Here is a 57,671-nt window from a genome sequence, read left to right as displayed (position 1 = left end):
GATCGGCCAGCACCAGGTTTTCGGCAATGCTGCGCTGGGTGACGAGACCTTCGCCGCGCCGGTCCTCGGGCACATAGGCGCCACCCCTGGCGATGCGCTGGCGGATGGCCGATGGCCGCATGGCTTCGCCATCGAGAAGGATGCGCCCACCCTCATGGCGGCGCGCGCCCCAGATCTGCTTGATCAGCGAGGAGCGCCCTGCCCCCACCAGGCCATAAAGCCCCAGGATTTCGCCCTCACGCACCTCGAGCGAGATCGCATTGCCGTCGGGGCCAAAGGGCAGGTCTTCGACGGTGAGCACCGGCTTGCCATGGATACCGGCCGGCTGGCGGGTCGACAATTTCGTGTCATTGCCGGTCATCAGCCGGACCAACTGTTCGCGGGACGTGTCGGAAATGGCACCGCTGCCGGTGGTCTTGCCGTTGCGCAGCACCGTGAAGCGGTCACAGATATCGAGCACCTCGTCGAGCCGGTGCGAAATGAAGATGATGGCGACGCCCTGCCCCGACAGCACGCGCACCGCATTGTGGAGGCGCGCCGCTTCGCCATCGGACAGCGAGGCGGTCGGCTCGTCCATGACGATCAACCGGCTGCCATCTGTCATCAGCGCCCGAATGATTTCGACCAATTGCTTCTGCCCGGTGGTCAACCGGCTGGCCGGCACGTCGAGCGGCAGGTCGGGCGCGATGAGCTTGGCTGCCTCTTCCACCTGGCGCCGCATGGCGGCGCGGTCGATGAAGGGGCCCTTGCGCGGATAGGGCCGGCCGACAAAGCAGTTTTCGATGGCGGTGAAATGGGGAACCAGGCTCAGTTCCTGGTGGATGAACCGGAACCCCAGCGCCTCGGCGTCGCGCACCGAGGTGATCGGTCTGATGTCGCCATCGACCGCAATAGTGCCGCTGTCAGGGGTAACGAGCCCCGACAGCGACTTGATCAGCGTCGATTTGCCCGCGCCGTTTTCGCCCAACAGGCCATGCACCGAGCCGGCGTCGACACTGAGGTCGACGCCGTCCAGCGCCCGAGCGCCGGCGAACCATTTCTTGAGATCGCGGACTTCGAGCAGCATGGGCTTATTCGCAGGTGACGCCGAGCGATTCCGCATTGATCGGAATGGCGGGCACATACATCTCGCTGGCATCGGCGGTGCTGCCGGCCAGCACGCGGTCCAACTGCTCGGCACCGATAGCGGCCATGCCGGGGAAGTCCTGGCGCAGCGTCTGCTTGAAGTGGGTGCAATTCTTGATCATGTCGACGGCCTGCGCATTGCCGTCGATGCCCATGATGATGAATTTGGCATCGGGACGCTCGGATTCGGCAGCCAGTTCCGCACCGATGCCGGGATCGTCGAAAGCGGCCCAGACGCCATCGATATCGTCGCCGAACTGACGCAGGAAATTCTCCATGGCCACGCGGCTGTCATCCACCGGACCGGGCACCTTCACATAGTGCTCGGCGACCACCTTGATGTCGGGATACTCGGTGAGGACCTGATCGAGGCCCTGTTCACGCAGATGCACGCCCGGATGGGCCGAGTGGAAGAATTTGACGATATTGCCCTTGCCGCCCATGGCGTCGAAGAGATTGCGCGAAAGCGCCACGCCCATGTCGAAATTGTTCGAGGTCACGTTGACGGTGATGTTGGGGCCCGGCGTGCCGTCGAGCGAGATCACCGGAATGCCGGCTTCGGCGGCCAGGGCCACCTGATCGCCGACCTGGTTGTGATCGACCGAGATCAGGACGATGGCGTCGGGCTTGGCATTGACCGTGTCCTCGATGCGCGAGGCCAGCTGGCCGAAATCATTACGCGTATCGATGATGGTGGTGTTCCAGCCGCGCTTGTCGCCCTCGGCCTTGAAGGCCTGCGCCATCTCATTGGTCGGGATGGAGCTGATATAGGGGGTGAGGATGGTGACGTCGGTGGCAAAGGCCGTCGTCGTCATCAGGCCGGCAAAGGCCAGGGTCAGGGTCGAGAGTTTCATTGTAGTCCTCCTTGCAGAAAAACGGCGCGCCTCAAGGCGTTCCCGAGACTTGGGGCTGGCCGGATAGGGTGATGGGTTTGAGCGCCGCGATGGCGGCCTTGTAGGCGTCGAACAGGCCGTCATAGCGGGCGCGCATGGCCGGATCGGGCTCGAAGACGCGTTCGACCACGGTCATGGACGAGACGGCATCGACCATGCGGGTGAAGCGGCCGACGCCCACCGCCGCCATAATGGCGGCGCCGAGACAGCCGATGCCGGCATAGGCCATGCGGTGCATGGGCACGCCCAGGCAATCGGCGCGGATCTGGCTCCAGAGATCGGAGCGCGAGCCGCCGCCGCCATGCAGCAGGTGCTGGGGCTTTTCGCCGGCGGCACTGGACAGGGCCTCGAACAGGAGGCGGCCGGAAAGGGCGACGCCCTCCATGACCGCCAGCGCAAAATCGGGCGCACCGGCGCGACTGTCGATGCCGATGAAGGCGCCGCGGATTTCGCTGTCCCAGAGCGGGGCACGCTCGCCTTCGAGATGCGGCAGGAACAGCATGGGCCGGCCATGCCGATCGGCCTGCGCAGCAAGCACTGGCACGTCGAGCGGCTCGACATTGGCCACTGCGCCCCACCAGCGCAGGCTGTCGCCGCCGCTCTGGGTGGGACCGGCATGGACCACGAGGCCCTCGACCGTGGGGAAGGTGACGACCCCGGGGGCGCTGGTGCGGCGATCGCCGGCCACCGCCAGGATTTCGCTGGTGCCGCTCATATACATGCCCTGGCCGGGCTTGCAGACGCCGCAGCCGAAGAGATTGCCGAAGGCATCCATGGTGCCGGCGACAACCGGCACCTTGCGGCCGCCGATGACGGTTTCGCCGATCACCTCGGTCAACTCGAACAGCGGCGGCAGCTTGCTGGCGGCGCCAATGACGCGGTCGAGGAGGCCCGCGACATAGCGATGATCGGCCCCGACCTGGCCCCAGGCCGCGAGCGGATCGGCCACAGCCTTGCCGGTGAGGTGAAAGAGGCAAAAATCCTTGGGTGCCAGCACATGCACGGTGCGGGCCCAGAGATCGGGATGATGGCGCTCGAACCAGGCCATCTTGGCCACCACATGGCTGGCGCCGATGGGGATATCGACGCCCGGGCCCCACCATTGGGCTTTTTCGGCGGCGGATATCGAGGCATTGATGGCGGCGGCCTCGGCCTGGGCGCGCACATCCTGCCAGACGATGGCGGGGGCGAGCGGGACGCCATCGGCATCGACGAAGACGTCGGTATTGACCTGGCTGCAGAGGCCGAGCCCGGCAATGCGCGAGACATCGATATCGGCAATCAGTGTCGCAAGGCCGTCGCGGACGCCATTCAGCCAGTCATAGGGGTTCTGCTCGACCACGCCGAAGCCGGGACGGTTGGTGGGATAGGCGCGGCTCCAGCTGGCGACCACCGCGCCCTCGGCGGTGAAGATGCCGCCCTTGACCTGGGTCGAGCCGATGTCGAAGCCGATATAGAGATCACCCTCAGCCATCGAGGCCTCCCCGCAAATCCCTGAACAGGCGCCGCAATGCATCCGGGCCGGCAAGGGCGGCGCGCAGGGTTTCGGACCCGACGATGACCCCGTCGCCGCCGAGGCTGCGGACCGTGCGCGCATGCTCGCCGCGCGAAATGCCGAAGCCGGGAAGGATCGGTGCGGTGACGCCAGCCTGGCGCAGGGTGGCGATGTGATCGGCGTTGGCCGGATCGACCACGTCGCGCGGGCCGGTGACGCCGGCAGCGGCCTGCAGCATGACGTAAAAGCTGGCCTTCTGCGCCGCGGCGATGGCCGCCTCTGTCATTGGCAGGGCGACGAAACTAGAGGGCTTGAGCCCGGCAGCGATGGCATTGGCCTCGAGTCGCTGGCGCAGCGGATCAGCTTCCGGCGCGACGACGAGGAGACTGTCGAGCCCCGACCAAAATTGCGGACCGGCAAGACCGGGATGCTCGCCATCGGCATAGGTCATCAGCAAAGTGGCGGGCGCCTGCGGCAGGCGGGCCAGGCGGTCGAGCAGAGCGTCGAGATCGGCCCGGGCATGGTCGCGATTGGCGCGGGCCATGGATTGGCGGACATCAGAGCCATCGAGATAGGGATTGGGTGAGGCCATGCCGATCTCGAGCACGTCGACGCCTTCGCCGGCATAGATATCGACCATATCCAGCGGCACGGCCGGATCGCCGAGCGGGAAATAGCACGAGAGCAGCGCCGGATTCTGGGCGCTCAGGGCTTTGATCTTGGCGGAATGAAGAGGCAAGGCAGCGATCCGATTGGGAGATATCGGACCATGTCTAGCCATGGCGTTGATGGCTTGTCAGGAGGGGCAAGACCCCGCCCGCAGCAAATCTGCAGGATGTGGATAGTCAGGCGCGCTCGGCCGAGGGCGCCAGGCCGAAAAGGCGCTTGTAACTGGCCGCGAAGCGCCCGGCATGCGGCATGCCCACCCGCCGCGCCGCCTCGGCGACCGGCATGCCGTCGCGAATGAGGCGCCGCGCCTCCTGCATGCGGATATCGGTCAGGACCACCAGCGGCGAGCGCTGGTAATAGCGCTGGAAGCCATCGAACAGCGAACGCTCGGAGACCCCCACCTCGCGCGCCACATCGGACATGTTGAGCTTGTCGCTGAAGCGGTCGCGGAACAGGTCCATGGCCACCTTGACCTGGCGCGGTGTGGCCTGCAGCCGCTCGAACACCACGGACTCGCCCTGCCGAAAGGCGAGATTGCGCAGCATGCCATCGACCAGCAGCGGCACCAGCCGCGACAGCTGCTCGGGATCGGGCGCCTCCTCACGCACCGCGAAATTGGCCAGTTCGCTCAGCACCTGCTGCACCTGCTGCCCGCTTTCGCTGCGCAACTGGATCACCGGATTGAACACCGGCAGCGCCAAGGGCCGTCGGCGGGCCAGCTCGGTCATGCGGTCCCGCACCAGGTCGCGGTGGATCTGCAGCATCAATTGCCGTGTACCGGCGCGCCAATGCGAAACGAAGCGCGGCCCGGGCGACAGCAGCAGTGCCAGCCCTGCCTCGGTGTGAAAGGTATCGCTGCCGAACTCGATATCCACGCCGCCATCGAGCGGCATTTCGAGCATGTAGAAGGCGTCGAATTCCGAAGCGATGGAGACCGGGCTGCCATATTGCAGCATGTTGAAGGTCGATGGACCGATTTCGACGGCGCTGTGGCGGAAATCAAGGTCGCTGTGATCGCGGTCGGTATCGAGCCGATGGCCGCAATAGCGCTGGTTGAGATAGTCGGTCGCATCCCCCAGATGCGTGGTCTGCATCCGATGGACCCACCCGCCAGATCGGCCGGATTGCACCGCTTCTGCCAACACCGAAGGCCCGCCTCCTACGCGCGCTTGTTGCGGGACAAGCCGGGTCCCACAGCGCGGCGAGTGTGCCCCGCTGTCACACAATCGTCAATTCCGCTGACGGTGCGACCAATGGGCTAGAGCGTTCGTCGCTCCCTCCCCCTGAGGCAGGGCTATCGCATAGGGGTTTGAGCGTGCTGCACACCCCCACCCAACCTCCCCCTGAAGGAGGGGGAGGAGCCGCATCGCGTGCCAGGTGAGATATTGCCAAACACGCAGCCGGAGCTCTCTCCCCTGGCGGGGAGGGAGGCGAAAGCGCCCAGAGTCCACCTCAAGTTGAAATGATCTGGCCACGAAGCGTTCGCCCCGCACGATGTCATCCCGGCGCAGGCCGGGATCCATCTCGAGATCTCAGAATGGGCCCCGGCCTGCGCCGGTGTGGCAATCGCGTTTGTGGCACCCAGGGGCTATTCACACCCCGTTGGGGATCGCGGCCTGGTCGGCGAAGACGATGACGTTGGGGTGGGCCTGGAGGGCCGAGGCGGGGCAATCGGGGCTGGGGGCCTGGCGGAAGGCGGCGTCGAGCGCTTCGACCTTGGAGGCGCCGATGGCTACAAGGACGATCTGGCGGGCTTCGAGAATGGTACCGATACCCATGGTCACGGCCGAGGGCGGCACGCTTTCGCCGGGCGGGAAATCGCGCTGATTGGCCTCGCGGGTCGAGGGGGTGAGCGCCACTTCGCGGGTGCGGCTGTCGAAGGCTGAGCCGGGTTCGTTAAAGCCAATATGGCCGTTGCGACCGATGCCGAGCAATTGCAGATCGATGCCGCCGCCTGCCGTGATGGCCACCTCGTAATCGGTGCAGGCCGCCGCGACATCGCCCAACACGCCCGGCAGATGTCCCCTGCCCTCGGGCAGGTCGACCTGGCTGAACAGATGTTGCTGCATATAGGCGGCAAAGGACGCCGGATGGCCGGGCGGCAGGCCGATATATTCGTCCAGGTTGAAGCTCTCCGTCCGGGCAAAGGAGAAGCCGCCCGCCTTATGGAGCTCGACCAGCGCCGCATAGATCGGCACGAAGGTATTGCCAGTGGCCAGGCCCAGCCGCATGGCGGGCGTGGATGCCAGCTGTTCGGCGAGATAGGCGGCAACGGCTTCTGCGGTGGCTTCAGCGGTGGGGAAGACGCGAAATTCTGGACTGCTCATCATTCTGCTTCTGTTGCGGGATCGAGTGCCCCGCTTTTTAGGTCAAGTTCAGGCGGTGGCCGCAAGGCTGCCGGTGCCACCCGAGGCCTGTACCGAACGCGAACCAGCCCCGATTGCCGCTGCAAGGCAGGCTTCGGGTTCGGCACCATCGAGCCAGGCATCGAGGAAGCCGGCATTGAAGGCATCGCCGGCACCGGTCGTGTCGATAACCCGAACCTTGGGACTGGGCAATGCGAACACGGTGCCGTCCACCGCCAGCATGGCCCCGTCGCCGCCGCATTTGAGCGTCACGACCGGGAAATGCCGGGCAAGGATGGCCAACGCCTCGCGCGGGTCCTTGGCCCCGGTCAAGGCATGAGCCTCTTCCTCATTGGGCATGAACACGTCGATCCCTGCCGTGCGCTCGAAGAACAGGGGATCGCGGATCAGCTCGTCGTCCCAGCTGGGGTCGAGCGAGACCGTCAGGCCCTTGGCCTTGGCTGCGCTGATGGCGTCGCGCATTTCGTGCAGCGTCGCATATTCGGCAATGTGCAGATGCCCCGCCTCGGGCCAAGCCAGGGCCTGCTCGAAACTGGCCGGCCGGGCCTGGCCGGCGCGACGCGACAGAAAGGCGCGGTCATTTTCATTGACCATGACCACAGTCAGTTGCGGCCCGGCACTGTCATTGCGATCGAGAAACTGCAGGTCGAGCCCCAATTGCTCGATCTGCGGCGACAAGGCGGTAGACAGCGCATCGGTGCCGAAGCGCGCCAAAAGCGCCGAGGATCGCCCATTGGCGGAGAGATGGGCCGCGGTGATCAGCGCCCCGCCGCCTGGCGTCATGGTGAAGTCGCGCGCGAACATCTCGCGACCCAGTTGCGGCATGCCATCGAGACCGCGAAACACCATGTCGCAATAGATGCGGCCAAGGCTCAACACCGCCCTGGATTTGGATGGTGTTGACCTCATGCCCGACCCAGAGCCTTCTCGCTGGCAGCGTCGAACAGATAGAGGGCGCCAACACCGGCATGAACCGACACGGTGCTGCCGATAACCGGCACCACGCGGCCCGGTGCCGTGGCGGTGACCAGGGTCTTGCCGATGAGCACATGAACCAGGGTTTCGGCGCCGAGCGGCTCCACCGCTTCGACGACGCCCGAGCCGCTGACCCCGGCACCGCTGGCGTCGCCGACGACGAAATCGTGCGGACGAACGCCCACCAGCACCTTGCCGTCATGAACCGGCAGGCTCAGGCCGGAAGCAGTCAGGCCGTGGATCGAGAGCGCGCCATTGGCAAGATTGCCCTCCATCATGTTCATAGACGGGCTGCCGATGAAGCGGGCGGTGAAGACATCGACGGGGTTCTCGTAGAGATCGGTGGGGGTGCCGACCTGCAGGATATTGCCATCGCGCATGACCACAATCTTGTCGGCCATGGTCATGGCCTCGACCTGGTCATGGGTCACATAGACGATGGTGGTGCCGAGCCGGCGATGCAGGCTCTTGATCTCCATGCGCATCTGGCTGCGCAATTGTGCATCGAGATTGGACAGCGGTTCGTCGAACAGGAAGGCGACGGGGTCGCGCACCATGGCGCGGCCTATGGCGACGCGCTGGCGCTGACCACCGGAAAGGGCCGCAGGGCGACGGTCAAGCAGCTTTTCGAGGCCCAGAATCTTGCCGGTTTCCTCGATCCGCTTCTGCTTTTCTTCCTTGGAGAGCTTAGAGGTATAGAGGCCGAAGCCGATATTCTGGCCCACGGTCATATGCGGATAGATGGCGTAGTTCTGGAACACCATGGCGATATTGCGCTGCTTGGGCTCGCGCTGGTTCACCACCTCGTCGCCAATCAGCAGCTTGCCGCCGGAAATGTCCTCGAGGCCCGCAATCATGCGCAGGGTGGTGGACTTTCCGCAGCCCGAGGGGCCGACAAAGACGACGAATTCGCCGTCCTCGATGGTGAGGTCGATGCCGTGCACGGCGCGGGTATTGCCATAGGCCTTGACCAGGCCCTGAAGTTCAATCTTGGCCATCAGGCGTGTCCCTTCAATGCGTCGAAGCGGGTTTTGAGCAGGCGCGCGGCATCAGCCTGGCGGCGCAGCAGGTTGTCATGAGTTTCGGCGAGACGGGTGGCGTCCTGCCGGTAGCCGGCAATGGCGGCGTTGAGCGGTTCGGGCGCCGGACCGCCGAAGCGGGTGCGCACCGAAACGAAATATTCGGGCGACACCAGTTCGGCGAAGGTGGCTTCGTCCAGCGTGGACACCCGGCCGGTCGCCTGTTCGAAGGCGGCGCGGAACGGGGCATAGCCATCGCTCACGAGGTCACCGCCCATGGCCACGACGGCCTTGGCGACGGCGGCAGCGATCTCGTGGCCTTCGCGGAAGGACAGGCCCTCGCGGCGGACGAGACTATCGGCCAGTTCGGTGATGGTGATGCAAGAGCGGCGGATGTTCTGCGCCACCCGCGCCGGATCGATGCCGATCTGGGCGACCAAGGCCGCCAACAGGTCGAGCACGCGGTAGGCGCTGGCAAAGGCGCCATAGCCCATGGACTGGGTTTCGCCCTCGCTGTCATTCATGTCGGTGAAGGGCGTATTGTGCATCACCGTGAGCATGGCGTGGGCGCGGCCCACGGTCTGGCTCGACAGGTGACGCAGATGTTCGATCGGCACCGGATTGCGCTTCTGCGGCATGATCGAGGAAATCTGCACCAGGGAATTGGGCACATAGATCTGCCCAACCTCAAAGCTGGTCCAGACTTGGAAGTCCTGGATCGGGCGACCGAGATGGAGGAACATCAGCCCGATGGCCGAGTAGGTCGAGGTGATGTAGTCGACCCCGGCAATGCAGGAATAGGAATTCTGCAAGGGCGCGGCAAAACCCAGCAGTTCGGCCACCAGCGCGCGGTCGGTGGGGAAGCCGGTCGTGGTGATCGCCGCAGCGCCCATGGGCGAGAGATCGACGATTTTATACGCCTCGAACAGGCGCTCGATATCGCGGCCCACGAATTCGATCACGGCCGAGAGGTAATGCCCGAACGTCGTCGGCTGCGCCGGCTGGCCATGGGTATAGGCCACGATCAGCGTATGCTTTTCCCGCTCGGCGGCCTCGATCAATGCGCTGTGCAGATTGAGGGCCTTGCCGATCAGCACATTGAGCCGCTCGCGCAGGCCGAGCTTGAACAGCGTGTGGTCGATATCATTGCGCGAGCGCGCCGTATGCAGGCGACCGCCGAGATCGGGGCCGACGCGCTTTTTGAGCTCTTTCTCGATGAGGAAGAAGAAGTCTTCGACCTCTCCGGTATAGACCAGCTCGGACGGGACGATTTCGGCATCGATGCTGTCCAGCGCCTTGGCGATCTCGCCGGCCTGTTCGGCATCGAGAATGCCGGTTTCGGCCAGCATCACCAGATGCGCGCGGTCGATGGCGCGGAAGCCCTCGACATGGTGGTCCTTGGCGCCATCGAACAGTGGCGCCAGGACGGTTTGTTTATAGACGGGATCGGGGAAGACCGAAGTATCGGAAAGGCGGGGATCGGTCATCGCATCAACCCTTGAGGCCGGCCAGCATGACGCCGCGAACGATGAAGCGCTGCAGAGCCAGGAAAACGATGAGGGTCGGGATGGTGCCGATGGCGGCGCCGGTCATGATCAGCTCCCACTGGATCGAGGACTCAGCCGAGAAGCTCGAGATGCCAACGGGCAGCGTATAGAGCTCCTTGGAGGTGGTGACGATCAGCGGCCAGAAGAAGGCGGTCCAATTGCCGAGGAAGGTGAAGATGGCCAAGGCCGAGATGGCCGGCACGACCATGGGCATGGCGATCTTCCACCAGATTGTGAATTCGTTGAGCCCGTCGACGCGTGCGGCTTCGAGGAAGTCATTGGGCACGCCTTCGAAGAACTGCTTCATCAGGAAGGTGCCGAAGGCCGTCATCATGCCGGGGAACATGATGCCCCAGTAGCTGTCGATCCAGCCGAGCTGGCTAGACATCAGATACCATGGGATCACCAGCATTTCGGTGGGGATCATCAGGGTCGAGAGAATGGCGAGGAAGATGAAATAGCGGCCGCGGAACTCGAACTTGGCCAGCGTGTAGCCGACGAGGCTGTCGAAGAAGACGTTGGACAGCGTCACCGTCAGCGCGATGAAGGTCGAGTTGAGGAACCAGCGCATGAAGCGCCCGTCGCCCAGGACCTTGATGTAATTGTCAAAGGTCGGCGCAGCCGGGATGAGGCGCAGGTCATAGACCTGGCCCGAGGTTTTGAGCGAGGTCGAGAACATGAAGAGCAGCGGCGTGATCATGATCAGCCCGCCGATCAGCAGCAGGGTCCAGATGATGATGCGGCCCGGCCGGATATCGCGGCGATTAGCCGCCAACTCGGTGGATGAGGTGGACATGGCGGTCATTTCTTTTCCCTCAGCACATAGAGCTGGAGCAGCGAGACAATGAGCAGGATGGTGAACAGCACCACGGTCTGCGCAGCGGCATAACCCATCTGGTAGGAGGAGAAGGCGGTCTGATAGATCATCAGCACCAGCGGCTTGGTGGAATTGAGCGGCCCGCCCGGATCGTTCGTGGTCATGTTGTAGACCTGGTCGAAGATGCGCAGGAAGCCGATGGACGAGAAGACGACCAGGAACACCGTGGTGGGCTTCAGGAGCGGAATGGTGATCTTGCGCAGGATCGCCCACTCACCCAGGCCGTCGATCTTGGCGGCTTCGTAGAAGGTGTTGGGAATGGCGCGCAGGCCCGCCATGAAGATGATGATCTGAAAGCCCAGCCCCGCCCAGATCGCCGGGATCAGGATGGAGATCAAAGCCTGGTCGACCGAGCGCAGGAACGGCTGCTGGGCAATGCCGATCGAGCTCAGGAAACCATTGATCACCCCGATCGGAACCGGCTGGTAGAACCAGCGCCACACCCAGCCCATGGCCGCAGCCGTGGTCAGGAAGGGCAGGAAATAAAGGGCACGGATGAAGCCGTGCAGCACGCGGACGCGATCGAGGTAATAGGCGATCACGAAGGAGATCAAAAGGCTGATCGGCGTGCCGATGATGAGATAGAGGAAGGTGTTCTGGAACACTTTCCAGAAGATCGGATCGGCGAACATCTTCTGATAGTTCGCAAAGCCGATGAACTGCGCCGGGCGCAGCAAATCCCAATTGGTCAGGGACAGCCAGAAGGCCTGGAAAGTGGGATAAAAGCGGATGCCCGCGTAAAAGATGATGGGCAGAGCCAGGAAGGTCCAGGCCCAGATGACGCGCTTGGTACTGATGTTCAGCCGATCCCAGAAGCGAGACGGGCCTGCGGGGGAAGATGCGTTTGCCGACGCCATGGTCGCTCCTCGGGAAGCATGCGACCGGTGGCGGAACGATACCGCCACCGATCTGGAGTTTTGAGGCTAGGCTTACTGACGGCCGGCGTCGATGATCGCCTGCTCGGCGGCAGCGGCCTGAGCAATCGAGTCTTCGATCGACTGGCCTTCCAGGAGCACGCGGTTGACCATGTCGATCGCGGTCTGGCGCTGGGCAGCTTCGTCGTAGAAGCGGGTGGTCTGGGCGTATTCGAGACCCTTGAGGAACGGCCCACGGATCGGGTCGTTGAGGTTCTTCTCGGTCAGGGCGACATCGCGGCGAGCCGGCAGTTCACCCACGATGTCGAGCCAGATTTCCATGGCTTCGGCCGAAGAGATATAGGCCAGGAACTTCTGGGCCGCTTCCAGCTCTTCGCCTTCCGAGGTCGCGCCGATGGCATTGGCGAAATAGCTCGAATAGTTCGACTTGACGCCGTCGGCATTGGCCGGCAGCTCGACAACACCCCATTCGAACGGGTTATTGGCGAAGGCGCCGAGACGGAAGGTGCCGTCGATGGTCATGGCAGCAAGACCAGCGCGGAAAGCGGCCTGACCTTCATCCATGAAGCCGACGAGACCAACATTATGCTCGGTCTGCAGGTCGGTGTAGAACTTGAGGGCGGCAGCGCCGGCTTCGTCGTTATAGGCGACATTGCCTTCGGCATCGTAGGGCACGCCACCGAACTGACGGATCAGGTCTTCACGCCACCAGTGGTGGTCCTGGCCGGCCATGTCCATGGTGATGCCAGCAGAGGTGATATTGCCCGAACCATCGCGCTTGGTGGTGGCTTCGGCAGCGGCAACCAGCTCGTCGAGCGTGGTCGGCGGCTCGATGCCGGCTTCGGCGAAGATCGCCTTGTTGTAGAACAGGGCGAGCGAACGCACGGCGGTCGGCAGGCCGTAATAATCGTCGCCGCGCTTCATGGCCGAAACGATCGGGAAGAAGTCGGCTTCGATTTCCGCATGCGGGAACACGGCCGGATCGAGCGGCTTGATCAGCCCGCCATTCACGAACTGGTCGGTCCAGCCATAGAACAGCTGCACCACGTCCGGACCCTGGCCGGCAACCTTGGCGGCGACGACGCGGGTCTGGTAGTCGGCATAGGGGAAGGTGGTGTGCTTGACGGTGATGTCGGGATTGGCCGCCTCGAAATTCTCGATCAGCTTGTCCATGGCCTGGACGCGGCTGTCGAACACATACTGCCAATACTCGATTTCCACGGCCTGGGCAGAACCCAGCGCCAGAAAGCTGATGCCGGCCGCGAGTCCGGCCATCTTTGCCTTGGTGAACATTTTATCCCTCCGTTGAACCGCCGATCCTGTGGCGGCCATATCTGGTGCGAGACAGGCGCACGACCGCCAATCCACCTTTAGCGTGAGATATGCGACGCTCCCTTGTCAATAAAATAATCTACTTGAGTTATTATGTTCACCGACTAGTCTGGTTTCAGTTTCATGTGCTAGCTGTACCGCGCCGGGAGGAAAGCCGATCTTGAACAGCCGCAGCAAACGCAATTTGCGTCAGCGCGTTGCCATTGGCTCTAACCCGGAGCGCAATCGCGCTCACAATCGCCGGGTCGTGCTCGAAGTCATCCGCATGCACGAACATCTGGGCCGCACCGAAATTGCGCGCCGGGCCCAGCTCACCCCCCAGGCGGTGGCAAATATCGTCGAAGAACTGCTCGAAGAGGGCCTTCTGATCGAGCTGGGGCGCCTGCGCTCCGGCCGTGGCCAGCCGCCGATCCAGTTCGCGGTCAATCCCAATGGGCCGCTGACCGCCGGCATCGAAGTGGCGGCCGACCATATGGTCACCGTGCTGCTCGACCTTTCCGGCGGCGTGCGCGGGCAGTCTATCATCGCCCTGGCGCCCGATGGCCAGGGGCCGGATGTCGTTCCGGGCCTTGCCGCCACCGAAGTGCGCAAACTACAGGCGACGCTGGGTGCCGACAGCAATTCCCTGCTCGGCGTCGGCGTGGTGATGCCTGGCCCGTTCGAAATCGAAGGCATGAGCTCGGTGGGCCCCGCCACCCTGCCCGGCTGGACCGGCGTCGATCCGGCGCCGCTTTTCGCCAAGGCGACGGACCAGCATGTGGTGGTCGAAAACGACGCCACCGCCGCCGTTGTCGGCGAACGCCTCTATGGCGCGGGGCGGCAATTGAGCAATTTCTGCTATCTCTATTTCGGCGTGGGCCTGGGGCTTGGCGTCATCCAGGACGGCCGCCCGGTGCGCGGCGCCTTCGGCAATGCCGGTGAAATCGGACATGTCGGCCTGACCCCGCGCCGTGGCAAGGGCGTCTATGGCCCGGCCGGCGCGCTCGAGCGCTTCGTTTCGGTCTTCGCCCTGCGCGAGCGCCTCGCCATGGCAGGCATCTATACGGCCACGGTCGAGGATTTTCAGAAGCTGCATGACGCCAACAACCAGACGCTGCTGGACTGGATCGCCATGGCTGCCGACCATCTGGCGCCCACCGTCGCCATGCTGGAAAATATCTACGATCCGGAAACGGTGATCTTCGGCGGCGGCCTGCCCGATTCGGTGCTCGATGCCGTCATCGCCGCACTTGATCCGCTGCCGGTTTCGGTAGCGACGCGCCTGCAACGCTCCCTGCCCCGCGTATCGCGCGGCCAGACCGGCCAGTTGACCGCCGCCCTCGGGGCCGCCGCGCTGCCGCTGCTCGACACCGTCTCGCCCCATCTCAGTGTTGCCGATCCGGCAAACTGACACTTTCTGAATTCGGAATTCGCCATGCTGACCGATCGCCAAAGGCTTCGCCACGAAGCCGCCAAACCCTATCTCGTCACCCTGCGCCACGCGCTTGGACGCCTGGGGTCGCCCCTAACCGTCATGAATACCGGCGCTCACCCGGATGACGAGCAGAACGAGATGCTCGCGACGCTGCGGCATCAATATGGCATGCGCATCGTCATCGCCTGTTCGACGCGCGGCGAAGGCGGGCAGAATACGCTGGGGCCGGAGCGCGGCGGCGCGCTGGGCGTGATGCGCAGCCGGGAAATGGAAGAGGCGGCGCGCGCCATCGACGCCGATATCGCCTGGCTCGGCCATGGCCCCGACGATCCCGTGCATGATTTCGGCTTTTCCAAATCCGGCCCGGACACGCTGGCCCGCTGGGGCCGTGACCGCACGATCGAGCGACTTGTTCGGGCCTATCGGCAATTCCGCCCCGATATCGTCATCCCCACCTTTCTCGATGTGCCGGGCCAGCATGGCCACCATCGCGCCATGACCCAGGCCGCCGAAATCGCGCTGGCGCTGGCCGCCGATGCCACCGCCTATCCCGAACATGCCGCCGAGGGGCTGAAACCCTGGAGCGTCGCAAAATATTACCTGCCGGCCTGGACCGGGGGCGAGAACGGCTACTACGACGATGAAGTGCCGCCACCGCCGGCCACATCGAACGTGCGCGCCCTGGGCAGCGATGCAGCGACCGGACTCGCCTATGCCCGCATGGGCGAGATTTCCCGCGCCTATCACGCCAGCCAGAATATGGGGCACTGGATCCACCCGCCGGTGACCAGCTGGGACCTGCATCTGGTGGGCGGCAGCAGCGAAGCCGAGGTGACCGCCGGCCTGCCGACAAAACTCGCCGATCTTGGGGATCACCCGGCGCTGGCCGAGGCCGACGTCGCCTTTGCCGAGGCTTTGGCCGCGTTTCCGAACGCAGCAGCGGTCATCGAAACGCTGCTGTCAGCACGCGCCGCTATTGCCCGCGCGCAAGCCGCCTTGAGCGATGACATATTGAACCTGCATGGCCATCGGCTCGCCCGCAAGCAGAGCGAAATCGACGCCGCCATCGCGGCGGCCGCCAATATCCGCGTCATGGCCAGCCTGTCCTCGGCCAATGTCGTGCCCGGCGGCAGTTTTGACCTGATAGTGGAGGTCGAGCCCGGCCTGGCTGATTCGATCAGCGTAACGCCGATCACCGGCGAGGCGCTGCATTCGGCTGCAAGCGTGACGGTCGAAACCGGCGCGAGGATTGCCCTTTCGGTCCGTTCCGACGCCAAGGTTACCAATGCCTTTGCGCCCGACTGGCTGAGTCTCGGCGGCAATGGCGCGATTTCCCTCGCGGTCACGGCCCATGTGGCCGGGGCACCGGTGACATTCCGCGTCGATACCGAGGAGCCAATCCAGGTGGCGCCGCCCCATCCGCTGCGCCTCTCGCCCGAGACACTGATTCTCCCCCTACCCGCGACAGGCGCGCATCGCATTGCCACCAAGCCACATATCGCCGCCGACCGGCTGGGCCTCGATATGCCGGCCGGTCTTGCCGTGGAGCGGCAGGGCGATGATCTGGCGCTGGTGGTGAGTGCCGGTCTGGCACAGGGGCGCTATGCTATGCCGGTAACAGTCGATGGTGCGCCCGCTCATGTGGTGGCGCCGATCGACTATCCCCATATCGGCGGTACCCGCTTCGTGCGGCCCCTGACACTCGACGTGCTGGCACTCGACCTGGTCGTGCCCAAGACGCGTATCGGCTATATCGGCGGCGGCAGTGACCGCGTCGGGCATTGGCTGGAGCGCATGGGCGCCGATGTCACAATGCTCGATACCGAGGCTTTGGCGGGGCCGCTGGACGGGTTCGACACCATCGTCATCGGCACCTTTGCCTTTGGCAGCCGGCCCGATCTCGCTGCCGCCACCGCGAGCCTGCATGACTGGGTGAAACAGGGCGGGCATCTGGTCACGCTCTATCATCGCCCCAGCGATGGCTGGTCGCCGGATACAACGCCGCCGCGCCGCCTGGTCATTGGTTCGCCCTCGCTGCGCTGGCGCGTCACCAATCCCGCTGCCGAAGTGACGCTGCTGGCGCCCGCGCACAGCCTCTTTGCCGGGCCCAATCGCATCACGGCGGAGGATTTCGCCGGCTGGGACAAGGAGCGCGGGCTCTATTTCGCCTCGGACTGGGATGGCGCCTATGTGCCGCTGCTGGCCATGAGCGATGAAGGTGAGGCGCCGCTCACCGGCTCGCTGCTCTCGGCCGAGATCGGCAAGGGGCGGCATACCCATACCAGCCTCGTGCTGCACCATCAGCTCGACAAGCTGGTGCCGGGCGCCTTCCGCATCATGGCCAATCTCCTGCAGAAGGCCTGACATGCCCAAACCCGCCGGGCCCGAATTCGGCATGGTCTGGCTGCTCTGCGACATGGTGCTGGTGACCATCATGACCGTTCTGGTCAAGCTCGGCGGGGCCGATTATCCCGCCGTGCAGATGGTGTTCATCCGCTCGCTGGTGGGCCTCGTGAGCGTCTTGCCGCTGGCCTGGCGGCATCGGCAGGCGCTGCGGCAGACACGGGCTTGGGGCCGCCACGCCTTCCGCGTCTTCTGCAATACGGCTGCGCTCAATGCCAATTTCGCCGCGCTCACCGCCCTGCCTTTGGCGCTGGCCAATGCCATCGGCTTCATGCGGCCGCTGGTGGTGCTGGCGCTGGCGACGCTCATGCTGGGCGAACGCTCCGGCCCCTGGCGCTGGATCGGCGCCGGCATTGGTTTCCTCGGCGTCATCATCATGGTGGCGCCGGGCGAAGTCGCATGGAACGCGGGCATCCTCGCGGCTTTGGCGGCCGTGGTCTTCGGCTCGCTGGCCACGGTGCAGACGCGGGCGCTCAAGGGCGAGAATACCACCGTGATGATGGTCTTCTACACGGTCGGCCTCACAGTCTTTTCCGCTGTTCCCGCCGGCTTTGCCTGGCAGCCGGTCGCGATTGGCGACTGGCCCCTGCTGCTGGGCATCGGCGTCATCGCCCAGATCGCGCAATATTGCTATTTGCGCGCCTATCAATCCACCCCGGCCAATGTGCTGGCGCCGCTGGGCTATCTCTCCATCGTGCTGGCCAGCCTGGCCGGTTTCCTTGCCTTTGGGGAAGTGCCCGCCTGGACCACCCTTGCCGGCATCGCGGTCATTCTCTTCGCCCTGGCACTGACCTCGCGCCTCGATCGCCGCCATCCAGCCACCAACGACCCGCAGGCCTAATGAAAAAGCCCTCCGATCCGGGGCAGGATCGGAGGGCTTTTATTGCCGCTGATGCGGCGGGGGCGGCTCGCGGCAGGGAGGTCCCCGCGAGCCGGATGCTTGATCAGCGCTTGGCGGGCTGGATCAGGTTGGCCATGATGCGGAAGGCACCCGGCGTCAGCTTGTCGAGCTGGTGATGCAGCACGAGGCTGGTATGGGTGTGGCGGCCTTCGCCGATCTCGGCGGAGAGCAGCGAACCGGTCAGCGGCTCTTCGCCGGCATCGTTCATCGCCAGAAGCGGCTTGTAGACCTCGTCCCATTCCGACGCGAAATAGAGACCGCGTTCCTTGTCCCAACCGGCCCAGTCTTCTTCCCCAATGACGTTGGGGTAGTTGAGCAGCGGATGATCGGGCTCGAGCACGGTCACCGGCGCCTTGGCATCGGTCACGCGATAGCGGATCGAAGGTGTGCCGATCTTGAGGAAGGCCAGCGGCACGGTGTCGTTGTTCCAGCCATCCGAGGGACGGTGGTAGAGCGTCACCAGGTGACCGCCATTCTTGACCCATTCGTGAATGCCCGGCAGAGCGGCCACGAGATCCTTGCGGCGACCGAAGGAGAAGATACCCACGACCAGGGTATCGAGGTCGCGATAGGCACCCGCTTCCATATCGGCCGGGGTCAGCTCCTTGAGGCTGACGCCGAGTCGCTTGAGCCAGGTGGCGACATTGTCATTGCCGCCGCCGATATAGCCGATCTTGCCTTCCGGGATCAGTGCACCAACCGACTGCACCGGCACCGCGACTTCCGTCGGCACGACCGAACGGCCGATATGGGGGTAGGAGAAGACGTTGATGGCATAGGCCTGCTTTTCGAGCAGCTTGGGCGCAATGGTGATGCGCTCGGTGCCCAGCTCGGCCGGCGGGGCCAGCTCGAAGGTGCCGGCTTCCGAACCGGTTTCGCCAGTTGCCGTCATAGACCAGCCTTCGGGCAGGTTGAAGTCGAGATCGGCCGTCGTCGCACCGGAAACCACGGCGGTCATTTCGACCGGCACGATTTCCTTTTCGGTGTTGAACACCACGGCATCGGGCTTGAGCTCGAGCGAAGCCTCGGGCAGCACCCGCAGCGCATCTTCGAGGTCGATATCGAACACGGCCTTGTAGCCATCGATATCAGCGGTCAGCTGCACATAGGCATCGCCATTGCCGCCGAGCGGGTCGAACTGCTCGTTCAGCGGGTTGGTCAGCGCTGCGTCAGCCGCGATGGTGACCTTGACGCCATCTTCGCTGGTGGTGCTGGTGATGCCATCACGGGCAATGACAGCCACCGATGCAACCTTAACGGCCTCGGGCGCATCGACCACGGTCTTGACCACGATGTCCTGGCCCGGACGCAGATCGCCGCCATCGGTGAAGGCACGGATATGCATGCCGGCAGCGGTAGCGAGCGCCAGGTCGACTTCCTTGATCTTGCGATCGAGGCGATGACCGGCCTGCAGTTCCAGCTCTTCGGGCAGGTTGGCGCGGGCTTCGGTGATGGCCTTGCCGATTTCGACCAGCTTCTTGGTGACCACGACCGGATCGCCATAGTCGGAAATGGCTTCTTCGATGAGGCCATGGGCATTGCGCAGCGCGTCGGCGGCGGAAGCGGGCATGCCATCGAGCGCAGCGACGTGACCGACAGTGGCGATGAGGCCATCGCGAATGTCGTTTTCCTGTTTGCCGGCTTCGCCATTGGCGGCCCAGCTCAGGTTCAACGGCCATTCGGTCTGCGGATCGGGACGCCAGGAGCCCATGCCCTGCGTCAGATGGCAGGAGCGGGACCATTCGCCCATCTGTGGGAAGGTGGCGCCGGAAATCGGGTCGCGCTCGGGGGCACGCACCACCAGCGTCTGCGGCGGCGGCGGAGTTTCGTCGTCATAGACGCCGCCACCACCGCCCCATGCGGGCTGATAGATCTTCGGCACGCTCCAGGGTTTCAAGCCCGCAGCGATCTGGTTGGGGAATTCGTTTTCGTCGCCGGAAATCTTGGCAGTGACGAAGGTGGCGACGTTGGCGGCGCGGTGATGACCGTGCTGACCGCCCACGTCGAGGAAGCAATTCATGATTACGTCGGGGCGATAATAGCGGAACGCCCAGGTCATGCGCTCGATGACGCGGTCGCGGCCCCAGCGGTCGATGGTCTGGTTCGGGTCCTTGGAGAAGCCGAAATCGTGCACGCTGTCATGGTGGCCCTGGCCGCCAAAGGCCAGCGAGGCGTCGAGGGCGCGCGAGGCTTCGGTCATTTCACGGGTGCGCAGCACGCCGAGAACCGAACCGCGCTCCGGACCGATGGCGTTCTGGCCGCCTTCGCCACGGGTGATGCAGTAAAGCACCGGATGAATGCCATAGACATGGCGCAGAGCCGCCAGCATGCCGCTGGGCTCGTCATCGGGATGCGCGCCCGTGGTCATCAGGGTGACGGTCGATGTCAGGCGCTCCAGCTGACGATAGAGCTTGACGATGGCCGGCTCCCCCTTCTGAGCCGCGATCAGTTCCAGATTGGAGGCGGGAGCCGCCCAGGCGGGAATCTGCGTGGCCGCCAGCAAAGGCGGCACGGAGGCGATAAAGGTTCGCCGAGTCAAACGTGTCATTGGTCTTTTCCTCTCCATGACCGGGTCGCAGCCGGGCCCTCCGCGGCCCTCTGCAACGATCATGTGACCAACTATGCGGACGCTATTAACTTAACTCAAGTGTGTTAATCAGATTCTTTCCGGGTGTTTTTCATGCTGTGAGAGAAATGAAAAAGGCAATGCAGATCAAATGATTGGCCAATGCCAGGCAATAGCAAAACCGGCCGACTACGCCTAAAGGACGATGCGCGGAAACGGAAAAATTCGACAGGGATCGGAGCAAGGGTCCCTGGTCTGCGCAGTTGCGCCCAACAGTCCGGCATGGGAGCAATGCTCAATCTGACTGCGAGTTGGCGCTATTTTTTTGGCAGGCTACGTCTCAAGCACCACGCCGCCCTCGGGCTTGACCAGAGGGCCTGTCAGCGCGCCACGTGGACGAACTGGTGCAGGCGGAGATTGGCCCTTGGGTCGAGCCCGAGGGTGGAATCGGGCGTGTTGCAGCTGTCGCGCCAGAGTTCCAGCCGGACTCTCGCCCGGTCAGGACAGCGCGTCGAGCGCCTGGCGATGACGCTGCATTTCGAGAAAGATGCGATAATCCCGGTCGAACTGCGCCCGCGCCAAGGGGTTGGGTTCGCGCACCGTGCCGCCCTGGTCCATGCCCCGGCAGGCAGCATCGAGGCTGGGATAGAGCGCGGCAGCATTGGCAGCGATCATCGCCATGCCCAGCAGCGTTGCATCCGGGGTTTGCGGTTCGGCGACGCGACAGCCGGTGACATCGGGATAGAGCTCCATCAGCAGCGGATTTTTGGTGTGTCCGCCAATGATGTGCATGGTGTCGATGGCGTAGCCGCCGCGCTGCATGGATTCCAGGATATGGCGGATGCCCAGCGCAATGCCGACGCAGCTGCGCCAATACAGGCGGCAAAGACTGTCGAAATCGCTGTCCAGCGTCAGGCCCGAAATCACGCCCAGGGCGTTGGGATCGGCCAGAGGCGAGCGGTTGCCGTGGAAATCGGGCAGCACATGCAGCCGGTCGGCCAGCGCAATGCCTTCGGCTTCGCGCAATTCCATGATGCGGGCGACAATGGCCGCATGCCGCTCGGGCGTCGGCTCGCCACCGGCGCCGTGCCATTGCACGATATGGTCGAGCAGCGCCCCGGACGCCGACTGCCCGCCTTCGAGCTGCCAGAAGCCTTCGAGAATGGTGCCCAGATGCGGTCCCCATATGCCATTGATGCCGATCCTGCGGTCGGACATGGCCATGACGCAGCTAGAGGTGCCGGCGATCAAGGCGCAATGGCGATGCATCTGCGCGGCCTCTTTGGTGAGAGGCCCCAGCACCGCCAGCGCGCCGGCATAGGCATCGACGACGCCCGCCCCCACCCGGCAGCGCGATGTCAGGCCAAGGTCCGCTGCGGCCTTTTCAGTGAGCGGCCCGAGATCGGCGCCCACCGGTTTGGCCACATCAGGCAGGGCAGCGCGCTCGAACAGGTCTTCGAGGCCCACCTGCGCGAGGAAATCACGCTTCCAGGCAGTGTCCTGATGCGCCAGATAGGTCCATTTGGTGGCCAGCGTGCATTGCGAACGCGCCAGCGATCCCGTGGCCATGAAGGATAGAAAATCGGCCAGATCGAAAATCATGCCGGCGCGGGCCCAGCTCTGCGGCAGGTGCCGCTTGAGCCACATGAGCTTGGGCACTTCCATTTCGGGCGACATGACGCCGCCGATATAGTCGAGCACTTCGTGACCGGTGGCCGTACATTCTTCTGCCTCGGCCAGCGCGCGGTGGTCCATCCAGACTATGGTGTCCCAGCGATCTTCGCCGGCAGTGGTCACACTGACCGGCTGGCCAGCCGGATCGCGCACCACCAGCGAACAGGTGGCATCGAAGGCGATGCCGGCGATATCGGCGGAGGCCGCGTCCGCACGCGTCATGGCCCCGCGCACCGCTTCGCACACGGCCTGCCAGATCTGGGTACTGTCATGCTCGGCGAAATTGGCGTCTTCGCGCCGCATCACAATCGGAAAAGCGTGCCGCCCCAGCAGTTTGCCAGCGGGCGTGAAAACGCCTGCCCGGGCACTGCCCGTTCCGACATCCACTCCCACCAGGAGGTCTTGCGCCACGCCGGCCTCTCTTCTTGGTCCGGCGCGGACCATAGCGGATGACGCCGGACGGGGCTAGAGCCGGTTGGCCAGATAGGCTTCGAGCGTGGCGCGCGTGCCGTTTGTCCAGAGGAAGTCGAGGCAAGTGCCGAAGGCGGCGGCAAAGGCGGGCGCTTGGGCGAGATCGCCATAGATGTCGCTCATTTCAAGCCAGGCACGCGGATCGTCTTTTGCCCGTTTCGCCTGCGCCGTCAGCCGCTGCCAATTGGGATCATTAGGTTCGATCACCGCGCCACTCTCCGTGGTGCCATAGCAATAGCGGCACCACAGCGCCGAAACCAGCGCCAGCCCGGTCACCGAAGCGCCCGCGCGCACCCGGTCGAGCGCCGAGGGAATGATGAATTTGGGCTGGCGGTTGGAGCCATCGAGGGCGAGCCGGCGAATGGTGTCGCCGATCTTGGGATTGGAGAAGCGGCGTTCGCAGAGCGCGAAATAGGCATTGAGATCGGTATCGGGCACGGGTGGCACGATGGGGATGATCTCTTCGCTCTCGACCTTTTTGAGGAAAGCGGAGACCAGCGGATGCTCCATCGCCTCGTGGACGAAGTGTACATCCATGAGACCGGCGGGATAGGCGATGGTGGCGTGGCCACCATTGAGGATCCGGATTTTCATATGCTCATAGGGCGCGACATCATCAACGAACTGCACGCCGACTTTTTCCAGCGCCGGGCGGCCAGCGGGGAAATTGTCTTCCAGCACCCATTGCTTGAAGCTCTCGCAGAAGACGGGCCAACCATCCCCAATGCCGAACTGCTCGGCGAGGAGTTTTTTCTCGCGGTCTGAGGTGGCAGGGGTGATGCGATCGACCATGCCATTGGGGAAGGCGACGGTGGATTTGACCCATTCGGCGAGGGTGGGATCGATCAGCGCAGCGAGGCCAGCAATGGCGTTTTGGGTGACGTGGCCATTGCCGGGGATGTTGTCGCAGCTCATGACGGTGAAGGGTGCGATGCCGGCGTCGCGGCGCTTCATCAGACCGGCAAGGATCAGGCCGAAAGCGGTTTTCGGCGTATCGAAATGAGCGGCGTCCCAGGCAATGTCGGGATGGGTCGGGTCGAATTTTTGCGACGCCGGGTCGATGTAATAGCCGCCTTCGGTGATGGTCAGGGAGACGATGCGGATCGCCGGATTGGTAAGGGCGGCGATGACGGACTGGCTATCGCCGGGTTCGAGATAATCGACCATGACGCCGGTGATGTGAGCGGAGGAGCTGTCGGCTTCCTGCTCCACGACCGTGGTCAGCCAATCCTGCTGGCGCAGCGCATCGCGCATCGCCGCGTCCGAGGCGCGGGTACCGGCGCCGATAATCGCCCAGTCATGCCCTTCGCCGGCATTGAACAGGGCATCGAGATAGACGGCCTGATGGGCGCGATGGAAATTGCCGACGCCGAAATGGACGATACCGGGGGAGAGATCGGCGCGTGAATAGGAGGGCGCGGCGGCGCTGGTGATCGAGGAGAGGGTGGCGAGGGAGAGGTGGGGCATTGTGGTCCTCGATTTTGGGCTCCCTCCCCCTTGAGGGGGAGGGAGGCGATGAGCCGACTATTTGAGCGCCATTCCAGCCGCATCGAACTTGTAGATGCGGGCGGGGTCGGGGGTAAGCCAGACCTGATCACCATGGGTAAACGTCTGGTCGCCATCGGTGCGGACGGTCATCAGGCCGAAATCGGTCTGGACGTGGAGGAAGGTGTCGCTGCCGAGCTGTTCGGAGACATTGACCACGCCTTTCCATGCGCCTTCGCTGGTGGAGAGGCGGATATGTTCGGGGCGGGTGCCGATGGAATGGGCGCCGTGCTTGGCCGCTTCGGGCCCATCGACGAAATTCATCTTGGGCGAGCCGATAAAGCCTGCCACGAAGCGATTGGCCGGCTTCTTGTAGAGTTCAAGCGGCGAGCCGAATTGTTCGACATTGCCGGCGTTCAGCACGACGATGCGGTCGGCCATGGTCATGGCTTCGACCTGATCGTGGGTGACGTAGATCATCGTGGTCTTGAGCTGCTGGTGCAGTTCGGTGATTTCGAGCCGCATGTTGACGCGCAGCGCCGCGTCGAGGTTCGACAGGGGCTCGTCGAACAGGAAGGCCTTGGGTTCGCGCACGATGGCGCGGCCGATGGCGACGCGCTGGCGCTGGCCGCCGGACAAGGCGCGGGGCTTGCGATCGAGATAGGAGGCAAGGTTCAGCGTGCGGGCGGCGTATTCGACCTTGCGATCGATCTCGGCCTGCGGGGTTTTCGCCATCTTGAGCGGGAAGGCGATGTTGTCGCGCACGCTCATATGCGGATAGAGCGCGTAGGACTGGAACACCATGGCGAGGCCGCGCTTGGCCGGTGGCGCGTCGGTGACGTCCTGACCATCGAGCTTGATATGGCCTGAAGTCGTGTCTTCGAGCCCGGCGATGAGGCGCAGCAAGGTGGACTTGCCGCAGCCGGAGGGGCCGACGAAGACGACGAATTCGCCGTCGCGGATGTCGAGGGAAATGTCAGGGATGATTTCGACTTCGCCGAAGGACTTGTTGACGTGGGAAAGGGTGATGGAGCCCATGGGTTTAGTCCTTCACTAGCTGGGTGTGCGTGGCGGTCGCTGAAGACCCCCACCTAGCCTCCCCCTGACAGGGGGAGGGACAGATCGAGTTTGTTAAGATGCTGGTGAGCCACTGCTCGGCTCCTCCCCCTGCCAGGGGGAGGTTGGGTGGGGGTAAGCGCCGTATCACTTCACCGCCCCAAATGTCAGGCCGCGCACCAGTTGCTTCTGGCTGAACCAGCCGACCAGGAGGATAGGGGCGATGGCGAGGAGCGAGGCGGCGGAGAGTTTGGCGAGGAACAGGCCCTGGGGCGAGCTGAACGAGGAGATGAAGGCGGTCAGCGTGCCGGCGCGACCGGAGGTCAGCGTGATGGTCCAGAAGGCTTCGTTCCAGGCGAGGATGACGTTGAGCAGTAGCGTCGAGGCGATGCCGGGAATGGCCATCGGCACGAGAACATGGGTGATCTCGTTCCAGAGTTCGGCGCCGTCCATGCGGGCGGCCTCAAGGATGTCAACCGGGATTTCCTTGAAGTAGGTGTAGAGCATCCAGATGATGATCGGCAGGTTGATCAGGGTCATGATCAGCGTCAGGCCATGCAGGGTGTCGAGCAGGCGCAGGTCGCGGAAGATCAGATAGATCGGGATCAGCACGCCGACGGCGGGCATCATCTTGGTGGAGAGCATCCACATCAGGATATCTTTTGTCCGCTTGCTGGGGGCGAAAGCCATGGACCAGGCGGCGGGAATGGCGATCAAGAGACCGAGGAAGGTCGAGCCGAAGGACACGATGATCGAGTTCAGCGCGTGCTTGATATAGTCCGAACGGTCCTGCACCGCGCCGAAATTTTCCAGCGTGAAGGTCTCAGGCAGGAAGGTTGGCGGGGTGGCTATGGCTTCGGCCTCGGTCTTGAAGGCGGTGAGGATGGTCCACAGGATCGGCGAGAACAGGGTGAGCGCGACCAGCCAGGCGAGGAGCGTGAAGCCGATGCGGGTTTGGATGGGGACGCGGCGGGCCATTTAATAACTCCCGTTTTCGCACACACCGGTCGTCACCCTCGGGCTTGACCCGAGGGTGTTTGCGATGGCCGGAAGAGCCCTCGGGTCAAGCCCGAGGGTGACGATCTGTGGGGTGGCAGAAAGGCGGTTCATCTTACGCATCCAGGTTCTTCCCCACGGCGCGCATCAGGAAGATGGCGACCACATTGGCGATGATGACGGCGACGACGCCGCCGGCGGAGCCGGCCCCGATATCGTTGGACAAGATGCCGGTGCGGAAGACGAGGAAAGTGATGTTGGTTGAGGCATAGCCAGGGCCGCCGCCGGTAGTGACGCGGATTTCAGCGAAAATGCCGAGGAGGAAGATCGTCTGGATCAGGATGACGATGGTGATCGCCCGGGCCATATGCGGCAGTATGATATAGCGGAAACGGTTGATCGCATTGGCGCCATCCATTTCGGCGGCCTCGCGCTGTTCTTCCGAAAGTGACTGCAGGGCCGTCAGCAGGATCAGCGTCGCAAAGGGCAGCCATTGCCAGGCGACGATGACGATGACCGAAAACAGCGGATATTGGTTGAACCAGTCGACTGGTTGCAGGCCGAAGGCCTTCCAGAGATGCCCGAGCATGCCATAGCCCGGATGCATGAAGCCGTTCTTCCAGATCAGCGCCGCGACGGGCGGCATGACGAAGAAGGGCGAGATGACGAGAATGCGCAATATCCCCTGCCCCCAGAACGGCTGATCGAGCAAGAGGGCGAGGAAGGTGCCGCCGATAATGGTGATCGCCAGCACGCCGCCCACCAGCAGCAGCGTATTGACCAGCGCCTGGGTAAAGCTGGGATCGCCGATGACATAGGCATAATTCGCCCAGCCGGCGAAACCGGTCATCATCGGATTGATGAGATTGTAGTTCTGGAAACTGAACCACAGGGTCATGACCAGCGGCACAGCCATCCAGATCAGCAGCACGACGACGGCGGGCGCCATCATGGTGCGGGCAAGGATGCGGGTTTGTTTGGTGGCCATTCCAGAAATCTCCTGCGTGGAGAAAAACCCCCACCCGGCCTCCCCCTGAAGGAGGGGGAGGGGTTATCTCCACTCGTGGACGAGATGCTGCCACGGGCACAGTCTGCTCCTCCCCCTTCTCCAGGGGGAGGTCGGGTGGGGGTGGCGAACCATCCCCACTCTCATCGCGCGGAGCCCTACTTGATATATCCAGCGCGGGTCATGTCGCGGGTGGTGGCCTCCTGGGCCTGGGCCAGGGCGTCGTCGGCGCTCATCTGGCCGGCGAGAGCCGCCGAGAACAGCTGACCCACATTGGTGGCAATCCCGGCAAATTCAGGAATGGCCACGAACTGCACCCCGGTATAGGGCACCGGCTTGACCGTCGGATTGTTCGGGTCGGCCGAGTTGATCGAGGCCAGGGTCATGGCGGCGAAGGGCGCGGCGGCCTGATAATCCGGGTTTTCGTAAAGCGAGGTACGAGTGCCCGGCGGCACATTGGCCCAGCCTTCCTTTTCCGCCACCAGGGCCAGATAGTCCTTGCTGGTCGCCCAGTTGATGAACTGCTCGGCCGCCTCGGCATTCTGCGAGGAAGCCGGGATGGCCAGCGACCAGGCCCAGAGCCAGTTGCCGCGCTTGCCGAGGCCGGTATCCGGCGCCTGGGCGAAGCCGACCTTGTCGGCAACGGTGGAATCGCTGGGATTGGTGACGAAAGAGGCCGCAACCGTGGCGTCGATCCACATGCCGCACTTGCCCTGCTGGAACAGGGTCAGGTTTTCATTGAAGCCATTGGACGAAGCGCCCGAGGGGCCGGCATCGGCCATGAGCGACAGATAGGTGTCGAGGGTCGACTTCCATTCGGGCTGATCGAACTGGGGCTTCCAGTTTTCGTCGAACCAGCGGGCGCCGAAGGAATTGGACATGGCGGTCAGGAACGCCATGTTCTCGCCCCAGCCGGCCTTGCCGCGCAGGCAAATGCCGTTGATGTCATTGGCGCGGTCGGTCATGGCGCGAGCGGCTTCGCCGATAAATTCCCAGGTCGGGGCTTCGGGCATGGTGAGCCCGGCCTTTTCCATGAGGTCGGTGCGATACATGATGAAGGAGCTCTCGCCGTAGAACGGCGCAGCATAGAGCTTGCCGTCCATCGAGAGGCCGCCACGGATGGCCGGCAGCAGGTCGTCCACGTCATATTCGGCATCGGCGGAGAGCCCGTCGAGCGGCTTCAGCCAGTTCTGCTTGGCCCAGATCGGCGCCTCATAGGTGCCGATGGTCATGATGTCATACTGACCGCCATTGGTGGCGATGTCGGTGGTGACGTTCTGGCGCAGAGTGTTTTCCTCGAGCACCACCCAATTGAGCGCGATGCCGGTTTCCTCGGTGAACGCGGACGACAGACCCTGCATGCGGATCATGTCGCCATTGTTCACGGTGGCGATGGTGAGCGTCTGCGCGGAAGCGGTTCCAACCAGCGCAAGAGTCAACGCGCCCACGAAAAGGGGTGTGAGTTTCATCAATTTCCTCCCAAGAACCAAAGCGAGCATTTGCCTTGTTCATGAGCAAATGTTCAACAGAAGGGTAATTGCTGTCAAGCGGGCTTTTGCGAGGGATCGACGAAAGCCCGGCAAGTCGCCCCATTTCTCCGCCGCAAAGGCGCAGAAATGACGATGAAGAAATGTCAGAAAACGTTACGAATGCTCAGCTTTGCGCTGGGATCAGGCCAGCAGCAATTCGGCCGTGCGCTCATTGGTGATCAAGCCACTAGCCAGTCGCCGGACCAGCGAGGCACGGATGGCCGCAGCCTTGGCGTCACCCACCGCGATAGCGATGACCAGTCCTTTTTCACGACTCGGAATTGGCGCCGAGGCCACCCGGTCATTGATCAGTCCCTCGACCAGCCGCCCCTCGGCATCGAAACACCAGCCGCAGATTTCGCCCACCGCCCCGGCCTTTTGCAGTGCCTTGTGATCGACCTCGCTCATGAACCCATCCACCACCAGCGGCGCATCGGCGCCCAGATGGCCGACACCGACAAAGGTGATATTGGCCTGGGCCGCCAGCGCCAGGGTCGAGGCGATCATCGGCTGCGCATGCAGCAATTCGCGCTCGCGGGCCGTCGAGGCGATGACCGGCAGCGGCATGGGGAAGGACCGCGCCTTGACCGTGTCGGCGACGTTGAAGATCACGTTGTAGAATGCCGCCGAGCCGTCGGGCGCGATATTGCCGGTGAGTGACACCACCTTGTGGTGCGGGCACTCCATAGGCTGCAATTGCTCGACGGCGGCCTTCAGCGTCCGCCCGGTGCCGATGGCCATGACGATCGGATCGGGGGCACGCAGGCAGCGCTCAATTTCGGCAGCGGCGGCACTGGCCACGCCAACGGTGGAGGCGGTGTGTTCCGGATCGGACGGCACCACCTCGCAATGGTCGAGCCCGAAGCGGGCGCGCAGGCGCTCGGCCAGGTCGAGACAGCGCCCGATCGGGTGATCGAGCCGCACCTTGATCAGGCCCTCGCTGATCGACAGCGATACCAGCCGCTGCGCCGATTGCCGGGAAATACCCATCTTGGCGGCGATCTGGTCCTGGGTATTGCCGGCGACGTAATAGAGCCAGCCCGCGCGCGCCGCATCGTCGAGACGAGTGGCCGAATTGTCCTGTCGCGCTGCCATGATCCCCTTCCCGAACCGTGCCTGCAATTATGGCAAAGCCACCCCGCGCCGCAAGCCATGTCCGGAAGGCGCGATGCGCTATCAATATCGCATCGCGCCCCGGCCGGATGTAGCGCCGGCCCGGATGGGCAGCGAAACCAGGGCTTAGACGTGGCCCCAGATGCTCTCTGCGGTTTTCACCACCAGGTCGAGCTTGCGGCGCTGGTCGTCCATGGTCAGGTCATTGCCCTCTTCGGTGGAGGCGAAGCCGCATTGCGGGGCGATGCCGAGCTGGTCGAGATCGGCATATTTGCTCGCCGCATCGAACTTGCGCTTGAGATCGTCGAGGCTTTCCAGTTCCGGCGTCTTGGTGGTGATAAAGCCGGGCAATACGCGCTTCTTGCCCTTCGGCAAGAGCCGCAGCGGCTCGAGACCGCCGGCGCGGTCGGTATCATATTCCATGAAATAGATATCGACATCGGTCTGGTTGAAGATCGCATCCGCCGCCGGATCATAAGCGCCTTCGGCCACCCAGGTGGATTTGAAATTGCCGCGGCACATATGCATGCCGATCAGCATGTCATCGGGCCGGTCGACGATGGCGTCATGCATCATCCTGGCATAGCGGCCGATCAGCCAATCGGGGTCCTCACCCCTGGCTTTGCGCTCGGCGCGGATTTTCGGATCGCAGAGATAGGCGAAGAAGATGTCATCCATCTGCAGATAACGGCAGCCGGCATCGTAGAACGCCTTTACCGCATCCTTGTAGGTGGCGGTGATGGCTTCGAAATAGGCCTCGGCATCGTTCTTGTATTCGCCCACCGCGATGTCGGCATCGGCAATGCGGAAGTGGATGGCGCTGGGGCCGGGAATGGAAATCTTCGGCGTCACCTTGGTATTGGCGGCGACGAACTTGAAGTGCTCCAGCATCGGGTGATCGGCCGGAAAGCTCAGCTTGTCGGTGATGACAGGCACGTCCTGCTTGGTGTGCACACCATGGAACTGAATGCCGCCGCCTTCGCGCTGGATGATGTCGAGCCCGTTGAGCATGCCCATGAAATCGAAATGCCACCAGGCGCGGCGGAATTCGCCATCGGTCACCGCCTTGAGGCCGGAATCTTCCTGCATCTTGATAACATCACGGATGGCCTCGTCCTCGATGGCGGCGAGTTCAGCCTCGTCCATCCTGCCCTCGGCGCGCGCCTTGCGGGCGGCCTTGATGGAGTCGGGGCGCAGGAACGAGCCGACGACATCGGCGTGATAGGGCGGCTTGGCGACAGTCATGGAAAGCGGTCCTCCTTGGTGGTCGGCCGCAGTGATACCCAGCGCGCCAGGCTTGGCAATGACAATCTTGCAAAATGTATACAACTCGTATTCATTGCTGCCTGAGGATCTTGAGGAGGAGACGACGATGGGTGGCCCCACCTTTCCGATGAACGCCTGGTATGCGGCGGCCTATGATGTGGAAGTGAAGCGCGAACTCTTGCCGCGCACCATCTGCAACAAGCCCGTCGTGCTTTACAGAAAGCAGGACGGCTCGGCCGCTGCGCTGGCCGACGCCTGCTGGCACCGCCTTTTGCCGCTCTCCATGGGCGAGTTGCACGGCGACAATGTCATCTGCGGCTATCATGGGCTGGAATTCGACGACACCGGGCGATGTGTATACATGCCGTCGCAGGACACCATAAATCCCTCGGCCTGTGTGAAGTCCTACCCTCTGGTGGAGCGTCACCGATTCATCTGGCTGTGGATGGGCGATCCGGCTTTGGCCGATCCGGCGCTGGTGCCCGACCTGCACTGGAACCAACACCCCGACTGGGCCGCCGACGGCAAATATATCCACGCCAAATGCGATTATCGCCTCGTCGTCGACAATCTCATGGACCTGACGCACGAAACTTATGTGCATGGCTCGTCCATCGGCAACCGCGCCGTGGCCGAAGCGCCTTTCGATGCCACCCATACCGACGATACCGCCACCATTACGCGCTGGATGATCGATATCGACGCGCCGCCCTTCTGGCGCGGCCAGCTGGGCAAACCGGGCAATGTCGACCGCTGGCAGATCATCAACTTCCAGGCGCCATCGACCATCGCCATCGATGTGGGCGTTGCGCCCACCGGCACCGGCGCACCCGAGGGGGATCGGAGCCAGGGCGTCAACGGCTTCGTGCTCAACACCATGACGCCGGAAACCGATCGGACTTGCCATTATTTCTGGGCCTTCGCCCGCAATTACAAAATCGACGAACAGGCCCGCACCCACAATCTGCGCGAAGGCGTGTCCTCGATCTTCCGGGAGGACGAGCACATCCTCGAGGCCCAGCAGAAGGCCATCGACGCCAATCCCGATCACGTCATCTATAATCTCAATATCGATGCCGGCTCGATGTGGGCGCGGCACTTGATCGACCGGATGATTAGCGAAGAACACGCCATGCAGCAGGCCGCCGAATGAGCGAAAAACCCGACCGCGCCATGCAATCGCAGCGCGCCCTGATGGGCGTGCGCGACCTGGTGATCTCAGGCGAAATTCGGGGCGGCTCGCGCCTGTCGGAAGTGGCCCTGGCCGAAAAGCTGGGCATTTCGCGCACGCCGCTGCGTGCCGCCCTGGCGCGGCTGGAACAGGAGGGGCTGGTCGAAGCCATCCCCTCGGGCGGCTATGCCGTACGCAGTTTTACCCGCGAGGACGTCATCGACGCCATCGAACTGCGCGGCGTGCTTGAGGGCACAGCCTTGCGGCTGGCGGCCGAACGTGGCGTCAGTCCGGCGCGCTTGGGGGAATTACATCGCTTGCTGGTCGAACTGGACCATGCCCAGCAGGGCGAGGTCGAGGCGATGGATTTCGACCGCTATGTCGAGCTCAACGCCACCTTCCACGAAAAGCTCTGGGGGCTGGCCAGCGAAACCATCCGCCGCGAAATCGAGCGCATCACCAGCCGCCCCTTCGCTTCGCCCAGCGCCTTCCTGCACAAGCAGGCCGATGTCATGGCCTTCCGCCGCACGCTTTACGGCGCACAGGCCCAGCACAAGGCCATGGTCTCGGCCATCGAACTGCGCGAAGGCGCACGGGCGGAAGCGCTGGCCCGCGAACACGCTCGGCTGGCAAGGCAGAACCTCGAATTCGTGCTGGACGAGGATCGGAGCCTGATCCGTAGAGTCCCGGCTTTGTCGCTGGTGGTGGGATAGAGGCGCGGCGGCCAACCTGCCGCACTGGGCGCCTCTAACCCCACAACACAGATCGTCACCCTCGGGCTTGACCCGAGGGGTCTTATACGAAAGCCGGCGTCGGACTGAAACCTATCCGCTCCTGCGCCTCCCTCCCCCTTGAGGGGAGGGATTGAGGGTGGGGGTCCTTGGGTGAATCACTGAACCACCCCCCACCCCGGCCCTCCCCCTCAAAGGGGGGAGGGGGCGACAGTGCCAAACTTTTCTGGGAGGAAAACCATATGCGCAACCGTGTCGAATGGCGCGATGCCACCGTCGCCGAGGTCAGGCAGATTGCCGATGACGTTCGCTATATCGCCTTTGCAGTCGACGGCGTCGTGCCGCGCTTCGATCCGGGCTCGCACAGCAATTTCCGCGTCGAGATCAACGGCCAGCCGGCCAACCGCACCTATACGATCATTCCCGCGCCGTCGGGCCAGATCGCCGTGGCGGTCAAGCTGCACCCGCAAAGCCGGGGCGGATCGCGCTTCATGTGGGATCTGCAGCAAGGTGCGGCGGTCAGGCTCACCCTGCCGGAGAACCGCTTCGAATTGAGCTGGCGCGCGCCGCACTACCTGCTGCTGGCCGGCGGCATCGGCATCACCCCGATCTATGGCATGGCACGGGCCCTGATGGCACGCGGTGCATCGCTCCGCGTCGTCTATGCCGCCCGCTCACGGGGGCTCATGGCCTTTGCCGAAGACTTGCAGGACCTGCTCGGCGGGCAGCTGGTGCTGCGCGACAATTCGATTGGCGAGCATGTCGATCTCGCTGCCGAATTCGCCGCCCTGCCCCCGGATGCCGAATGCTATCTCTGCGGCCCCATCGGCATGCTCGAAGCCGCCAAGGCGGCCTGGGCCGCGGCGGGCCGCCCGATCAGCCGCCTGCGCTACGAGGTGTTCGGCGATTCCGGCCTCTTTGCCGAAAAGCCCTTCGTGGTCGACGTGCTCAATCGCGACATCTCGGTGCCGGTACGCTCTGACCAGACTCTGCTCGAAGCCCTGATCGGGGCCGGGGTGGAGATGATCTATGATTGCCAGCGCGGCGAATGCGGCCTCTGCGCCGTCAAGGTGCTGGAAAAGGAGGCCGAGATCGACCATCGCGATGTGTTCTTCAGCCCCGAGGAAAAGGCCGAGAACCATCGCATGTGCGCCTGCGTCTCGCGTCTCAGCGAGGGGCGCGCCGTGATCGATATCGGCTATCGCGCCTGAGGCTCTTGCGTCGATAATAGTTATGATACATAACTATATCCGTGAGGGAGGAACTCATGGATTTTTCGGCAACGCCCATCCGCCCCGTGCGGCTGGGCAATATGGCTGCGGCTGCGGAACAGCGCGCCGATGGCACCACCATCATTCGTTCGATCGAGACGCTCGGGCCCTATCCGCGTGCCATCGTCGATGCGCTCGAGAGCTGGGCGCACAAGACCCCTGGCGCGGTGCTGATCGCAGATCGCCAGGGCGACGGCTGGCGCGAATGGAGCTTTGCCGAGGTGCTCGCGGCCATCCCGCCATTGGCCCAGGCGCTGCTTGATGCCGGCCTTTCCGCCGAGCGCCCGCTGATGATCATCTCGGGCAATGAGGTCGAGCATTTCCTGCTGGGCATGGCGGCCATCTGGGTTGGCATTCCCTATGCGCCCATCTCGCCCGCCTATTCGCTCGTCTCCACCGATTACGGCAAGCTCAAGCATATTGCCGCCCTGCTCACGCCGGGCATGGTCTATGCCAGCGACGGCGCCAAATTCGCGCCGGCCATCTCAACCACTTTTGCCGCCGATATTCCGCTGATCGTTCGCACCAATCCGGTGGATGGCCGCCAGAACCACCTCTTCGCCGACCTGCTGCAAACGCCGGTGACGCCGGCCGTGGCGGCTGCCCATGACGCAATCACGCCCGATACGGTGGCAAAGGTGCTGTTCACCTCCGGCTCCACCGGCCTGCCCAAGGGCGTGATCACCACCAATCGGATGATGGCCTGCAACCAGGAAATGATCCGCACCGCGCTGGCCTTCCTCGCGGACGAGCCGCCCGTGCTGCTCGACTGGATGCCGTGGAACCATGTCGCCGGCGGCAGCCACAATACCGGCATGGCCATCTATAATGGCGGCAGCTTCTATATCGATGACGGCCAGCCCACCCCGGCCCGCATCGGCCGCACGCTGGAAAACCTCAAAACCGTCCAGCCGACCTTTTTCACCAATGTGCCCAAGGCCTATGAATTCCTCGTCGCCGCCTTCGACGAGCATCCCGAGGCGCGGCGCAACCTTTTCGCCCGGCTGAAGCTGTTGCAATATGCCGGTGCCGGCCTGTCGCAGCATGTCTTCGACGGGCTCGACAAGGCCGCGCGCGAGGAGACGGGCCAGCATGTGATGATCATCACCGGCTATGGCTCCACCGAAACCGCGCCCTTCGCCTTCACCACCACCTGGGCGGTGTCCGAGGCCGGCCATATCGGCCTGCCGGCGGCGGGAATGACCGTCAAGCTGGTGCCCAATGGCGACAAGACCGAGCTGCGGATGAAGGGGCCGAACGTCACCCCCGGCTATTGGCGCGATGCCGAAAAAACCGCAGAGGCTTTCGATGAGGAAGGCTTCTACAAGATCGGCGACGCCGTGCGCTTTGCCGATCCCGCCGACCTGTCCAAGGGCCTGGTCTTCGATGGCCGCGTCACCGAGGATTTCAAGCTCTCGACCGGCACCTGGGTCAATTTTGCCGCCGTGCGCACCTCGATCATCAGCGCCTGCGCGCCACTGATCCGCGACGTGGTGCTGACCGGGCTGGACCTCAACTCTATTGGCGCGATGATCTTCCCGGACCTGGTCGCCTGTGCGCGGCAGGCCGAGCTGCCGCCCGAGACGGATGCCGAGACCATCCTCGCCCATCCTTCCGTCCGCCAAAAATTCGAGGAGAGCCTTGTGGCGCTGGCGCAAAAATCCACCGGCAGTTCCAACCACGTCGCACGGGCACTGCTGATGGCGGAGCTGCCCGATATCGACAAGGGCGAAGTGACGGACAAGGGCTCGATCAACCAGCGCGCCGTGCGCACCCACCGGGCCCATCTGGTCGAGGCGCTTTATGCCGACACGCCCGGCGACACAATCATTCTCTGCCCCCGGAAAGGCGCCTGATCCATGAGCAAAGGCCTTCGCCTCACTTTCGATGACGCCTGGTTGCTGGGTGGCGCCCGCACGCCCTTCGTGGATTATCGCGGCGCCTTCGCCGAAATCTCGCCCATCGATCTCGGTATCAAGGCCGCCCGCGCCGCCATCGAAAAGACTGGCGTCAAAGCCGCCGATATCGGCCACACCATTGCCGGCTCCATGGCCCAGGCCTCGTTCGATGCCTATGTCACCCCGCGCCATATCGGCCTCTATGCCGGCGCGCCCATCGAGGCGCCAGCCCATCTGGTGCAGCGCATTTGCGGCACCGGGCTCGAAGTCATTGCGCAGGCGGCGGATTCGGTGTCGCTCGGACGTGTCGATCTGGCGCTGGGTGCCGGCTGTGAATCGATGAGCCGCAACCCCATCGCCGCCTATACCCATCGCAATGGCTTCACCATGGGCAAGGTGGAGTTCAAGGACTTTCTGTGGGAAGCGCTTTACGACCCGGCCGGCTGCGTCAATATGGGCGACACCGCAGAAAACCTGGCCAAGCAATACAATATTGGGCGCGAACGCGTAGACCGCTTCGCCGAGCGCAGTTTCAACCGGGCTCTTGCTGCGCGCGATGCCGGTATTCTCGCCGAAGAGATTGTCGCGGTCACAAACGAGACGTTCGAGATCGAGACGCTCGACAAGCGCGCCATCAAGCTGCCGCGCGGCGTCGAGAGCGTCGATACGGATTCACATATCCGCCCCTCGCCCTACGAAGTCCTGGCCAAGCTGCGCCCGGCCTTTGGCGGCGTGCAGACCGGCGGCAATTCCTCCGCCATTGTCGATGGTGCCGGCGCCGTGCTGGTCGCGTCCTCGGCCTATGCCAAGGCCAACGGCCATAAGCCGCTCGCCCGTATTGTCGCCAGCGCAGCCGTCGGCGTGCCACCGCAGATCATGGGTATCGGCCCCGCACCCGCCATCCGCGCCGTGCTCGAAACCGCCGGGATGACGCTCGATCAGATTGACCGCGTCGAGATCAACGAAGCCTTCGGCGCGCAGATCCTAGCCTGCGCCGATGAACTCGGGCTCGATGAGGACAAGCTCAACGTCAATGGCGGAGCGATCGCCATCGGCCATCCGCTGGGGGTCACCGGCATCCGCCTGGGCCTCACCTTGGCGCTCGAACTCAAGCGCTCGGGCACGCGCTATGGCATTGCCTCCGCCTGTATCGGCGGCGGCCAGGGCATTGCCCTGCTCATTGAAAACCCAGAGGCCGCATAATGGATGTTTCGGGCAAGACAGTTTTCGTTACCGGCGCCGCCTCCGGGCTGGGCGCCGAGACCGCGCGGGCACTTTCGGGGGCAGGTGCCCGCGCGGCGGTTTTTGATCGGGATGCGGAAAAAGGCGAGGCCGTTGCCGCAGAGCTGGGCGGGCAGTTCTTTGCCGTCGACGTCTCGAGTGCAGATAGCGCCGAGGCAGCGGTGAACGCAGCTGTCGACGCGCTGGGCCCACCCTCGGTGCTGGTCAACTGCGCCGGCATCGGCACCGCCGCCCGCATTGTCGGCCGCGAAGGCCCGATGGCGCTCGATGCCTTTTCGCGCGTCATCAACGTCAACCTCATCGGCAGCTTCAACATGATGCGGCTCTGCGCCCATGCCATGTCGCTGGCCGAACCCGATACCAATGGCCAGCGCGGCGTCATCATTTCCACCGCCTCGGTCGCCGCCTATGACGGGCAGATCGGCCAGGCGGCCTATGCCGCGTCCAAGGGCGGCATCGTGGCCTTGACCCTGCCGGCGGCGCGCGAACTGGCCCGCTTCGGCATTCGCGTCTTGACCATCGCGCCCGGCCTGTTCCTGACGCCGCTGCTCGCGGAACTGCCGCAGGAGGTGCAGGACGGACTGGCATCGGCCATTCCCAATCCGTCGCGCCTCGGCAAGCCAAGCGAGTTTGCGGCGCTGGTCAGAAGCATGGTCGAAAACGACTATCTCAATGGCGAAGTGGTGCGGCTCGACGGCGCCCTGCGCATGGCGGCGAAATAGGATTTCCCATGTTTACCCACACCACCAAGGTCGAGATCCAGTTCGGCGACTGCGACCCGGCGGGGATCGTCTACTACCCCAACTATTTCCGCTTTTTCGACAATGCCACCGCCGCCATGCTCTCGGCCGCCTTTGCCATGCACAAGCGCAACTGGCTCGACCATTACGGCATTGCCGGCATCCCCATGGTCGATACCGGCGCACGCTTCATAAAGCCGTCGAGCTTTGGCGACGTGGTCGAAATCAGTTCCGAAATCACCGAACTGGGTCGCTCCAGCTTTGGGGTGAAACACAGTGTGCTGCGCGATGGCGACCTGGCCATCGAAGCGCATGAAAAGCGCGTCTGGGTCGTGCGCGACGACAATGGCGGCATTCGCTCCGCCGCGCTGCCCGACGAGGTGCGCAAACTTCTGGGTGCCCAATGAACGCCCATGCCAAAGGACAATCCATGACTGACGCCTTGATCATCGAGCAGCGGGGGCCGATTGCCCATCTGCGTCTCAACCGCCCGGAAAAGCGCAATGCGCTCAACGATGATCTGGTCGCTGCACTCGACGCTTTCTTTTCCGCCGTGCCCGAAGGCACCCGCGCCATAGTCATCTCCGGCGAAGGCGGGCATTTCTCGTCCGGCCTCGACCTGTCCCAGCATGTCGCACGCCAGCCGCTCGAGGTGATGGCGCATTCGCGCAACTGGCACCGCGTCATGGCGCAGGTGGCCAACTCGCCCATTCCCGTCATTGCCGCCATGAGTGGTGCAGTGTTGGGCGGGGGTCTCGAATTTGGCGCGGCCTGCCATGTCCGCGTCGCCGAGGAAACCGTGCGCTTCCAGATGCCCGAGGGCCTGCGCGGCATTTTTGTCGGGGGTGGCGGCTCGGTGCGGATCACGCGGCTGATCGGGCCGGACCGGCTGACCGAAATGATGCTGACCGGTCGCACCTATTCGGGCATCGAAGGGGAGCGCCTGGGCCTGGCCCATCACCTGGTGCCCGAAGGCGGTGCACTGGAAAAAGCCTTCGAACTGGCCGAGCGCATTGCGAAGAACTCGCCAACGATCAATGGCTTCATCATCCAGGCCATCGCCCAGATCGGCTCCATGCCGCCCGAGGCCGGGCTCTATGCCGAAAGCCTGACGGCAGCACTGAGCCAGACCGGTCCGGACGCCGAAGAGGGCCTGCGCGCCTTCCTCGAAAAACGCCCGCCGGTTTTCAGATAGGCCTCAGATTATTTCAACTTAAGGTGGATTCTGGCGCTTTTGCCTCCCTCCCCCTTGAGGGGAGGGAGTGAGGGAGGGGGTCCATCAGTGGATCGCTAAATGACCCCCTCCCCGGCCCTCCCCTCAATGGGGAGGGGGCGATGAAGCCGCATCAACCAGAACGTGAAACGCTCTAGGTGAGGCGGTCGAGCAGGTCGAGCAAGGTCTTGCGGGCCTTCTCGCCGCCCAGCCGCGCCACCAGCTCCTGTTCCATATCCTCATGCACCTGCCGGGCATGGGCGAGGAAAGTTTCCCCGTCCTTTGTAAGGTGCAAGGCATTGGCGCGCTTGTCGAAATCGGACGGCACCCGCTCGACCAGCCCGCGCTGTTCCAGCCCATGCACCAGTGGCACGAAATTGGCACGCTTGATCCCCAGCACCTCGGCGATCTCGGTCTGCTTGCGCCCGGGATTGTCAGCGATCAGCACCAGCACGGTATATTCCACCGGTCGCAGGGCCAGACTTTCGAACACGGTCAGGAAGCGCTGGAACACGCTGAGCTGAGCCCGCCGCAGCCGATAGCCGACAATGCTGCTGGTGGCATCGGTGCGCAGTCCTTCGGCGCTGTCTTCGTCCGGCTCTGGTGTCGAAGGCTGTTCGCGCCGCATGGCCGCGTCACTTTCTCTATTGGCTCGCCAAATGAGCCGCTTCTACCACTGGCGGCAATTGGTTATCCAGTATAACCTTATTGCAAATGTACGCGGAAGAGGAACCGCGTCGCAAAAGTTATCGATTTGACGGGGCAGCCGCAATCAGACCCGCATTTCGCTTCAATCGATAATCTCAGGGTTATCATAAGGGCGAAATTTGTCATTTTACAAGACGAGTACGGGCAGCGTTAATTCGACACGAAGCGGGGGAGGATATCCGTGTTCAGTGACAGTTCCGTACTCGGACGGGCAACGCATGGCTTGGCCAAATGGATGGCCATCGCCGGCGGCGTCGTTCTTATGGCCATGATCGTGATCGTGGTGGTGAGCGTAATAGGCCGGGCATTTATCTGGGCCGGCCTCAAGCCCATTCTGGGCGATTATGAGTTGATCTCGGTGGGCATGGGCTTTGCGGTCTTTGCCTTCCTGCCCTGGGCGCATCTGATGCGTGGCCATGCACTGGTGTCGCTCCTGACCGACACCTTCAGCGACCGCGTCAACGCCTGGATCCTGGTGGTTACCGACTTCATGATGCTCGTGGCCTCGGCTTTCATCGCCTGGCGACTCTATTTCGGCATGATGGACAAGTTCGCCTATCGCGAGACCACCATCCTTTTGGGCCTGCCTCTGAGCTGGGCCTTCATGGCAGGCCTGGTCGGCGCCGTGGTCATGGTCCTGGTGTCCATTTTCGTCTTCGGCCGCTCGGTGCAGGACGCACTGGCCGGCAAGGCGCCGCCCAAGCATGTGGGGAGCGAGCATTGACCACCAATCTACTCCTCGGCCTTCTGGGCATTCCGGCAGTGCTGCTGCTGGTCTTTCTGCGCGTACCGATCGGCCTCGCCATGATGGCGATCGGCGTTTTCGGCACCTGGATGATCACCAAGAACTTCAATCCGGTGATGGCCCAGTTCAAGACGCTGAGCTATTCGACCTTCGCCTCCCATTCCCTGTCGGTGGTGCCGCTCTTCCTGCTCATGGGCCAGTTCGCCACGCTGAGCGGGCTGTCGACCAAGATCTTCAAGGCCGCGACGGCCTGGTTGGGTCATCGCCAGGGCGGCGTAGCCATGGCCGCCATCGGCGCCAGCGCCGGCTTCGGCTCCATCGTCGGCTCTTCCCTTGCCACCGCTGCCACCATGGGCAAAGTCGCCCTGCCCGAGCTCAAGAAATACGGCTATTCCAATGCCCTCTCCACCGGCGCCGTGGCCGCTGGCGGCACGCTGGGCATTCTCATTCCGCCCTCGGTGATCCTCGTGATCTTCGCGGTGCTGACCGAACAGAACATCGCCAAGCTGTTCATGGGCGCCTTCCTTCCCGGCATTCTGGCGGCGGTCGGCTATCTGGTCGTCATCGCCATCTATGTGCGTGTCCGCCCCGAAGCCGGCGGCCGGCTGGAGCGTGTGCCCTATATGGAACGCTTCAAGGCCCTGGCCGATATCTGGCCGGTCCTGCTGGTCTTCGTGCTTGTCATCGGCGGCATCTATACCGGCATCTTCACCCCGACCGAGGCAGCGGCCATCGGCGCGGCTGGCACTTTCGTGATCGCCCTCGCTTATCGCAGTCTCACCTGGGAAAACGTCCGCGACGCGCTGCTTTCGACCGCGGTGTCGACGGCGATGATCTTCCTCATCGTCTTCGGCGCCGCCGTGCTCAACAGCTTCCTGGCCCTGTCGCAACTGCCGCAGGTGGCGGCCGGCTGGATCGGCGAACAGGGCTACAACCCCTGGATCGTGCTGGCCATCGTGCTGGTGTTCTACCTGGTCCTGGGCTGCGTCATGGATTCGCTGTCCATGATCCTGCTGACCATTCCGATCCTTTATCCGATGATGATGGTGCTCGATTTCGGCATGACCGCCGATGAGTTCGGCATCTGGTTCGGCATTCTGGTGCTGATCGCCGTGGAGGTCGGCCTGATCACCCCGCCGGTGGGCATGAATCTCTTCATCATCAATTCCATGTCGCCCGGCACTAAGCTGTCGGAGACCTATCGCGGGGTGATGCCCTTCGTTCTCAGTGACATCATCCGGACCATAATCCTCGTAGCATTCCCATCGATCACGCTCTGTCTCGTGTGGTGGTTCTACTAGGACAATACGAGCCTGCCCGGCTTTCTGGAGGAAGCCGGGCAGGAAAACCAAAAAACCGGCCACACGGCCGGCATCTCAAGGGAGGGAAACCCAATGAAGACCAAAACTTTCGTCCTGGGCGCACTGGCCGCTCTGGCCATGGCCACCACCGCCTTCGCCCAGGAAGTCACGCTGCGCATTCATCAGATGCTGCCGGCCCAGGCCACCATTCCGGCCCAGGCGATCGAGCCCTGGGCCCAGATGGTCACCGAAGCCTCGGGCGGCCGCATCGCCTTCGAACTCTACCCGGCCATGCAGCTGGGCGGCGCTCCGGCCGATCTCTACGACCAGGCCAAGGACGGCGTGGTCGACATCGTCTGGACCATCATGGGCTATACGCCCGGTCGCTTCCCCAAGTCGGAAGTGTTCGAGCTGCCCTTCCTGATCACCAATGGCGAAAAGTCCTCGGCCGCTTTCTACAACTACGTGATGGACAACGCTGCCGACGAGTATAACGGCATCAAGGTGCTGGCCCTGCACACCCATGGCCCGGGCCTGTTCCACTCCAAGGACCCGATCACCAAGCTCGAGGACCTCGAAGGCATGAAGGTGCGCGGCGGCTCGCGCATTATCTCCAACATGCTGGCCCAGCTTGGCGCCGAGCCGGTCGGCATGCCGGTGACGCAGACCCCAGAGGCGCTGTCCAAGGGCGTGATCGACGCCACCACCGTACCGTGGGAAGTGACCCCGTCGCTGCGCATATCCGAACTGGTCAAGAACCATACCGGCTTTACCAGCGACCATGGCCTTTACAGCCAGACCTTCGGCTTCTTCATGAACCAGGACAGCTATAACAACCTGCCCGACGACCTGAAGGCCGTGATCGACGCCCATTCGGGCCTCGAAGTCTCGCGCCAGTTCGGCCGCGTCATGGACAATGGCGATGCCGGTGGCCTGGCCATTGCGGTCAAGGCGGGCAACAATATCGTCCAGCTCGACGAGACCGAAACCGCCCGCTGGATCGCTGCCGCCCAGCCGACCATCGACCAGTGGGTCGCCGACATGACCGCCGCTGGCGTTGATGGCCAGGCCCTGCTCGACGCCGCCCGCGCCGCCGTGGCGGCCGAAGGCAACTAGAGGACTTCAAACTGCGACGGACTCGGGGGCTGTCGCCTCCCTCCCCCTTGAGGGGAGGGAATGAGGGTGGGGGTCCATCGTGGGCCACTGAACCACCCCCCACCCCCGCCCTCCCCCTCAAGGGGGGAGGGAGCGATGCAGCCGCATCAACCAGAACGTGAAAAACTCTAAGCCTTACCCAAAAATCTCTCCGAAGGCCCCGCTACTCCGGTGGCGGGGCTTTTTTGCTGTTTCGGAACACCCCCACCTAACCTCCCCCTGAAACAGGGCGAGGGACCGATCGAGCGCGGCGAGCTTTCCGCGACGCACCTCTTCTCCTCGCCCTTCTGCAGTGGGAGGCCCGTTCGGGGCCTGTTAGCCCCCTATTGCGGCAACCCGGTATAGTTCTCCGCGAGACTCTGCTGGGCCGCCACCGAGCCGGTGAGATAGTCGAACTCGGCGCGCTGGATGCGGCGGCCGAAATCGCCGCTATCGGGAAAGACGTGGAGAAGACTGGTCATCCACCAGCTGAACCGCTCCGCCTTCCAGATGCGCGACAGCGCCTTGGCGGAGTAGAAATCGAGCCCGGCCGTTGATGTCTCGCCATAGAACTCGATCAGCGCATCGGCCAGCATGGCCACGTCGCTCATGGCGAGGTTGAGACCCTTGGCGCCGGTGGGCGGCACGATATGGGCGGCGTCGCCGGCCAGGAACAGCCGTCCGAAGCGCAGCGGCTCGGCGACGAAACTGCGTAAGGGCGCGATGGACTTTTCCAGCGACTCCCCGGTCTGCAGGACCTCGGCCGTGGCCGGATCGAGCCGGCGGCGCAGCTCGTCCCAGAAGCGATCGTCGCTCCAGTCCTCGACCTTTTCGCTATTGGCCACTTGCACATAATAGCGGCTGCGCGTCGGCGAGCGCTGCGAGCAGAGGGCAAAGCCGCGCTCGTGATGGGCATAGATCAGCTCATGCGCCACCGGCGGCTTGTCGACCAGAATGCCGAGCCAGCCGAAGGGATAGATGCGCTCGAAGGTCTTGATCGCATCCTGCGGTACGCTGGCGCGGCTGACGCCGTGATAGCCATCGCAGCCGGCAATATAGTCGCAGTCGACGCGGTGGCTGACCCCATCCTTGCGCCAAGTGACATAAGGCTTGCCGTCGAAATCATGCAGTTGCACATCCTCGGCCTCGTAGATGGTCTGCCCCTGCCGGGCATCCATCAGGTCGCGGGTCACCTCGGTCTGGCCATAGACGGTGACGCGGCGACCGACCAATTGCGCGAAGTCGATGCGATGGCTGTCGCCGTCAAAGCTCAGCACCGTGCCGTCATGGATCAAGCCCTCTTCGTGCAAGCGCTTGCTTACCTGTGCCCGGTCCATCAGGTCGACGGCGCCCTGCTCGAGCACACCGGCGCGGATGCGGCCCAGCACATAATCGGCGCTCTTGCGCTCGAGAATGAGATTATCGATCCCGGCCAGGTCGAGCAGACGCCCGAGCATCAGCCCGGCCGGGCCCGCTCCCACGATGACAACTTTGGTGCGCATTCAGCTCCCCCATTTCTCCCCCAGCATGCGCATCTCAGCCCAATTGGTGAATGGACAGCCACGTCAATCGCTTGCACTATCCGAACATGAAGATGATCCCCACCTATGCCCTCTATGGCGAACAGGACAGCACGCAGGACTGGCTGCACTGGGAGACCATTCCGGCGCGCAGCCGCCTGCACGGCTTTCGCATTGCCCCGCATCGGCACGAGCACCTGTTCCAGGTGCTGGCGCTGACCCAGGGCACTGCCCGCGTCACGCTGGACGGCGCCGAATTTCGCCTGACGCCGGGGGCGCTGGTGGTGGTCCCCGCCTTGGTGGTCCATGGCTACACCTTTTCCGAGGATGTCGATGGCGTGGTGCTGACGCTGTTCGAGCGCGATGTGCGGGCGCTGGATCTCGGCTTCGCGCATCCCTCAATCATTCGCTCCGGCGGCGGCGTGGTGCGCGAGGCCATGGCCCGGCTGGTCGATGAGGCCGACCATCCCGGTGAACGCCACGACCTGGCGATGCGCGCCCATCTCTCGCTGCTGCTGCTGGCGCTGCACCGGGCCCATAGCCAGGCGGTGGCCAGCGAAATCCCACCGGACCGGACGCGGCTGCATGCGGCCGCCTTTCGGCAATTGGTAGATGAGCGCTTCCGCAGCAGCCGCCGCATCACCGATTATGCCGAGACGCTGGGGGTGAGCCCCACCCATCTCAATCGCATCTGCCGGCAGGCTCTGGGCGCTTCGGCGCTGGCGATCATCGAGCGACGCATCGCGCTCGAGGCGCGGCGGCAATTGTTATTTTCGACCCTTTCCATCAAGGAAATCGGTGCCGAACTGGGTTATGATGACCCCGCCTATTTCACCCGCTTCGTCACCCGCATGCTCGGCATGTCACCGGCAAAGTTCCGCCAGCAGATGAGCCGCGCCTAGCTCAATCGCCCGCAGCCGACGCGACCGGCCCGGCGCCGCGCATATTTTCCGACACTTCGCGCACCGTCTGCATGAAGGCGGTGGTGGCAAAACCAGGCACGGTGTCGGCGCGGGTGGTAAAGCCGACCGGCCCCTGCGTCTCGCTCATGTCGACGGGCAGGAGATAGAGATAATTTTCGGCCACATCGTCGGCCACTACACCCTCGGAGATGAACCACACCGCATCGCTCTGCCTGATATAGGCCCTGCCAAAGGCGTTGGAGACCGTCTCGACCTCCTCGTGCTGGCCGCCAATGCCATAGGCAACCAGCATGCGCTGCACCAGGGGCCGGATCACCGAGCCGGGCGTCGGCATCAGCCGCTGATAGCCGTCGATCATGCCCAGGTTGAATTCGCGCTCCCCCAGCAGGGGATGGTCGGGGCGCACCGCCAGCACCACACGCTCGGAATAGAGATGCTCAAAACTCAGCCCCAGCATGGAATCGGGCTCGGCCATGCGCCCGATGACCAGATCGACATCGCCGGTACGCAGCAGCGACAAGAGGTAGGAATTGGGTCCGGTGACGATGCGACTATTGATCCCCGGCTCGGCCTTGAAGAATTTGCGCACCGCCTCGGGCAGGATGCGCGCCGATACCGATGGCAGCGCGCCGATCTTGACCACCGCCGCCTCCTCGCCACCACGCGCCGCATCGATCCCCTGTCGCAGCGCGGCAATAGAGGTGGAGGCATAACGGTAAAACACCTCCCCGAACGGGGTCAGCGCCAGCCGGCGCCGGCTGCGGTCGAACAGCGCTCCACCCAGCACCTCCTCGAGTTCCTGGATCGTTTTGGTGGCCGCCGGCTGGCTGATATTGAGCATGTCGGCGGCATTGACCACACTGCGCAACCGCGCCACTTCCAGAAAGCAGGCGATGTGGCGGATCTTGATCCGGGGATCGATAATGCGCGGCGCCATTGTCAGCCTCGGTTATTCTATGTCACAAATTCAGCGCTTTTCGCGGCGCCACCGGCGAGTTCGATAAGCCCGGAGTTATTTTATCGTCATGAGTAATCATTTTACTTGGCGGCGACCAGCCCCTTAAATCGGCCTGAAGAGGGGACCATGAACTTCATTCGCATCCATGATGTGTTGCTGCATTATCGCCTGGCAGGGCCGGTCGGCGCGCCTGGTCTGGTGCTGGTCAATTCGCTGGGCACCGATGCCCGTATCTGGGATGGCGTGATCGACCAGCTCTCGGGCGACTTCCGCATTCTCTCCTATGACAAGCGCGGCCATGGGCTCAGCGACAGCCCGCCCGGCGACTACAGTCTCGACGACCACCTGCGCGATCTCGAGGGTCTCGTGGCCCATATCGGCTTCGAGCGCCTCGCCCTCGGTGGCGTCTCCATCGGCGGGCTGATCAGCCAGGGGTTTGCCCTGAAGCATCCCGAACGGTTGAACGCGCTGGTGCTGTGCGATACCGCCGCCAAGGTTGGCGACGATGCCATGTGGAACGCCCGCGCCGACACCGTGCTGACCAAGGGACTGGGCGCCATCGCCGACGCCGTGATGGAGCGCTGGTTCAGCCCCGGTTTCCGCCAGCATGAGCCCGCGGCATTGGCCGGCTGGAAAAACCTCTTCCTGCGCACCGACCCGGCTGGCTATGCCGCCACCTGCGCCACTTTGCGCGACACCGATCTGCGCGACAGCATCGGCGCCATTGCCACGCCCACCCTGGTGGTGGCCGGCGCCGAGGACGGCTCGACCCCGGTGGAGCTGGTGCGCAGCTGCGCCGATGCCATTCCCGGAGCGCGGTTCGAAATCCTGCCTGGTGCGGGCCATCTTCCATCCATCGAGCAGCCGGAAAAGCTCGCGGCGCTGATGCGGCAGTTTCTCAAGGAGGCCATCAATGGCTGAAGACAGCCTTTTCGCGCAGGGCATGGCGACCCGCCGCGCGGTGCTGGGCGACGCCCATGTCGACAATGCCACCGCGCGCACCACCGAATTCGACGCCGATTTCCAGACCTTCATCACTGAAGGCGCCTGGGGGTCGGTATGGTCGCGACCCGGCCTCAGCAAGCGCGAGCGCTCGCTGGTCACCCTCGCCCTCCTGGCCGGGCTGGGCCACGAGGAGGAATTCGCCATGCATGTGCGCGCCACGCTCAATACCGGCGCCACGCCGGCCGATATCAAGGAAGCGCTGCTGCATGTGGCCGTCTATGCCGGCGTCCCGGCGGCCAATAGCGCCTTCAAAATCGCCAAGCAGGAACTCGCCAAGCGTCAGGAGGCAGCACAATGAGCGGCATCATTCTACCCGGAGCCGATGGCGTGCTGTTCCAGCGCGATCGCGCCTGGCACCCCCCCGCCGATACGCCGGGCTACAAGAGCTCGACCTTCCGCGCCCCCAAGCACAGCCTGCTGGCGCTGGGACCCACCAAGTCGGAAATGAGCGGCCCCACTTTCGGCCACGAAAAGCTGGGCGAACTCGACAATGATCTCATCCGCAATTTCAGTCAGGACGGCACCGAGGCCATCGGCCAGCGCATGATCGTCTATGGCCAGGTGCTCGACGAGAATGCGCGGCCCGTGCCCCATACGCTGGTGGAATATTGGCAGGCCAATGCCGGCGGCCGCTATCGCCACAAGAAGGAAGGCTACGTCGCCGCCCTCGATCCCAATTTCGGCGGTTTCGGCCGCTCGATCACCGACGAAAACGGCTTCTACCACTTCCGCACCGTCAAGCCCGGCGCCTATCCCTGGCCCAATGGCGGCAATGACTGGCGCCCGGCCCATATCCACTTCTCGGTTTTCGGCCACGCCTTCGCGCAGCGGCTGATCACCCAGATGTATTTCGAGGGCGATCCGATGATCTGGCAATGCCCCATCGTCGGCACCATTCCCGACAAAGCGGCCATCGATCAGTTGATTGCCCGGCTCGACCGGCAGAACACCGTGCCCATGGATGCGCTCACCTATCGCTTCGACATCGTGTTGCGCGGCCGCCGCTCGACCATGTTCGAAAACAAGCTGGAGGGGAATTGATGAAACTGCACCCCGTTCCCGTGCTCAAGGAATCGCCGTCCCAGACCGCCGGCCCCTATGTGCATATCGGCATGACCCCGAATTTCTGCGGGATCACTGGCGTGATCGACGCCGATCCCGGCATCACCATGCTGACGCCCGAAGCCAAGGGCGAGCGCATCACCATTACCGGCCGGGTCATCGACGGCTCCGGCGCGCCGGTCAATGACGCGGTGCTCGAGCTCTGGCAGGCCGACAGCACCGGCAGCTTCGTCGCGCCCATGGCCCCCAATTCCAACTCCGTCCCCGCCTTTACCGGCTGGGGCCGCCAGCCGACCCGGCCCGACGGCACCTTCAGCTTCGAAACCATTAAGCCCGGCCGCGTCGACGGTCCGGACGGCAAGCCGCAGGCGCCGCATGTTTCGCTGTGGATCGTGGCGCGCGGCATCAATATCGGCCTGCAGACCCGGCTCTATTTCGCCGACGAAGCCGAGGCCAATGCCGCCGATTTCGTGCTCAACAAGATCATGGACCCGCGCCGCCGCGAGACCCTGATCGCGAAACGCGACGGCTCGACCTACACCCTCGACATCCATCTGCAGGGTGACAAGGAAACGGTGTTTTTTGATTTCTAGGGCGAGACCGCATGCATTGAACGCCGACCATGCATGAACGCCGACCATCCCATAAACTCTGGTCGTCACCCTCGGGCTTGACCCGAGGGGCCTCGCCAATCAGGCACTTTAAGAGCAGAGCCCTCGGGTCAAGCCCGAGGGTTAAGGCGGATAGTGGGATGGCGGGAAGGGCAGCCGATGGCGTGCTCCCCCAAAAAGGGCCGGTGCCGCTGGATCGAGTCTGCTTCACAGCCCATGCCCTGACATGATCTAAGAGACCGTCATGACCCTGCTCTCCGCCCTTGCGGGCGATGCCGACATCCAAGCCCTGCTCTCCGACGCCGCAGAGATCGCCGCCATGCTGCGGGTCGAGCGGGCGCTCGCCGACGCCTCCGCCGATGCCGGCTGGATTTCACCCGACGCCGCAGCCGCTATTGCCACCGCCATCGATGGCTTTACCCCGGACTTCGCGGCGCTCGAGGCCGGCATGGCCCAGGACGGCGTGGTGATCCCAGCGCTGGTCAAGCAGTTGCGGGCCCGCGTGCCCGAGCCGCATGGCGCTGCTCTCCACAAGGGCGCCACCAGCCAGGACATCATCGACACGGCACTGATGCTGCAACTGGTGCCGATCTTCGATCTCTATGAAATCCGCCTTGACGCGCTGCTCGCCCGGCTCGACCGGCTGGCCTATGACTGGTCCGGCCGCGCGCTCATGGCCCATACCCGCATGCAGGTGGCCCTGCCCACCACCTGGGACGCCAAGCTCGCATCCTGGTCCGAACCGCTGCAGCGACATCTGCGCGCCCTGGCCGCCATGCGCCGGAGCCTGCTCGTCGTGCAGCTCGGCGGACCGGTGGGCGATCGCTCGAGCTTTGCCGGGCGGGGCGACGCCATCGCCGAGCACCTGGCGCACCGTCTCGATCTTGGCCTGGCCGCTCCCTGGCATACCACCCGCGACCCCATTGTCGCACTTGGCGCCCTTCTAGCCCTGATCTCCGGCACGCTAGGCAAGATCGGCGCCGACCTCGCGCTTCTGGCGCAGAACGAAGTCGCGGCAATCAAGCTCGAAGGCGGCGGCGGCTCCTCGGCCATGGCCCACAAGGCCAATCCGGTCAATGCCGAGGTGCTGGTCGCCCTGGCCCGCGCCAATGCCGGCCTCTCCGCCAATCTGCAACAGGCGATGGTGCATGAATATGAGCGCTCCGGCGCCGCCTGGACGCTCGAATGGCTGACCCTGCCCCAGATGCTGGTCAATACCGGCGCCAGCCTGCGCCTTGGCCTCAAACTGCTCGACCAGCTCCGCCAGCCCTGAGCCGAGATTATTTGAAACTCAGGTAGACTTTGCGCGCTTCTACCACACGGCGTGTTTAGCCTTGTGCGACAGGTGAATGCCCGTCAGAATCGGCGTGCCGAGCCGCCGATCACTTCGCGCCCAGTTGGAGGATGCCCCATGAGCGACAAGCAACCCCGCTACCAGACCTATACGCATCCGGCCGGCGGCTGGGGTGCGGCGGCGGCTACCGCCAGGGTGCTGATGGAACAGAGCGTCATCACCAAGGGCTCGCGGGCACTGCTGGACATGAACCAGCCCGGCGGCTTCAAATGTCCCTCCTGCGCCTTCCCCGATGCCGACGAGCGCAAGAAGCTCGAATTCTGCGAAAACGGCGCCAAGGCGCTGGCCCATGAAGCCACCCGCGCACGCGTGAGCCGCGACTTCTTCGCCGAGCACAGCGTTTCCGACCTCATGGAGCAATCCGATTACTGGCTCGAAATGCAGGGCCGGTTGACCGAGCCCATGCGCTATGACGCCGCGACCGACCATTACGTCCCCTGCTCCTGGGACGAGGCCTTTGCGCTGATCGGCAAGCATCTGCGGGCGCTCGACAACCCCAACCAGGCGGAGTTCTACACCTCCGGCCGCACGCCCAACGAGGCGGCCTTCCTCTATTCGATCTTCGTGCGCGAATTCGGCACCAATAATTTCCCCGATTGCTCCAATATGTGCCACGAACCGACCAGCCGCGGCCTGCCGCCGGTACTGGGCATTGGCAAGGGTTCGGTGGTGCTCAAGGATTTCGAAGAAGCCGAGGCCATCTTCATCATCGGGCAGAATACCGGCACCAATTCGCCGCGCATGATGACCAATCTGGTCGAGGCCCGAAAGCGCGGCATCCCCATCGTCGCGGTCAATCCCATGCCCGAGCGGGCGCTGCTCAAATTCACCGAGCCGCAGGACGTGGTGCAGATGGCCACCTTCGGCTCGACGCCCATTGCCAGCGAATTCGTCCACATCAAGATCGGCGGCGACCTGGCCCTGCTCAAGGGCATGATGAAGGTGATGTTCGAGCGCGAGGCGGCAGGCGAAGATGTGCTCGACCAGGCCTTCATCGCCGAACACACAGCCGGACTCGCGGCGCTGCGCGCTGATGTGCTGCAGCATGACTGGCCCGAACTGGTCGCGGTCTCCGGTATCAGCGAAGAGCAGATCCGCCGCGTCGCCGATATCTATATCCGCTCCAAGGCCACTATCATCTGCTACGGCATGGGCCTGACTCAGCATCAGCAGGGCTCGCGCCTGCTCCAGCAACTGGCGGCGCTGCTGCTCCTGAAGGGCAATATCGGCAAGCCGGGCGCGGGGATCGCCCCCATTCGCGGCCACTCCAACGTCCAGGGTGACCGTACCGTCGGCGTCGATGAAAAGCCCGCAGCCGAATATCTCGACCGCGTCCGTGAGGTTTTCGGCTTCGAGCCGCCGCGCGAACACGGCCACCACGCTGTGGAATCGGTCGAGGCGATGAAGCGCGGCGAGGCCAAGGTCTTCATCGGTCTAGGCGGCAATTTCGTCCGCGCCGTGCCCGACACCAACGAAGCCTATGCGGCCATGCGCAAGCTGGCGCTGACCGTAGGGATCGCCACAAAACTCAATCGCGGCCATCTGGTGCATGGGCAGGACGCGCTGATCCTGCCGGTGGTGGCGCGCTCCGAACATGTGCGCACCCGGCTCGGCGAGCAGGTGGTCACCATCGAGGACGCGATGAGCAATGTGACGCCCTCGCGCGGCGTGCTGGAACCGGCCAGCGAACACCTGCTGCCCGAAACCGAAATCGTCTGCCGCATGGCCATGGCCACCCTGCCCGACAGCAAGGTCGATTGGGCCCGCTATATCCATGACTACGCCGCCATCCGCGACAAGATCGCCGAGGTCTATCCGGCCATCTATTCGGACTTCAACGACAAGCTCAAAAATCCGCGCGGCTTCCACCTCGACGTGCCCTCGCGCCGCCGCGTCTGGAAGACCGCCAATGGCAAGGCCAATTTCCTGGTGTTCGAGGGGCTGCATGTCGATGCACCGGTCGAGGACAAGGACATGCTGCGCCTGGCCACCGTAAGGAGCCACGACCAGTTCAACACCACCATCTATTCCAATTCCGACCGCTATCGCGGCGTCTACAATGACCGCATGGTGCTGTTCATGAACGCCGAGGACCGTGCCGAACGCGGGCTGGAAGCAGGCCAGAAGATCAGCCTCGAGACCATCTTTCACGACGGCATTTCGCGCCGCGTCGATGCATTGACCGTGCTCGATTATCCCATGCCGCGCGGTTCGGTGGCCGGCTATTATCCCGAGCTCAATCCGCTGCTGCCGCTCGACTATTACGACCGCATCAGCGGCACGCCGGCGGCAAAATCCATCCCGGTGCGCGTGGTCCGCTGATGCCATCTACGGGCGCGACGGAGGATATCGACGTCCTGCGCCTGGGGCTGGGCGTTTTGGGCGATGAAGAGACCAGGCGCGCCGTGCCGGTCGAAGCGCCCATTGCCATCGATATAGGCGGCATCGGCTATGCGGTGATGATGGCGACCCCGGTCGATCTCAAGGATTACATCACCGGCTTCGCCCTGTCCGAGGGGTTGATTACGCGTGCCGATGAGCTGACCGGGCTGGTCATTTCCGAGGTCGAGGGCGGCTTTGTCGCCCGGCTAACGCTACCGACGGAGGGCATGCAGAAGGCCTTGGCGCGGGCCCGCAAGCGCGTGGGCGAAAGCTCCTGCGGGCTTTGCGGCATCGACAATATCGCCGAGGTGCTGCGGCCATTGCCCAAGCTCACCGCGCGGATAAACACTACCCGCGCCGCCATTGCCAGCGCCCTTGCCACTCTGCCCGAACATCAGCCCCTCAGCCGCCTCACCGGCGCCGTGCATGCCGCTGCCTTCTGCCTGCCGGATGGCACGATCGCCCTCGTGCGCGAGGATGTCGGCCGCCACAATGCGCTCGACAAACTCTTGGGCGCCATGGCCCGCGCCAAGATCGACCCGGCCAGCGGCTTCATCCTGCTCTCGGCCCGATGCTCCTATGAGCTAGTGGAAAAAACCGTCCGCGCCGGCTGCCCGATGCTGGTCACCATCTCCGCCCCCACCAGCCTCGCCGTCCAGCGCGCCACAAATGCCGGCCTCACCCTCGTCACCCTCGCCCGTCCCGATGCGGCCCTGGTGGCTAACGGCCGAGACACGATAAAGGACTGACTTAAGAACCCAACAATGCGCAATCGCGCCACTGCCAAACCGTAGCGCCAGCGCAGGAAATGTGGTGGTGAAAAAGAAATGGCGCGCCCGCTGCGACATAAATGGGCACTGTAGTGACTGGGAAATTCTGATCCAACTATGACAGAGTTCGGCATTGTCTAAGGCAAGCGGAACGACAGCCGACCTGCGGCGAAAGTCTGAAATGGGGTGGGAAGGAGACAGGCAGCTCTTATGCCTCGTAGCTTGTGAGCAGACGATGGTCCGCGCACTTCAACACGCGCGCCGACGCCTAACTGGTCATGCAAACCTGATATCGCTGCGCATCCTGACTTGCTTCAATTATAGGGGACGTTTGAAACAAGATGATCTTCTATGATTGGTTTTTTCCACACTGAATCCCGGGGTAGAAGGAAAATCTATGTCAAAAAGGAGATTTTTGCTTGGGGTTAGCGCGACCGTGCTTCTGGCGGCGACCGTCACAGCTACACTCGCCAAACCGCTCCGGCTGGCAGCACCTCAAATCTTGGGTCTGTCTTGCCTTGAGCGAACTTGCGTTGAAGATGCAGAGGATCTCCAACGGGCTCAGGACTTGGTGCGCGCCGCAGTCCGAGAGGTAGAAGTGTTAACGGGACAGACAGTACCTCCGCTTACGTTGGTTTTATGCAGCACTTCCGAATGTTATAAGAGCTTCGGCGGTGACCGCGAACGCGCGATTTCCTTTCCTTGGCTGGGAGCGGTGATTTCTGGTCCCGACTGGCAGGACTATATCATTCGCCACGAGCTCATCCATTGGCTGCAGTTTGACAGGTACGGGGCGGTGGAGACCATGTCACATCCAACGTGGTTTCGAGAGGGCATGGCGTATGCTCTTAGCGGCGCTCCCGATTGGGACATTCCCGAGCATTACCAGCCGATGATCTCCCGATATCGTGGCTGGCAGGAGCAAAGGAACCTTGACGGGCTTTGGACAACTCAACCTGAATTCTAGGGCGACATGGTGCGCCGTCTGCTTCCTCGTCCCAAGCTTCTGAAGCGGCCTGTCCGCAATCACACCAGTCTTGTCGGTGGCCAAGGATCAAAGCAACGTCCGCTTTCGGGCTGTTGCGAAGGCTCGTCCTGGGACCGCAATGGGGTCGGGAACTGCCGGGCCGAAGCGCGCCCCATTCCAGTCATTGGTCGAACCTGCGCGGCCGCCCGGAAGCGGACACGGGGAGACGATCACCCCCCAAATGTGACACTCTTTCGACTGCGATCACGACATCTCGAGATATGTCGCCAAGTTGCGGCGATAACACGCGCAGGCGGCAATCCGCTATACTACCATCAAGCGGTAGCAATTCATGTCGCGAAGCAGCTGGAGGAACAAGTCCTAAAACTCCACCCCAACTGCTTCATCGAGTTGCCAAAGCACCCCATCCTCGGCGCTCTCAGCCTTCCACATGATCATGCCGAACTGCGCCGGTTGATCGAGAACCGTCAGCCCCGCGTGCCACACATCCTGCCCGATGCATATTGCATCCTCAGGCCCGGCGACAAAGGCGAGCGCCCCACCCAAATTCGGCCCGCCATTGGCGGTCTTGGGCGCGACGAGAATGAGCCAGCGCCCAGCCTTGATCGGCACAAAACTCTGTGTCGAATGCGGATGTCGCTCGAGCGCGGCAACCCGCACCGCTCCATTCACCGGCTGCGGACACAGAATCGTAAAGGCATGCGCCCCTGGAACGTCGCCCTTTTCCATCACCTCTGGAAAAGCTCGCGCCTTGCCATCTGCGGCCTGAAGCACGGTTGCATAAGGAGCGAGCGCCGCGGCATCAACCGGCCGTGCCTTGAGAACGAGAGTCATGACAGGTCCTAATTGAGACGTTTGAAACCGGCGTGGCAGATCGGGCCACGCAAAAGCGAACTGACATCCCGCCCTGCTTCGCACTCCGCAATGAGGGCAAAGATGGGGTCGAGAGCGTAGAAATAGCCATCGACGATATCGGGAGTGTGGGCGAGGCAGGTATAGACGCTGGTGGCAGCCAGGTAGCCCCTCTCAAGCATTTCCTGGCTGATCAGCGTCTTGTAGGCGGCGGCATTCGCCCCCTTGAACGCAAACCCGGTCAGGGCCGGTAGACCGGCTGTTGAGATTTCAAGCCCATGCTTTGCCGCCAACTCCCGCCAGCGCTGGGTGATATCCACGCCGATCCCGGTAATGACCTCCCAGGACTGGGTTTGCTCCATGACATCGAGCGTCGCCAGTGCGGCCGCAGAGCCGATCCGCTCGGTCCAGAAGGTCGAGCTGATAAAGCTGTTCTGCGCTGCTTCCATCACCGCGCGCCGGCCGATAACGGCGGTCACCGCATAGCCATTGCCCAGCGCCTTGCCAAACACCGCCATGTCGGGGTCGACACCATAAAGCGTGTGCAGACCGCCAAAACTCTGGCGAAAGCCGGAGGTGCATTCGTCGAAAATCAGCACGATGCCATGCGCCTTAGCCAACTCCCGCACCTTCCGCAGGAAATCGGGCGACGGATCAAAGGTGCGCGCCACCTCCATCATGATCACGCCGATTTTCCCGGTCGCGATCAATGCCTCGAGCGCGGCAATGTCATTGAAGCCAAACGGAAACACCGTGCCGCGCAGGTTCCGCGGCACCCCTTGCGGGTCGAGCCCCGGCAGGAGATGCCCGGCCAGGCTATCGTCCTCGCCGAGATTGGATGCCAGATACCAGTCGTGCCAGCCGTGATAGCCGCAAATGGCCACGCCATCCCGGCCTGAGGCCGCGCGGGCAATCCGGATGGCCACCGCATTAGCCTCGCCGCCGGTGCGCGCAAAGCGCGCCATCTCGGCCCAAGGGTGCATCGCCACCAACCGCTCTGCCAATTCCACCTCTTCAGGCGCATTGAGCGTCGACATATTGCCCTGTGCCACGGTCGCGACCACCGCCGCATCGACGCGCTCGTCCCCATAGCCGAGCGTATTGGCGCCGACGCCCATGATCGTCATGTCGATCAATTCGCGCCCGTCGAGATCCCAGACGCGGCACCCCTTGGCCTTGCTGAAATAGGCCGGCCATTGCTCCGGCAGGAACATTTCCGGCCGCTTTGACAAAAGCATGTTGCCACCAGGGATCAACCCTTTGGCCTTCTTCCAGAGTTCCTGTCCCGCCCCCACGAAATCCTCCCTTGCGCTTGGGTTATATTGTTATCAGTGTAACATGATAGTTCAAGACAAAAGGGAGCGCCGCCATGTACGATTTTACACCCACCGATCTCGACAAGTGCATCTGGGCGGAGGAACTGGAGAACTTCGTGCCGGGCCGCGTCTTCGACGTGCATACCCACATCTACCGCTGGGCCTTCAACCACAATCCCGACAAGGAGACGGGCCCCTATGCGCCCAGCATCGGCCGCTATTTCCCCGAAGTGACGACCCAGCTCGCCGACGAGATCGATGCCGCTCTCCTGCCCGGCCGACAAGTCGAGCGCCTCGCCTTCCCCTTCCCTTTTGCCGGCCAGTGCGATTTCGACGCCTCAAACATCTATGTCGCTGCGGAAGCCGCCAGAAGCATGGATTCTGCCGCCCTGATGCTGGTCCATCCCGGCATGAGCGAGGCCGAAATCCTTGCCACCCTCAGGCGCACCGGCGCCATTGGCCTCAAACCCTATTTGGTCTATGCGACCAACGAAGATCGGGCCGAGGCCCGGATTACCGACTTCCTGCCCGAGCATCAAATTGCCCTCGCCGACCGCCTCGGCCTCATCGTCATGATGCATCTCTCCAAGCGCCGGGCCATTTCCGACCCGGAAAACATCGCGGATATTCTGCGCCTCAGCGAAAAATATCCGCGCGTGCGCTGGATACTTGCCCATTGCGCCCGCTCCTATTCCGCCTGGGCCATCGAGAAAGCCGCTGCGA

Annotated in this window: 49 protein-coding genes (2 of these 49 running past the window's edge); 23 read left to right on the top strand and 26 right to left on the bottom strand. The window is 63.6% G+C overall.

Features of this window, described 5'->3' with window-relative positions:
• The 12 genes from BGO80_RS07355 to BGO80_RS07300 all read right to left on the bottom strand — a co-directional run.
• A protein-coding gene (locus BGO80_RS07355) for a sugar ABC transporter ATP-binding protein (RefSeq protein ID WP_286720503.1) crosses the window boundary here: on the bottom strand, positions 1-1,066 show its 5' portion. It extends 449 nt beyond the left edge of the window; 1,066 of the gene's 1,515 nt are visible here — the first part of the coding sequence; the start codon lies at positions 1,064-1,066; its stop codon lies beyond the left edge, outside the window.
• Positions 1,067-1,070: 4 nt separating this feature from the next.
• Entirely contained in the window at positions 1,071-1,979 is a 909-nt protein-coding gene (locus BGO80_RS07350; RefSeq protein WP_286720502.1) for a sugar ABC transporter substrate-binding protein, read from the bottom strand.
• 31 nt (positions 1,980-2,010) lie between these two features.
• The gene (locus tag BGO80_RS07345) at positions 2,011-3,492 is read right to left on the bottom strand and encodes a xylulokinase (protein WP_286720501.1); all 1,482 of its coding nucleotides are present in this window, start codon (positions 3,490-3,492) and stop codon (positions 2,011-2,013) included.
• Positions 3,485-4,252 carry a tryptophan synthase subunit alpha gene (locus tag BGO80_RS07340; protein WP_286720499.1) on the bottom strand — a complete coding sequence of 256 codons (768 nt, stop codon included), beginning with the start codon at positions 4,250-4,252 and terminating at the stop codon, positions 3,485-3,487. The genes BGO80_RS07345 and BGO80_RS07340 overlap by 8 nt, the downstream gene beginning before the upstream one ends.
• Before the next feature lie 106 nt (positions 4,253-4,358).
• Positions 4,359-5,276 (bottom strand): AraC family transcriptional regulator, encoded by a 918-nt coding sequence (locus BGO80_RS07335; RefSeq protein ID WP_286720497.1) that lies wholly within the window; start codon positions 5,274-5,276, stop codon positions 4,359-4,361.
• A 498-nt stretch (positions 5,277-5,774) separates the two neighbouring features.
• Positions 5,775-6,509, bottom strand: coding sequence for a glucosamine-6-phosphate deaminase (locus BGO80_RS07330; protein WP_286720495.1), 735 nt, complete (start codon positions 6,507-6,509; stop codon positions 5,775-5,777).
• 48 nt (positions 6,510-6,557) lie between these two features.
• Positions 6,558-7,457 carry a carbohydrate kinase family protein gene (locus BGO80_RS07325; RefSeq protein WP_286720493.1) on the bottom strand — a complete coding sequence of 300 codons (900 nt, stop codon included), beginning with the start codon at positions 7,455-7,457 and terminating at the stop codon, positions 6,558-6,560.
• Positions 7,454-8,521: an ABC transporter ATP-binding protein gene (locus BGO80_RS07320; protein ID WP_286720492.1), complete on the bottom strand. Its 1,068-nt coding sequence runs from the start codon at positions 8,519-8,521 to the stop codon at positions 7,454-7,456. The genes BGO80_RS07325 and BGO80_RS07320 overlap by 4 nt, the downstream gene beginning before the upstream one ends.
• A complete protein-coding gene (argH, locus tag BGO80_RS07315; protein WP_286720490.1) occupies positions 8,521-10,029 on the bottom strand; it encodes an argininosuccinate lyase in 1,509 nt (502 codons plus the stop codon). The genes BGO80_RS07320 and argH overlap by 1 nt, the downstream gene beginning before the upstream one ends.
• Before the next feature lie 4 nt (positions 10,030-10,033).
• On the bottom strand, positions 10,034-10,885 hold the full coding sequence (locus BGO80_RS07310; RefSeq protein WP_502686550.1) for a carbohydrate ABC transporter permease: 852 nt from the start codon (positions 10,883-10,885) through the stop codon (positions 10,034-10,036).
• Between the two features lie 5 nt (positions 10,886-10,890).
• Positions 10,891-11,823: a carbohydrate ABC transporter permease gene (locus BGO80_RS07305; RefSeq protein WP_126150994.1), complete on the bottom strand. Its 933-nt coding sequence runs from the start codon at positions 11,821-11,823 to the stop codon at positions 10,891-10,893.
• Positions 11,824-11,895: 72 nt separating this feature from the next.
• Complete coding sequence (locus BGO80_RS07300) at positions 11,896-13,134, bottom strand: sugar ABC transporter substrate-binding protein (protein WP_126150995.1); 1,239 nt, start codon at positions 13,132-13,134, stop codon at positions 11,896-11,898.
• A gap of 199 nt (positions 13,135-13,333) precedes the next feature.
• On the opposite strand from BGO80_RS07300, the gene BGO80_RS07295 reads away from it, so the two are divergent.
• The 3 genes from BGO80_RS07295 to BGO80_RS07285 are packed head-to-tail and all read left to right on the top strand — an operon-like array spanning position 13,334 to position 17,831.
• Positions 13,334-14,563: an ROK family protein gene (locus BGO80_RS07295; RefSeq protein ID WP_286720484.1), complete on the top strand. Its 1,230-nt coding sequence runs from the start codon at positions 13,334-13,336 to the stop codon at positions 14,561-14,563.
• 24 nt (positions 14,564-14,587) lie between these two features.
• Positions 14,588-16,951: a PIG-L family deacetylase gene (locus BGO80_RS07290; RefSeq protein WP_286720482.1), complete on the top strand. Its 2,364-nt coding sequence runs from the start codon at positions 14,588-14,590 to the stop codon at positions 16,949-16,951.
• 1 nt (position 16,952) lies between these two features.
• Positions 16,953-17,831, top strand: a complete 879-nt coding sequence (locus BGO80_RS07285; protein WP_286720480.1) for a DMT family transporter — start codon at positions 16,953-16,955, stop codon at positions 17,829-17,831.
• 103 nt (positions 17,832-17,934) lie between these two features.
• Here BGO80_RS07285 and BGO80_RS07280 read toward each other — a convergent pair whose 3' ends face one another.
• From BGO80_RS07280 to BGO80_RS07240, 9 genes are all read right to left on the bottom strand, one after another.
• A complete protein-coding gene (locus BGO80_RS07280; RefSeq protein WP_286720479.1) occupies positions 17,935-20,439 on the bottom strand; it encodes a PIG-L family deacetylase in 2,505 nt (834 codons plus the stop codon).
• A 516-nt stretch (positions 20,440-20,955) separates the two neighbouring features.
• On the bottom strand, positions 20,956-22,542 hold the full coding sequence (locus tag BGO80_RS07275; protein WP_286720477.1) for an FGGY-family carbohydrate kinase: 1,587 nt from the start codon (positions 22,540-22,542) through the stop codon (positions 20,956-20,958).
• 54 nt (positions 22,543-22,596) lie between these two features.
• Positions 22,597-24,069, bottom strand: a complete 1,473-nt coding sequence (locus BGO80_RS07270) for a mannitol dehydrogenase family protein (RefSeq protein WP_286720476.1) — start codon at positions 24,067-24,069, stop codon at positions 22,597-22,599.
• A 57-nt stretch (positions 24,070-24,126) separates the two neighbouring features.
• Positions 24,127-25,125, bottom strand: a complete 999-nt coding sequence (locus BGO80_RS07265) for an ABC transporter ATP-binding protein (RefSeq protein WP_286720475.1) — start codon at positions 25,123-25,125, stop codon at positions 24,127-24,129.
• Positions 25,126-25,290: 165 nt separating this feature from the next.
• Positions 25,291-26,121 (bottom strand): carbohydrate ABC transporter permease, encoded by an 831-nt coding sequence (locus BGO80_RS07260; protein ID WP_286720473.1) that lies wholly within the window; start codon positions 26,119-26,121, stop codon positions 25,291-25,293.
• 133 nt (positions 26,122-26,254) lie between these two features.
• Positions 26,255-27,127, bottom strand: coding sequence for a carbohydrate ABC transporter permease (locus BGO80_RS07255; RefSeq protein WP_286720471.1), 873 nt, complete (start codon positions 27,125-27,127; stop codon positions 26,255-26,257).
• A gap of 176 nt (positions 27,128-27,303) precedes the next feature.
• Positions 27,304-28,614 (bottom strand): ABC transporter substrate-binding protein, encoded by a 1,311-nt coding sequence (locus tag BGO80_RS07250; protein ID WP_286720469.1) that lies wholly within the window; start codon positions 28,612-28,614, stop codon positions 27,304-27,306.
• Positions 28,615-28,815: 201 nt separating this feature from the next.
• Positions 28,816-29,769: a sugar-binding transcriptional regulator gene (locus tag BGO80_RS07245; RefSeq protein ID WP_286720467.1), complete on the bottom strand. Its 954-nt coding sequence runs from the start codon at positions 29,767-29,769 to the stop codon at positions 28,816-28,818.
• A 144-nt stretch (positions 29,770-29,913) separates the two neighbouring features.
• Positions 29,914-31,032, bottom strand: coding sequence for a 5-methyltetrahydropteroyltriglutamate--homocysteine S-methyltransferase (locus BGO80_RS07240; protein WP_286720465.1), 1,119 nt, complete (start codon positions 31,030-31,032; stop codon positions 29,914-29,916).
• A 127-nt stretch (positions 31,033-31,159) separates the two neighbouring features.
• Between BGO80_RS07240 and BGO80_RS07235 the strand changes: the two genes are divergently transcribed.
• The 8 genes from BGO80_RS07235 (at position 31,160) to BGO80_RS07200 (ending at position 39,301) form a co-directional block, all read left to right on the top strand.
• Complete coding sequence (locus BGO80_RS07235; protein WP_286720463.1) at positions 31,160-32,206, top strand: aromatic ring-hydroxylating dioxygenase subunit alpha; 1,047 nt, start codon at positions 31,160-31,162, stop codon at positions 32,204-32,206.
• Positions 32,203-32,937: a GntR family transcriptional regulator gene (locus tag BGO80_RS07230; protein ID WP_286720462.1), complete on the top strand. Its 735-nt coding sequence runs from the start codon at positions 32,203-32,205 to the stop codon at positions 32,935-32,937. Before BGO80_RS07235 ends, BGO80_RS07230 begins: the two co-directional genes overlap by 4 nt.
• 260 nt (positions 32,938-33,197) lie before the next feature.
• A complete protein-coding gene (locus BGO80_RS07225) occupies positions 33,198-34,166 on the top strand; it encodes a PDR/VanB family oxidoreductase (protein ID WP_286720461.1) in 969 nt (322 codons plus the stop codon).
• Positions 34,167-34,222: 56 nt separating this feature from the next.
• A complete protein-coding gene (locus tag BGO80_RS07220) occupies positions 34,223-36,082 on the top strand; it encodes a feruloyl-CoA synthase (protein WP_286720460.1) in 1,860 nt (619 codons plus the stop codon).
• A gap of 3 nt (positions 36,083-36,085) precedes the next feature.
• Complete coding sequence (locus BGO80_RS07215) at positions 36,086-37,327, top strand: thiolase family protein (protein WP_286720458.1); 1,242 nt, start codon at positions 36,086-36,088, stop codon at positions 37,325-37,327.
• Entirely contained in the window at positions 37,327-38,088 is a 762-nt protein-coding gene (locus tag BGO80_RS07210) for an SDR family NAD(P)-dependent oxidoreductase (RefSeq protein WP_286720457.1), read from the top strand. The genes BGO80_RS07215 and BGO80_RS07210 overlap by 1 nt, the downstream gene beginning before the upstream one ends.
• 8 nt (positions 38,089-38,096) lie before the next feature.
• Positions 38,097-38,513, top strand: a complete 417-nt coding sequence (locus tag BGO80_RS07205) for an acyl-CoA thioesterase (RefSeq protein WP_286720456.1) — start codon at positions 38,097-38,099, stop codon at positions 38,511-38,513.
• A 23-nt stretch (positions 38,514-38,536) separates the two neighbouring features.
• Entirely contained in the window at positions 38,537-39,301 is a 765-nt protein-coding gene (locus BGO80_RS07200; RefSeq protein ID WP_286720454.1) for a crotonase/enoyl-CoA hydratase family protein, read from the top strand.
• Between the two features lie 172 nt (positions 39,302-39,473).
• Here the strand turns inward: BGO80_RS07200 and BGO80_RS07195 are convergent, their stop codons facing one another.
• Complete coding sequence (locus BGO80_RS07195) at positions 39,474-39,947, bottom strand: MarR family winged helix-turn-helix transcriptional regulator (RefSeq protein ID WP_286720452.1); 474 nt, start codon at positions 39,945-39,947, stop codon at positions 39,474-39,476.
• 261 nt (positions 39,948-40,208) lie between these two features.
• Here BGO80_RS07195 and BGO80_RS07190 point away from each other — a divergent pair, with 261 nt between their 5' ends.
• The 3 genes from BGO80_RS07190 to BGO80_RS07180 all read left to right on the top strand — a co-directional run bounded on the left by BGO80_RS07190 (position 40,209) and on the right by BGO80_RS07180 (position 43,189).
• Complete coding sequence (locus BGO80_RS07190) at positions 40,209-40,751, top strand: TRAP transporter small permease (RefSeq protein WP_286720450.1); 543 nt, start codon at positions 40,209-40,211, stop codon at positions 40,749-40,751.
• A complete protein-coding gene (locus BGO80_RS07185) occupies positions 40,748-42,073 on the top strand; it encodes a TRAP transporter large permease (protein ID WP_286720448.1) in 1,326 nt (441 codons plus the stop codon). Before BGO80_RS07190 ends, BGO80_RS07185 begins: the two co-directional genes overlap by 4 nt.
• A gap of 93 nt (positions 42,074-42,166) precedes the next feature.
• A complete protein-coding gene (locus tag BGO80_RS07180; RefSeq protein ID WP_286720446.1) occupies positions 42,167-43,189 on the top strand; it encodes a TRAP transporter substrate-binding protein in 1,023 nt (340 codons plus the stop codon).
• A gap of 362 nt (positions 43,190-43,551) precedes the next feature.
• On the opposite strand, the gene pobA is transcribed toward BGO80_RS07180, so the two are convergent.
• Complete coding sequence (gene pobA, locus BGO80_RS07175; protein ID WP_286720443.1) at positions 43,552-44,709, bottom strand: 4-hydroxybenzoate 3-monooxygenase; 1,158 nt, start codon at positions 44,707-44,709, stop codon at positions 43,552-43,554.
• Between the two features lie 50 nt (positions 44,710-44,759).
• Between pobA and BGO80_RS07170 the strand changes: the two genes are divergently transcribed.
• Positions 44,760-45,629: a helix-turn-helix domain-containing protein gene (locus BGO80_RS07170; RefSeq protein WP_286720442.1), complete on the top strand. Its 870-nt coding sequence runs from the start codon at positions 44,760-44,762 to the stop codon at positions 45,627-45,629.
• 1 nt (position 45,630) lies between these two features.
• Here the strand turns inward: BGO80_RS07170 and pcaQ are convergent, their stop codons facing one another.
• Entirely contained in the window at positions 45,631-46,575 is a 945-nt protein-coding gene (gene pcaQ / locus BGO80_RS07165; protein ID WP_286720750.1) for a pca operon transcription factor PcaQ, read from the bottom strand.
• A gap of 159 nt (positions 46,576-46,734) precedes the next feature.
• Between pcaQ and pcaD the strand changes: the two genes are divergently transcribed.
• The 7 genes from pcaD (at position 46,735) to fdhD (ending at position 53,771) form a co-directional block, all read left to right on the top strand.
• Entirely contained in the window at positions 46,735-47,529 is a 795-nt protein-coding gene (pcaD, locus tag BGO80_RS07160; RefSeq protein WP_286720440.1) for a 3-oxoadipate enol-lactonase, read from the top strand.
• The gene (gene pcaC / locus BGO80_RS07155) at positions 47,522-47,911 is read left to right on the top strand and encodes a 4-carboxymuconolactone decarboxylase (RefSeq protein WP_286720437.1); all 390 of its coding nucleotides are present in this window, start codon (positions 47,522-47,524) and stop codon (positions 47,909-47,911) included. Before pcaD ends, pcaC begins: the two co-directional genes overlap by 8 nt.
• Positions 47,908-48,654 (top strand): protocatechuate 3,4-dioxygenase subunit beta, encoded by a 747-nt coding sequence (gene pcaH / locus BGO80_RS07150; protein ID WP_126148701.1) that lies wholly within the window; start codon positions 47,908-47,910, stop codon positions 48,652-48,654. Before pcaC ends, pcaH begins: the two co-directional genes overlap by 4 nt.
• 5 nt (positions 48,655-48,659) lie before the next feature.
• Entirely contained in the window at positions 48,660-49,268 is a 609-nt protein-coding gene (gene pcaG, locus BGO80_RS07145; protein WP_502686549.1) for a protocatechuate 3,4-dioxygenase subunit alpha, read from the top strand.
• 262 nt (positions 49,269-49,530) lie between these two features.
• The gene (locus BGO80_RS07140) at positions 49,531-50,559 is read left to right on the top strand and encodes a 3-carboxy-cis,cis-muconate cycloisomerase (RefSeq protein ID WP_286720432.1); all 1,029 of its coding nucleotides are present in this window, start codon (positions 49,531-49,533) and stop codon (positions 50,557-50,559) included.
• 138 nt (positions 50,560-50,697) lie between these two features.
• Positions 50,698-52,962 (top strand): FdhF/YdeP family oxidoreductase, encoded by a 2,265-nt coding sequence (locus BGO80_RS07135; RefSeq protein WP_286720430.1) that lies wholly within the window; start codon positions 50,698-50,700, stop codon positions 52,960-52,962.
• Entirely contained in the window at positions 52,962-53,771 is an 810-nt protein-coding gene (gene fdhD / locus BGO80_RS07130) for a formate dehydrogenase accessory sulfurtransferase FdhD (protein ID WP_286720428.1), read from the top strand. Before BGO80_RS07135 ends, fdhD begins: the two co-directional genes overlap by 1 nt.
• Positions 53,772-55,140: 1,369 nt before the next feature.
• Here the strand turns inward: fdhD and BGO80_RS07125 are convergent.
• Both BGO80_RS07125 and BGO80_RS07120 read right to left on the bottom strand, forming a co-directional pair.
• Positions 55,141-55,614 (bottom strand): ureidoglycolate lyase, encoded by a 474-nt coding sequence (locus tag BGO80_RS07125; protein WP_286720426.1) that lies wholly within the window; start codon positions 55,612-55,614, stop codon positions 55,141-55,143.
• A gap of 8 nt (positions 55,615-55,622) precedes the next feature.
• Positions 55,623-56,870 (bottom strand): aminotransferase class III-fold pyridoxal phosphate-dependent enzyme, encoded by a 1,248-nt coding sequence (locus BGO80_RS07120; protein WP_286720424.1) that lies wholly within the window; start codon positions 56,868-56,870, stop codon positions 55,623-55,625.
• A 131-nt stretch (positions 56,871-57,001) separates the two neighbouring features.
• On the opposite strand from BGO80_RS07120, the gene BGO80_RS07115 reads away from it, so the two are divergent.
• Positions 57,002-57,671, top strand: partial view of an amidohydrolase family protein gene (locus BGO80_RS07115; RefSeq protein WP_286720422.1) — the 5' portion only. The gene runs 371 nt beyond the window's last position; only the first 670 of its 1,041 coding nucleotides appear in the window; it begins with the start codon at positions 57,002-57,004; its stop codon lies off the right edge, out of view.

Source organism: Devosia sp. 63-57, assembly GCF_001899045.1.
Lineage (GTDB): Bacteria > Pseudomonadota > Alphaproteobacteria > Rhizobiales > Devosiaceae > Devosia > Devosia equisanguinis.
Note: the sequence above shows the minus strand (reverse complement) of the source record. Positions and strands in the feature narration are given on the sequence as shown.

Bases quoted from the DNA above. Each gene is read 5' to 3' on its own strand.
- BGO80_RS07350 (WP_286720502.1), bottom strand. From the start codon at position 1,979: ATGAAACTCTCGACCCTGACCCTGGCCTTTGCCGGCCTGATGACGACG.
- BGO80_RS07345 (WP_286720501.1), bottom strand. From the start codon at position 3,492: ATGGCTGAGGGTGATCTCTATATCGGCTTCGACATCGGCTCGACCCAG.
- BGO80_RS07335 (WP_286720497.1), bottom strand. From the start codon at position 5,276: ATGCAGACCACGCATCTGGGGGATGCGACCGACTATCTCAACCAGCGC.
- BGO80_RS07330 (WP_286720495.1), bottom strand. From the start codon at position 6,509: ATGAGCAGTCCAGAATTTCGCGTCTTCCCCACCGCTGAAGCCACCGCA.
- BGO80_RS07325 (WP_286720493.1), bottom strand. From the start codon at position 7,457: ATGAGGTCAACACCATCCAAATCCAGGGCGGTGTTGAGCCTTGGCCGC.
- BGO80_RS07320 (WP_286720492.1), bottom strand. From the start codon at position 8,521: ATGGCCAAGATTGAACTTCAGGGCCTGGTCAAGGCCTATGGCAATACC.
- argH (WP_286720490.1), bottom strand. From the start codon at position 10,029: ATGACCGATCCCCGCCTTTCCGATACTTCGGTCTTCCCCGATCCCGTC.
- BGO80_RS07310 (WP_502686550.1), bottom strand. From the start codon at position 10,885: ATGTCCACCTCATCCACCGAGTTGGCGGCTAATCGCCGCGATATCCGG.
- BGO80_RS07305 (WP_126150994.1), bottom strand. From the start codon at position 11,823: ATGGCGTCGGCAAACGCATCTTCCCCCGCAGGCCCGTCTCGCTTCTGG.
- BGO80_RS07300 (WP_126150995.1), bottom strand. From the start codon at position 13,134: ATGTTCACCAAGGCAAAGATGGCCGGACTCGCGGCCGGCATCAGCTTT.
- BGO80_RS07290 (WP_286720482.1), top strand. From the start codon at position 14,588: ATGCTGACCGATCGCCAAAGGCTTCGCCACGAAGCCGCCAAACCCTAT.
- BGO80_RS07285 (WP_286720480.1), top strand. From the start codon at position 16,953: ATGCCCAAACCCGCCGGGCCCGAATTCGGCATGGTCTGGCTGCTCTGC.
- BGO80_RS07280 (WP_286720479.1), bottom strand. From the start codon at position 20,439: ATGACACGTTTGACTCGGCGAACCTTTATCGCCTCCGTGCCGCCTTTG.
- BGO80_RS07270 (WP_286720476.1), bottom strand. From the start codon at position 24,069: ATGCCCCACCTCTCCCTCGCCACCCTCTCCTCGATCACCAGCGCCGCC.
- BGO80_RS07265 (WP_286720475.1), bottom strand. From the start codon at position 25,125: ATGGGCTCCATCACCCTTTCCCACGTCAACAAGTCCTTCGGCGAAGTC.
- BGO80_RS07260 (WP_286720473.1), bottom strand. From the start codon at position 26,121: ATGGCCCGCCGCGTCCCCATCCAAACCCGCATCGGCTTCACGCTCCTC.
- BGO80_RS07255 (WP_286720471.1), bottom strand. From the start codon at position 27,127: ATGGCCACCAAACAAACCCGCATCCTTGCCCGCACCATGATGGCGCCC.
- BGO80_RS07250 (WP_286720469.1), bottom strand. From the start codon at position 28,614: ATGAAACTCACACCCCTTTTCGTGGGCGCGTTGACTCTTGCGCTGGTT.
- BGO80_RS07245 (WP_286720467.1), bottom strand. From the start codon at position 29,769: ATGGCAGCGCGACAGGACAATTCGGCCACTCGTCTCGACGATGCGGCG.
- BGO80_RS07240 (WP_286720465.1), bottom strand. From the start codon at position 31,032: ATGACTGTCGCCAAGCCGCCCTATCACGCCGATGTCGTCGGCTCGTTC.
- BGO80_RS07235 (WP_286720463.1), top strand. From the start codon at position 31,160: ATGGGTGGCCCCACCTTTCCGATGAACGCCTGGTATGCGGCGGCCTAT.
- BGO80_RS07230 (WP_286720462.1), top strand. From the start codon at position 32,203: ATGAGCGAAAAACCCGACCGCGCCATGCAATCGCAGCGCGCCCTGATG.
- BGO80_RS07225 (WP_286720461.1), top strand. From the start codon at position 33,198: ATGCGCAACCGTGTCGAATGGCGCGATGCCACCGTCGCCGAGGTCAGG.
- BGO80_RS07220 (WP_286720460.1), top strand. From the start codon at position 34,223: ATGGATTTTTCGGCAACGCCCATCCGCCCCGTGCGGCTGGGCAATATG.
- BGO80_RS07215 (WP_286720458.1), top strand. From the start codon at position 36,086: ATGAGCAAAGGCCTTCGCCTCACTTTCGATGACGCCTGGTTGCTGGGT.
- BGO80_RS07210 (WP_286720457.1), top strand. From the start codon at position 37,327: ATGGATGTTTCGGGCAAGACAGTTTTCGTTACCGGCGCCGCCTCCGGG.
- BGO80_RS07205 (WP_286720456.1), top strand. From the start codon at position 38,097: ATGTTTACCCACACCACCAAGGTCGAGATCCAGTTCGGCGACTGCGAC.
- BGO80_RS07200 (WP_286720454.1), top strand. From the start codon at position 38,537: ATGACTGACGCCTTGATCATCGAGCAGCGGGGGCCGATTGCCCATCTG.
- BGO80_RS07195 (WP_286720452.1), bottom strand. From the start codon at position 39,947: ATGCGGCGCGAACAGCCTTCGACACCAGAGCCGGACGAAGACAGCGCC.
- BGO80_RS07180 (WP_286720446.1), top strand. From the start codon at position 42,167: ATGAAGACCAAAACTTTCGTCCTGGGCGCACTGGCCGCTCTGGCCATG.
- pobA (WP_286720443.1), bottom strand. From the start codon at position 44,709: ATGCGCACCAAAGTTGTCATCGTGGGAGCGGGCCCGGCCGGGCTGATG.
- BGO80_RS07170 (WP_286720442.1), top strand. From the start codon at position 44,760: ATGGACAGCCACGTCAATCGCTTGCACTATCCGAACATGAAGATGATC.
- pcaD (WP_286720440.1), top strand. From the start codon at position 46,735: ATGAACTTCATTCGCATCCATGATGTGTTGCTGCATTATCGCCTGGCA.
- pcaC (WP_286720437.1), top strand. From the start codon at position 47,522: ATGGCTGAAGACAGCCTTTTCGCGCAGGGCATGGCGACCCGCCGCGCG.
- pcaH (WP_126148701.1), top strand. From the start codon at position 47,908: ATGAGCGGCATCATTCTACCCGGAGCCGATGGCGTGCTGTTCCAGCGC.
- BGO80_RS07140 (WP_286720432.1), top strand. From the start codon at position 49,531: ATGACCCTGCTCTCCGCCCTTGCGGGCGATGCCGACATCCAAGCCCTG.
- BGO80_RS07135 (WP_286720430.1), top strand. From the start codon at position 50,698: ATGAGCGACAAGCAACCCCGCTACCAGACCTATACGCATCCGGCCGGC.
- fdhD (WP_286720428.1), top strand. From the start codon at position 52,962: ATGCCATCTACGGGCGCGACGGAGGATATCGACGTCCTGCGCCTGGGG.
- BGO80_RS07125 (WP_286720426.1), bottom strand. From the start codon at position 55,614: ATGACTCTCGTTCTCAAGGCACGGCCGGTTGATGCCGCGGCGCTCGCT.
- BGO80_RS07120 (WP_286720424.1), bottom strand. From the start codon at position 56,870: ATGCTTTTGTCAAAGCGGCCGGAAATGTTCCTGCCGGAGCAATGGCCG.